The following is a 43,514-nucleotide window of genomic DNA, read 5'->3' as shown; positions in this document are numbered from 1 at the left end:
CCGAGCGGTCACAAACCGTCGGTTCGGCCCGTTCCAGTCGACACGTCGTGACCGCTCGGCGGCGCAGCAGCGGGGAGTCCTAGCCGGCTCCTGCGTGCGGCTTGCGGGTGTCTTGGGTCGTCTCTCCCGCACAGGAGGCCCGGCTCACCTCGTTCTCCCCAGTTTCCGTGCGCGCGAGGTCGGCTCGAGTGCCCCGCAACGACCATGACGGCATGCCAGCTGCCCGCCGCCTTCCTGCTCCGTTCGACCGTTCCACCTTCCGCGTGGCCGACGCGGTGGAGCACGGCATCGATCGGGAACGACTTCGACGTGCCGACCTGGCAGCCCCGGTCCACGGTGTGCGTGCCCCGATCGACTCGGCGGACTTCATCGACGCCGTCGCGCTGGTCATGCGTCCCGACCAGTTCTTCAGTCACACGACTGCCGCCGAGATCTGGGGCGCGCCACTGCCGCAGTCGGTGCGCTCGGTCGGCCCGGTGCACGTCTCGACCACGCGAGACGGGTACCGGATGCGGCGGCCCGGCGTGGCCGCACACCGTCTCGACCGACCAAGGACCGTCGAACACCGCGGGTTCCTGGTCAGCGTCCCCGCACAGATGTGGTTCGAGTGCGCCGGCGTGCTCCAGCGTGACGCCCTGGTCGCGATCGGGGACCACCTCGTCGGACCCGCCGGGCTGGCGACGGCGGACGACCTCCGTGCGTCGATCCGACCCGGAACACGCTTCGCGGTCGCTGCTCGGCGTGCGCTGGACCTCGTCCGGCCAGGCGCGGAGTCCCCTCGGGAGACGTGGCTCCGCCTGGCAGTCGTCGATGCGGGGTTCCCCGAGCCGGAGCTGAACGTCGACGTGCACGACGGTGCGGGGAAGTTCCTCGGCCGCGTCGACATGGCGTGGTCGGAGTTCGGCATCGCGTTGGAGTACGACGGCGACCACCACCGTGAGCGCGACACCTTCCGACACGATCAGCGGAGGGACAACGGGTTCGTGGTGAACGACTGGCTCGTGATCCACGCGACGGCATCGGATGCACACCGACCCGCGGTGTTGTTCGAGCGGCTTCGCCAGGCGTTCGAGGTCCGAGCGGTCAGAAGTCGTCGGCGGTCAGCGTGATCGCCGCGATCGCCGCGCACAGAGACAGGTCGTCGCGCGGTCACGACACGTCTCCAGCCGATCGTCGGGTGGTCACGAACTGTCGTCCGCCGAGCGCACAGACGACAGATCGTGACCGCTCGGCGGCGTCGAACGGGGTGTTGTGACCGGGCGGGACGGCCGGGCGACCCCGTCAGGCGGCGTAGTCGCGGGGCAGCAGCGGCAGCCAGACGCGGAAGGTCGCGCCGCCGCCCTCGGTGTCGAAGACCTCGACCGAGCCGTGGTGTGCCGCGACGATGCCCGACACGATGGCGAGCCCGAGGCCCGAGCCACCGGTGTCCCGCGCACGCGAGGTGTCGGCTCGCCAGAACCGCTGGAAGATCTTGTCGCGCAGCTGCGCCGGGATCCCCTCACCGTGGTCGATGACGTCGATGTGGGCCATGCCGCGGTCGTCGTCCACTCCGACGCCGATCTCGATCGGGTCGTCGTGCTCGGTGAACCGCATGGCGTTGCCCATCAGGTTCGTCACGATCTGGCGGATCTTGTTCTCCTCCGCCAGCACGATCGGGGGACGCTTGGGCATGACGACCGTGGGCAGTGGCGTCGTCTCGTCGGTGGGAGCGGCACCGGCCTCGATGTCCATCGCCCGGGTCCGCCGAGCACGCAGCCGCGCGATCGTCTGCCGCGAGAACGCGATGGGGCCGGTGGTGTTCGCGGACGTGGGCGATGCCGGGGGGACCTCGCCCGTGTCGGACAAGGAGCCCGACGAGTCCGACGACCCCGACGAGAGCGACGACGACGACGCGCGCGGCCGCACGGCCTGGGGCACGCTCTCGCCCGTCAAGGCGTCCTCGACGAGCACCTGGATCTCGCGGTCCGGGTTGGACGCCATGGTGTCGAGCGCCGAGTCACGGGCGATCGCCACGAGGTCGACCGGACCGAGCTCGAGCGGCTTCGACTCGTCGATGCGGGCGAGCTGGAGCAGGTCCTGCACGAGCAGGCCCATCCGCTTCGCCTCTTTCTCGATGCGCTCCATCGCCTGGGCGACGTCTTCTTCCTTGCGGAGGGCGCCCATCCGGTAGAGCTCGGCGTACCCGCGCAGGGACACCAGCGGGGTGCGGAGTTCGTGCGAGGCGTCGCCGACGAACCGGCGCATCTGGTCGATGGTGCGCTGGCGGTCCTCGAACGCGGTGTCGATGCGCTCGAGCATGACGTTGAGGGAGCGGTTCAGGCGCCCGACCTCGGTGTTCGGGGTGTCAGCCTCGAGGCGCTGGTTGAAGTCCCCGGCGGCGAAGCGTGCGGCGGTGTCCTCGACGTCGCGCAGCGGGTCGAACGTGGCGGTGACGAGCAGCCGTGTGAGCATGGCGCCGAGCAGGATCACGGAGATGCCGAAGCCCAGGAAGATGACGGTGAACCGGGCGATGGTCTGGTCGGTGTCGGCGCTCGACACCGCGACGAGCACGAAGCCGGTCTCGGTGGAGCCGTCGGACTGGTTCTGCAGCGATGCCGGGATGATCTGGGCGCGCCACTCGTGGTTGTGCTGGCTGTCGTAGAGCGAGAAGCGCGCACCGTTCTGCGCTGCCGTCGAGAAGTCGAGTTCGCGGACGTCCGGTCGGCTGGACGCCGGCGTCTCGCAGATCTGGTCGCCGTCGGCGTCGTACGCGGCGACGTAGGCGCTCTGCGACAGCACGACCGACAGCTTGCAGTACTGCTCGCCGTCGCTGATGTTCTGGCCCTCGAGCTGCTCCGTGGTGCCCTTGACGTTGTTGTCGAGCTGCGCCATCAGGTACGTCGACAGGACGGTCATGGTGCCGAGCCCGGCGACGAGCAGGCCGAGCGCGACCAGGAGCACCGTGATCCCGGTGATCTTGGTGCGCAGGGAGATCCCGTCCCACCAGCGGTTCATTCGCGTGTGCATGCTGCCTCAACGATAGACAGCGGCCGCCCGGTGAAACCGGACGGCCGCCGTGAAGAACGGGCGGTGCTACGAGGCCTTGGAGGCCTTCAGCATGTACCCGAAGCCGCGCTTGGTCTGGATGATCGGCTCGGCCGAGTACTGGTCGAGCTTGCGGCGCAGGTACGAGATGTAGCTCTCGACGATGCCCGCGTCGCCGTTGAAGTCGTACTCCCACACGTGGTCGAGGATCTGTGCCTTCGACAGCACGCGGTTGGGGTTGAGCATCAGGTAGCGGAGCAGCTTGAACTCGGTGGGGGAGAGTTCGATCTGCGCGTCACCGATCGTGACCTCGTGCGTGTCCTGGTCCATGGTGAGCTCGCCGGCGCGGATGATCGCGTCTTCCTCGTCGTTCATGGTGCGACGCAGGATGGCCTTGATGCGGGCGACGATCTCGTCGAGGGAGAACGGCTTGGTGACGTAGTCGTCGCCGCCGACGGTGAGGCCGGTGATCTTGTCCTCGGTGTCGTCCTTCGCGGTGAGGAACAGGATCGGCGAGGTGTAGCCCGACGACCGCAGGCGCTTGGTGACGCCGAAGCCGTTCATGTCGGGGAGCATCACGTCGAGGATGATCAGGTCGGGTTCTTCCTCGAGCACGGCCGAGATCGCCTGTGCGCCGTTGCCGACGGCACGGACGGCGAACCCGGCGAAGCGCAACGAGGTCGTCAGGAGGTCGCGGATGTTCGGCTCGTCGTCGACGATCAGGATCTTGGGGCCATCGCTCATGGTCCTATCTTCTGACCGTTCCCTAATGGTTTCCTGAGAGCGGTGCGTACGTCAGCCCACGGGCGCCTGGACCTGGTCGGCATCCAGGATCGTGTAGGAGTACCCCTGCTCCGCGAGGAACCGCTGCCGGTTCTGCGCGAAGTCCTGGTCGACGGTGTCCCGCGCGACGAGCGTGTAGAACGACGCCGGCAGGCCGTCCTTGTTCGGACGGAGCAGTCGACCGAGGCGCTGCGCCTCTTCCTGCCGTGACCCGAACGACCCGGAGACCTGGATCGCGACGGTGGCGTCGGGCAGGTCGATCGAGAAGTTTGCGACCTTCGACACGACGAGCACGTCCACCTCGCCGGCACGGAACGCGTCGTACAGCCGTTCGCGCTCGTCGACCGGCGTCGCACCGGTGATCTCTGCCGCGTCGAGCGATGCCGCCAGTTCGTCGAGCTGGTCGATGTACTGCCCGATCACCAGGATCTGCTCGCCGCGGTGCTTCTCGATGAGCTCGCGGACGACCGGGGTCTTCGCGGGCGACGTGGCGGCGAGCCGGTAGCGCTCGTCGTCGCTCGAGGCCGCGTACTCCAGGCGCTCCTGGTGCGGCAGGTCGATGCGGACCTCGTAGCACTCGGCCGGGGAGATGTAGCCCTGCGCCTCGATCTCCTTCCACGGGGCGTCGTAGCGCTTCGGGCCGATGAGCGAGAACACGTCCCCTTCGCGGCCGTCCTCGCGCACGAGCGTCGCGGTCAGGCCCAGGCGTCGGCGGGCCTGCAGGTCGGCGGTCAGCTTGAACACCGGGGCGGGCAGCAGGTGCACCTCGTCGTAGACGATGAGGCCCCAGTCGAGGGCGTCGAGCAGCGACAGGTGCGTGTACTCGCCCTTCCGCCGGGCGGTCAGGATCTGGTAGGTCGCGATCGTGACCGGCCGGATCTCCTTGACGCTGCCCGAGTACTCGCCGATGTCCTCGGGCTGCAGGGTCGTGCGCTTGAGGAGCTCGCTGCGCCACTGCCGTGCGGACACGGTGTTCGTCACGAGGATGAGCGTGGTCGCCTTGACGGTCGCCATCGCGCCGGCACCGACCAGGGTCTTGCCAGCACCACAGGGCAGCACGACGACACCGGACCCCTGCGCGAAGAAGGTGTCGACGGCCTGCTCCTGGTACGGGCGCATGTGCCACTCGGCCGTGTCGAGGTCGATGGGGTGCGGCTGCCCGGGGGTGTAGCCCGCCAGGTCCTCGGCCGGCCAGCCGAGCTTCACGAGTTCCTGCTTGATCTGCCCGCGCGCCCACGGCTGCAGCTCGACCTCGGAGGGGTTCCGCATGTCGCCGAGCAGGGGCTTGATCCGCTTCGACCGGATGACCTCGGCCAGCACGGACGGGTCCTCGGCGGTCAGGAGCAGGACGGGCAGGCGCTCCAGTTCCTCGGTGGGGGAGTTCGCGATGACCGGGGCGTCCTCGCGTTCCTCGCGCCGGATGACGAGTCGGCCGTAGCGGGACACCGTGTCGCGGATGTCCACGGTGACGCTCTGCGGGACCGGGAACTTGGCGAAGCGCTCGAGGGTGGCGATCATCGCCTCGGCGTCGTGTCCGGCGGCCCGTGCGTTCCACAGGCCGAGGCGGGTGATGCGGTAGGTGTGCACGTGCTCGGGGGCGCGTTCGAGTTCGGCGAAGGCCGCGAGCTCGTGGCGTGCGTCCTCGGCGTCGGGGTGAGCAACCTCGAGGAGCACGGTGCGGTCGCTCTGCACGATCAGCGGTCCGTTCATGACCTGCCAGCCTAGCCGTCGTCACCTGCGTTCGGGTGACCGTGCACCTCAGGCGTCGCTCTCGACCGCCACGACGAGCGACAGCGGCAACGTGCGCTCGACGTCGACGCTGGTGTCGCGCCCACGGACGCGTCCGGCGGCGACCGAGGTCGGGATGATCGAGAACGGCCGTTCGGAGCCGTCCGGCATCCGCACCGTCAGCCGGATCGGCGTGCGACCGCGCACGGCCAGGTCGATCTGCCGCCCCAGCCACTCCTGCTCGGGTTCCGCGTCGCCACGCTGGGTGGTCAGGCGGAGCCGTTCCACGAGTGCGTGCGCCGCCTGTTCCGGCGAGCGTCCGGTGGGGCTGCGCCGACCGGGAGGCCCGTGGTGCGTCTCGGGGCGGGCGCCGGTCGCGAGCACGGCCGGGTAGCGCTGGTCCTCGAGCGCGGTGTGCACGACGTGCGCCGGGTAGCGGGTGGTGAGCGTCGTCAGGTCGCTGCGCTCCCACGCCATCTGCCGGAGTTCGGCGTCGACACCGATCAGGTCGAGCTGGTCCGCGGTGCCGCGCACCACGGTGCCGACCCCGCCCTCGCCGCGGTCGACGACGATGCTGCCGTCGCGTCCGGCGACCTGGTCGACCAGGTAGGCGAGGGGCTGCGGGACGCCGGTCGACGACAGCCGGGTGAGCAGCGCCAGGACGTCGTCACGGGAGTGCCCGGCACGGAACGCCGTGCGCAGGGTGTCCTCGGAGATGCGGTAGCGGGCGGCCAGACCGGGTGCCTCGAGCACGGCGACCGTGCGCAGGGCGGCGTCGTCGACCGGCGCGAGGGGGCCGGGGGCGATCACCGTCAGGTCGTGCTGCAGGTACACCTGGCCGACGGTGCCGGGCAGGTCGTCCGCCGCGGGCCCGGCGTCGCCGTCCAGCAGTGCTCGGCCGGTGCTCGTGACGATGCCGTCGACCGCGAGTCCGAGCGACGCGGCGGTGCCGGCGGCGTCGAGCAGCACGGCGTCGAGCCAGCGGGAGCCCGCCGGGTACGCCCAACGGCCGAGTGCCACGAGGTCGCGCAGGTCGTCGTCGGCGAGGGCGAGGACCTCGTGCACCGCGGGACCGAGCGTGTCCGCCCAGGCCGACACGAGCGTCGCCCAGCGGTCCGGCCAGGCGGCGACGAGCCAGTCCTGTCCGGCGTCGGTGACCGTCCACCGGCCGGAGCCCGGGTCGGCGAACCCGACTCGGTCGAGCAGTGCGAGGCGGCCGGGCACGACGTCGGCGTCGGTGCCGATGCGCTCGGCCAGGGTCTTGGCGAGCGGCGTGCCGATGCCGCCCTTGACGAGCTCGCGGACGGTGCCGGCGTCCACCGCACGCAGCAGCTCGGCGAGCACGGTCATGCTCGAGAACGCCTGCTCCGCGCCCGTGGTGCGCGCGCGGTCCTGGCCGGCCACGTCGTCGGCGTGGGTGGCGCGATCGGGGCGATCCGGGCCTCCCGTCGATCGCAGTGCCACGAGGTCGGGGTGGGCGGCCACGCGTGCGGCGACCGCGTCGTCGACGGCGCCGTCCTCGTCGGCCAGGCCGAGCGTGATCGCCGGACCGAGGCGGTCGGCGTCCCCGCCGTCGCGGAGCGCCAGGATCGTGGCGCGGGGCAGGTGCTCGACGGCGGCGTCGACGGCGTCGTCGGTGCGGAGCGCCTCGGCTAGGTCGAAGAAGTCGGTGATCCGTTGCGGACCGGTCTCGCCGAGGGCGGCCGGGGGCAGGCTCCGCGCAGCGACGAGTCGTTCGAGGGAGTCGTCCGGCAACGCCCGGAGTCGGGCGGCCAGGTCGGCGGTGGTCGTCATCGTCCGGTGCCAGCGTCCGGGGCGGACGTCAGCGAGCCGTCCGGTTGGCTCGTGCGCGGCGCGTCCAGGTGATGGCGAGGAGCGTGAAGACCAGGACCATGCCGATCGGGAAGCCGACGAGCGGGATCGCCATGATCACCGGCCACGGCATGGAGCCCTGCGCGCTCGGGACCGTCAGCCACATGACGATCATCGCCGCCATGCAGAGGAACGCAGCGATGAAGATGCCACCGACCATGAACGCCAGAGCGCGTTCGGTACGATTGAACGTCACCGGGGGTTCTGCGGAATCCTGCGGGTTCCCGGTTGATCGGGTCGGATTGGCCATCGACCCAGGATATCCGACGCACCACGGCCGTACCACGACCTCGAGGAGTCCACGCATGCCCACCGGCAAGGTCAAGTTCTACGACGACGACAAGGGCTTCGGCTTCATCACCGGAGACGACGGCGACCAGGTGTTCCTGCACGCGTCCTCGCTGCCCGAGGGCGTCGTGACCGTGAAGGCGGGATCCCGGCTCGAGTACGGCGTCGTGCAGGGCAAGAAGGGGTCGCAGGCACTGTCCGTGCGGCTCCTCGACCCGCAGCCGTCGTTGTCCCGGATGACCCGTCGCTCCGCGGACGACATGGCCGTGATCGTCGAGGACCTGGTGAAGGAACTCGACCGGATCAGCGGAGACCTCCGCCACGGCCGCTACCCGAAGAACGGCGATCGACTCGCCGCCATCCTGCGGCACGTCGCAGACCAGTTGGAGGCGTGACGCCATGACAGACAGCGACGCAGTACCCGTTGACTACACCGACCTGGCGCGGACCGCGCTGCTCGAGGTGACGCCCGAGTCGAGCATCGGCGCGCCCGTCGGCACCGTGGACGAAGGCGACGGCGTCGTCTCCGTCCTGTTCGCGAACCGCATGCCGGGCTACCCCGGCTGGCGCTGGACCGTCAGCGTCGCGAAGGTCGGCGACGAGGACCCCACCGTGCTCGAGGTCGAGCTGATGCCCGGCGACGGCTCGCTCGTGGCACCGGAGTGGGTGCCGTGGTCCGAGCGACTGGCCGAGTACCGGGCGGCGCAGGTCCACGAGTCGGACGAGGAGTCCGACGACGACGAGCACGACGACGACTTCGATGACGAGTCGGATGATGACGACGACGACGAGGACGCCGACTACGACGACTCGGACGACGACGAAGCCGACGACGAGTCGGATGACGACTCGGATGACGACGAGGACGACGACGCCGAGTTCGAAGCGGACGAGGACGACCTCGACGAACCGGACGACGACGACATCGACGGTGTGGACGTCGACGCGCTCGCCGAAGCCTCGGAGCCGGACGCCTCCGAGCCGGACGCCTCCGAGCCGGACGACGACGACGTCGACGACGCCCCGCAGCCCCCTCGCCGTCGTCGCGCGCAGCGCGTGCAGCCCGTCGACCCGGACGCCGACCTCGACGGCGCCCAGCTCGATGCAGGTGAGGTCGACCCGGACTTCCACCGCTCCTGACACGCACCCGAAGAACGACGAAGCACCACGGGATCCCGTGGTGCTTCGTCGTTTCCGTGGTGTTCGTCGCTGGCGCTGGCGCGCGCGACGGACGGGTCAGCGCAGGGCGTCGACCGTGAAGTCGATCGCCTGCACGAGCTTCGCGACGTCGTCCGGGTCGATCGCGGTGAACGTCGCGACGCGCAGCTGGTTGCGCCCGAGCTTCCGGTACGGCTCGGTGTCGACGATGCCGTTCGCGCGCAGGGTCGCGGCGACGGCTTTGGCGTCGATCGAGTCGTCGAGGTCGATCGTGGCGACGACCTGCGAGCGGGCTGCGGGGTCGGTCACGAACGGCGTCGCGTAGTCGACCGACTCGGCCCAGTCGTACAGCGTCGACGACGAGGTCTTCGTGCGGGTGTCCGCCCAGGCCAGGCCGCCGGACTCGTTGATCCAGCGGACCTGGTCGTCGAGCAGCAACAGCGTCGAGATCGCCGGGGTGTTCAGCGTCTGGTTCAGGCGCGAGTTGTCGACGGCGTTCTTGAGCGACAGGAACTCGGGGATGTACCGACCGCTCGATGCGATGCGCTCGACGCGCTCGATCGCGGCGGGGGAGAACAGCGCGAGCCACAGGCCGCCGTCCGAGGCGAAGTTCTTCTGCGGCGCGAAGTAGTAGACGTCGGTGGCGTCCACGTCGAACGCGGCACCACCGGCGGCGCTCGTGGCGTCGACGACCGTGAGCGCTCCGGCGTCACCGGTGGCGCGGACGACCGGGGCCATGACACCGGTCGAGGTCTCGTTGTGGGGGTAGGCGTAGACGTCGACGCCGTCGACGGGCTCGAGCGCGGCGAGCGATCCGCCGGGGGCCTCGACGACGTGCGGTGCCTCGAGCCAGGGGGCGCTGGCGGCCTTGGCGAACTTCGATCCGAACTCGCCGAAGGACAGGTTCTCGGCACGGCGTTCGATGAGCCCGAACGCGGCGGCGTCCCAGAACGCGGTCGAACCGCCGTTGCCGAGGACGACCTCGTAGCCCTCGGGGACCTGGAACAGGTCGGCGAGCCCGGAGCGGACGCTGCCGACCAGGTCCTTCACGGGCTTCTGGCGGTGGGACGTGCCGAGGATCGTGGCCCCGCGCGTCACGAGGGACTCGAGCTGCGCGCCGCGGATCTTGGACGGTCCGCAGCCGAAGCGGCCGTCGGTGGGGAGGAGTTCGGCGGGGATGACGATGTCTGCCATGCGCCGATCCTACCGAGCGCGATCCCAGTGCTGGTGCGCCTGTACCGGCCGGACGGGGAGGCCCGGACCGCTGTGCCCACGGCCCTCTTCTTGCCCCGTGCAAGTGTCGGTCGGAGTTCGTCGGTCCGAACAAGTAGGGTGGTGGCCGCTGGGCCCAGACATGAGAGGCGGACCGTGACCGATCTCGTCGACACCACGGAGATGTACCTTCGCACCATCCTCGACTTGGAGGAGGAGGCGATCGTTCCGCTGCGCGCTCGCATCTCGGAGCGCCTCGGCCACTCGGGCCCGACGGTCTCGCAGACCATCGCCCGCATGGAGCGCGACGGCCTGGTCGTCGTCTCCGGCGACCGCCACCTCGAGCTCACCGACGAAGGGCGCTCCCGAGCCACCCACGTCATGCGCAAGCACCGTCTGGCGGAGCGCCTGCTGGCCGACGTCATCGGACTCGACTGGGCGTTCGTCCACGACGAGGCCTGCCGGTGGGAACACGTCATGAGCGAGCAGGTCGAGGTCCGCCTGCTCGAGATGCTCGGCAACCCGACCGAGTCGCCCTACGGCAACCCGATCCCCGGCCTGGCCGAGATCGGCGGCCCCGCAGCCGCCGGGTTCCTCGACGGCGTGCAGAACATCGTCGCCGCGACCGAGGGCACCGACGCCGTCGCGACCGGTGTCATCCGTCGTCTGGGCGAGCCCGTGCAGTTCGAGCCCGAGCTCCTGCACCAGCTCCGCACGGCCGGCGTCATGCCCGGTCGTCTGGCGAGCGTGCAGCGCGCCGGGGCCTACGTCGCCGTCCGCGTCGAGGGCGAGGACTCGGGCATCGAGCTCCCCGTCGAGGTCGCGCAGCACGTGTACATCGAGCGAGACTGATTTCCTGCCCCTGACCAGGGCTTCTTAACCGTTTCGTTACAAACGGCCCGTTTCATCTCGACAAGGTAACGACGGCCCCGTACACTCGTCGAGTCCCCGGCTGCGCCTGAGCCGGAGACCCGTGGCAGGACGTCTCGAACCCGTCTCCTGCCTCGATCGGAAACGATGACGAACGGATGGGGTTGCACGCCGCCGGACACCCACGGCAGCGTGATGACGAGACGCCGGAGACCACACCCTTGACGCAGACCGGTTCCGCCGCGGACGACCAGACGCCCGCGAACCCGACGAACACCGAGAACGCCACCGACGCACCGCTCACCCGGCGGTCCGTCCGCCAGGCCGACACCCGCCCGACCCGCAAGGTCGTCCCGGTCCGCTCCGCCCCGCTCCCCGGTGGCCGTCGAGCCGCACAGGCCGCAGCCACGGCGACCGCAGCCAAGGCGACCTCGTCGTCGCGCAAGCGCAAGTTCCTCGCGCCCATCGTCCTGACCGTCGCGGCCGGCATGTTCGGCACCGTGGCCGTTGCCCCGGCCTTCGCCGCGCAGCCCTCCACCAGCACCGACGCCGCGAACGCGCAGCGTCAGGTCCGCGCGACCGAGAGCCAGGAGTTCTCGGTGTCCGACGCCGTCGCGCTGGCCGGCACGAGCCGCGACGGCTACGGCGCCACCTCGACGGCGACGCTCGACGCACGAGCGGCGGCCAAGCAGGCTGCGGCCGACCAGGCCGAGGCGACCGCGGAACAGGCCGAGCAGGCAGCATCGGCCACGCAGGCGGCGCGCGCCCAGACCGCCGAGCAGTACGCCTCGTACACCGGTCCGTCCGCCGCCGACTACGTGGCCAGCTCCAGCGCCGCGGACACCCCGTTCTCGCTGCCGGCCGTGGTCGCCACCGCCAAGCAGTACATCGGCACCCCGTACGTCTTCGGCGGCGCCGACCCGTCCGGCTTCGACTGCTCGGGCTACGTCATGTTCGTCTACGCGCAGTACGGCATCAACCTCGCGCACTCGGTGCCGCTGCAGGATCAGGCCGGCACCACGATCCCCGAGTCCGAGGCGCAGCCCGGCGACGTCGTCATCTTCAACAACGAGGCGCACGACGGCTTCTACATGGGCAACGGCATGATCATGGACGCCCCGAAGCCCGGTGGGTCCGTGTCGATCCGTCCCATCTGGACCAGCGACTACCACATCGTCCGCTTCGGCATCTGAGGCATCCGACCCGACCGCGGGGCATCGAACCCGTGAACATCGCCGAAACCGGCCCGCACACCCTCGTGCCGGGCCGGTTTCTGACGTAGCCTGGCGCTGCACCGGTCCGCAAGGCCCCGAGCAGGGAGACCCCATGTCGTTGTTCCGCACGACCCGCACCATGGGTCGGCGCGCGCGCATCGACATACGGTCGACCACCGCCTGCGTGCACGAGCACGCCCCTGCATGACCAGAGCACTGCCCTTCCGGGTGGTGCTCTTCGTGGTTCAGGGGACGTGTGCGCGAGCGACGGTCACCTGCGAAGGGCCCCGGTCCGACGCACCCGCAGCGCCTGGAAGCCGTCCAGGCACGTCGGAAGGGAACCAATGCGCACTCTCGTCCTCAACGCCGGTTACGAGCCCCTCGCGGTGATCTCGTTCCGACGAGCCCTCGTGCTGGTCATGAACCAGAAGGCCTCCGTCGTCGCAGCCGACCTCGAACACCCGGTCACCGGGTCGACCTCGAGCTTCGATCGGCCGTCCGTCATCATCCTCACCCGGTACGTGCGCATCCCGCACTCGAGACTCGTGCCGGTGTCGCGCCGCGGAGTCCTGCGCCGTGACGCCAACCGGTGCCTGTTGTCTGAACTCTCTGAACGGGTGCGAGGGACGTTTCTCTTCATGTGTGCGGCACCCTCTTCACTGGTGGTTGCGGCATGAACCGGACGCTCGTCTTGAACGCGAGCTACGAGCCGCTGGCGGTGATTTCGTCGCGTCGTGCGCTGCTGCTCGTCCTCAACGGCAAGGCTGCGATGCTCGTCGAGGGCACGAGCCGCATCCGGAGCGCTTCAATGGACGTCGCTGAACCCGACGTGGTACTCCTCCGCCAGTACATCCACGTTCCGCGACGAACTATCCCCCTGACTCGACGGGCCGTGCTGGAGATGTACGACTACACCTGCGCGTACTGCTTCCGGCCCGGGAACACGCTCGACCACGTCGTGCCGAGAGCGCGAGGTGGCACCAACACCTGGGACAACGTGGTGGTCGCGTGTCTTCGGTGCAACAACAAGAAGGCGGACCGCCTACTGAGCGAGCTCGGATGGCGGCTCCCGTTTGACCTGCGCGAACCCGCGCCCAACACAGCCACGCTCATCAGCAAGCGCTGGCGCGAGCCCGGGTGGGACGAGTACACGGCGCCGTGGAAGCACTTCCCCGCTGAACTAGCCGGGTAATAGAATACCCAGCATGCCGTCGAGGAGGTTGAGGTGACTCTAGAGCCCGGACGGGACGTGTCCTCGATTGAGCCACCCCGGCTCGGCAGCGCTAGACGAGACCCGAGTGCGCTGACAGGGACGGTTTTCCTAGACGCGGCCCAGCAGCCGGTGGTCGCCGTCGACCTGTTCTTGAGGAACATCTTTGCGGCAGGATCGTCCGCCAACTCGACATACGCCTACGCCGTCGACTTACTCCGCTGGTGGCGCTTCCTCGCCACTCCTCAAGTGAACGTGTCATGGAACCGTGCGACACGACAGGAGTTCGACGATTTCATCCTCTGGATGAAGGTGGCGACTCCGAGACATGGTGGCGACTGGCGTCACGGAACCGCACCACGCGTCGCCGTGAAAGCGGGCTTCGCACCCAGAACCATCAACCACAACATCGCGACCCTGGCGTCCTTCTACCGCTTCCACGAAGAGCATGGCGACGGACCAATCAGTCCCGTCCCGGCCCAAGGGCGTATCCACGCCCACCACAACCCGATGCAGCAGTTCATCCACACTCACCGAGGGCCGGGAAGACAAAAGGTGCCCGAGGAAGCACCAAAGTCCTTGAGTGACTCGCAAGTAGCGGACCTCCTGAACACGATCAAGCAGGATCGGGACCGGGCACTCGTGGAGTTCTTCCTCAGCTCCGGGGCACGAGCCAGCGAACTCCTCGGCCTTACCGGCGAGTGCGTCGACGAAGGACGACAGCGCATCTTCGTCACCCGGAAAGGCGGTGCGACACAGTGGCTCCCAGCCTCTCCAGAGTCCTTCCTCTACCTCGTGAACTATCTCAAAGGCCGCGAGCTTCGAGAGGGTGAGCCCGTCTGGCTGACGCTTCGTGCTCCGTACACGCCACTGCGCTACCCCGCTCTGCGAGCAGTCCTGCTTCGCTTGGAGACACAACTCGGCGTGCGGCATCGCCTCCACCAGTTTCGTCACACCGCCGCCTACGACATGATGTCCGACCCGGACATGAACCCCCGCGACGTCCAAGAAATCTTGGGCCATGCCTGGCTGACCAGCACGCAGATCTACACAAGAGCTACCGAGGAAGAAGTTCTCCTCCGGGCAGCGGCACACTACCGACGTGAGCGTCCGAAGATCGCCCCTGTCGCTGCAGCGGCAGGCTACAACCGCACCTCGCTCGAGAACATATTTGGTGGGTCTCTTGAGCGCTGAACTCGTCGACACGGGGGCTCGGAGACGATCGAGAGCGTCGAAACCGACCCGGAACGTCGCCGCCCCGCCGGAAGACACCCCGTCACCCCCGTCGAAAAGTCCACCTTCGCCTTCGTGGCCAACCACCCGACTGCCGATAGATGAGGTACTCGATCTTCTCCGCGACGTTCCCTTCCGCACAGAGCAAGCAAACCTCGCCCGAGAGCGAACGATTCGTGAGCGGCGCAGTCGCCGAACAATGACGTGGTTGCTCTCGTTCCCCGGCGACACGTGGCAGGAGCGGTGGGACGCGAGCGCGATTGAAAGCGCGGACGACTTCCGCCACGTGATCAGCAAAGCAGACAACACTCTCGTGAACCGTAAGAACACCGGTTCCGAAGCAATGGGCGTGAGCTGGCTTCTCGTCATCGACGCTATCCGCCCCTCCTACGAGTGGCTCTACCGCAACCTCCGCAAACTCCAGAAACTCTCGGGTGTCGTATTGCCCGCCAGAGACCCCGAAGGCTTTGACGCACTCGACAACGCCATCCAGCGCCGATCAAAACGCCCGGAACATGTGCGAAAAACTGCCTTCCCGCAGCTCGCACGCATCATGGTCCACACAGGTATACAGCGAGTGGCAGACGTCACAATTGAAGACATCCGAGAGGCCTACGAGGTAGGCGCCCGCGTTCTGCCGACACCACCCGGTGGCGAGATCTACAACGTCATGTCGTGGGCCCAGTTCCTGCCACAAGGATCGCCGACCACATGGGGCTCGCAGATTCGAGTCGGGCGGCTCACTGTAGAGCAGCTCGTCGACCGCACCGGGATCAAGAGCTCCACCATGCGTGACCTCTTCGTGGTCTACATCAAGTCCCGCGCCACTGGCCTCGATTACTCAACAGTCACCGGACTCGTGAACGCGCTCGTCGACAACTTCTGGTGCCACATCGAGGACCTCCAGCCGGGCATCAATACCCTGCGCATCCCCCTCGAAGTCCTCGTGGACTGGAAGGAGCAAGTCCAAGTCATCCGCAAGGGCCGCCGCCAGGGACAGCCTAGGAAGGACCACTCCTCGGTTCTCATTGCGGTTCGGGGCTTCTACTTCGACATCAATGACTGGGCGCAGACCCATCCCGAACGTTTCGGAGCAATCGCCGCTCCGAACCCCATCACCGCGGACGACCTTCGCGGTATCTCAAAGATCAAACGGAAGCAGCGCGCGCAAAGCCACGAACGCACTCGGGAGCGTCTGCCGCTCATTGAAACCCTCACCCTCTCAGTCGAGGACCGCCGAGCGTGGCACGCGGAGGCACTTGCCGCAGCCTCGGATGTCGAACTCGGCGAAACCTTCGAAGTCGACGGCGTCAGTCTTCAACGCACGACCAAGCGAGCAGGCGCTGTGGTCAAGGGCTCCAAAACTCGAGCCGCGCTACCGCCCATCTGGGTGCGCCGCCACGACACCGATGTCGTCTTTGACGCGCGGCTTGAAGAGGACCGCACGTTTTGGCAGTGGGCAATCGTTGGTGTCCTCAAGGAGACTGGAATCCGGATTGAGGAGTTCGAGGAGCTCGCAGTCACGAGCCTCTCCCAGTTCACGGTCCCTTCCACCGGTGAGACGGTCCCGCTGCTTCAGATCGCTCCATCCAAGACCGATAAAGAGCGCGTCATTCTCATGAGTCCAGACCTCGCCGACGTGCTGTCTTCGATCCTTGACCGGATACGCGATGAACACGGCCTCGTCCCACCGCTCGACCGGTGGGACCCTCTTGAGAAGCAGGTAATCCCCGCCTCGCCCCTGCTGATGCAACGCATAGTCAATGGGCGTCGCGTTCCGATCAAGCGTGGCTGGGTCGCTGGAATGCTCAACATCGCAACACTAGAAGCTGACCTCCGAGACGGGGCCGGCCGGCTTATCCGCTTCCAACCCCACGACTTCCGACGACTCTTTGCCACAGAAGCAGTCATGTCCGGCCTTGCTCCCCACATCGCCGCAAAAGTGCTCGGTCACGATTCACTCGACACGCTGCAGCAGTACGTCGCGGTTTACGATGAGGACGTCTTCCTCCACCACCGCCAGTGGATCGAGCGGCGGCGCCGCATGCGCGAGGACTACGCCGTTGAGTACCGCGAGCCGACAGACGATGAGTGGCAGGAGTTCCTAGCCGACTTCGAAGAGCGCGAGCTCGAGTTGGGCTCCTGCGGACGAGCGTTCGGCACGCCGTGTGTGCACGAACACGCTTGCTTGCGCTGTTCACTGCTCCGCGTGAAGCCGGACCGACGCACGAATCTCGTCTCAAGAATTGAGAACCTCGAGAAGCGTCTTGCCGAAGCCAAACGCCGTAGCTGGAAAGGCGAGATCACAATGCTCGGGCTGAGCCTCTCCGGAGCGCGCAGCAAGCTCACGGCGCTAGACAAGAAGGTAGGGCTGGGCCTTCCCAGCCTTCGCCCCGGGCTTTAGACACCTCCCTCGGTAGGGGCCTGCTCATTCGCTCTCCACCACACGCTCGGACCGACTCGTGCCTCGTATCGCACGCCGCCGGCTTCCTCAGGGATCGCCGCTGTTGGCCAGAGAATCTCGCCGACGCTCGACTCGAGCTTCGCAACAGTCTCGAGATCTGGCCAGGTTCGGCCCTCCAAGATCGCGCGAAGCGTTCCCGGAGCAACATCTGCTTCACGTCCGAAGGCCCGTACGCTTCCCTCGCCGATGACGCCGCGCAGGCGCAACGCGAAACGACGCGCGTACTCGCCGGCTACCACTTCCGACGGCGCTGACGGCCAGTCCGGCGTCAGCTGATTTGGGCGCTTGCGTGAAGTACGAGGCACGTCGGCAGCGTAACCCCGGCAACTGACGTGTCAATGCTTCGTCTTACGCTGAAGCTCCTGGCATCGGGCTAGAGCAAGGGGGCAAGGGTGACCGGAGGAGGCAACGGGGATGGGGCCGCCGTTCCCACCGCGGCCAAAGACCTGCGCAAGCTCATCATGGACCCGGTGAAGATACACGTGGCGAACTGGTTCCTCGGTGGAGTGCCCGACGACATGGGCGAGTTCGTCGGTTGGGAGCTCGTGCGCGATAGAGACGATTTTCTCGGACGTAATGAGGAGAGCGTCGCCGGTTCGAAGCCGAACCTCGTCCGGTGGTCCCGCCTGGGCTTAGAGACCGACCCCTCCGACGAACGCGGCTATCAGCGCGTAGTCGAGCGACTGTCGAAGTACGACCAGATTGGGCCGGCACCCGGCTCGTGGGCGAGAGCAGTCCGCTTGCAACAGACGCTTCTTGAACGACACCCGACAGAGGCGGTGCAGGCCCTTGCGGGGTTCCGGGCCCTTGTGGTCGGGACGGAGGAAGCGAAGGACCTCCCTGCTGTCCTTGCGGGAGCGACCGCGGGGCTTCGTGAGGTGGTCTTCCCCAACGCAGCGATGTATCTGGTGGAGTCCACGGAGCGTCTCGGTCGACGGTACGGAGTGGCGCGCGCGATGCTCAACGTCGGCGACCGGCCGCCGGAGCCTACTGCGGCTGGCGACACGTTCACGTCCTCGTTGAAGCTCATGGAGGACATCAACGTCGGGCTCGGTGCCTACCTCGAACCGCTCGTCACGAGCCTCAGCCCCCATGTCTGGGCGACAACCGCGCCCAGGCTGGGTGGTGTACTCGTGTTCACTTTCGGGAAGGCCGTAGAGCCTCGCCCGCTGCTCGACCTGGATCTTCTCGCATTGTCAGAGCGGTCTGCACAGATCGAGCCGTTGAAGGACGTACGGGACATCCCGCACGCGGCGTTCAAGGCGGCTCTCCGATGGTGGGTGGATCGGCTCGATCTGGTGTTCTCGCACCTCACGCAGCCAGCGAACTATGTCGTCGACGGGCAGTACCACCCGCCATCCGCTGTAGAGCGGCTCCTCACTTTCGAGCAGCTGTGTCGCTCCGTCCAAGTCATCGGGTCATCCCGGGACGGGCATGCTCGGCGGCTCGCGCTCTTCCACACCCTCGACTCACTCGCCGGCCTCAATCGCACGCTCACACGTGACCGAGCGACCACCTTCTCAAAGATGGAAGCCGTCCTGGCCGACCTCGAAGCGGTGCTTCCGCTGGACGTGCAACCCGTGCTCCTGCCGCGTGCCCGCGCTGCAGTGCAAGCACTCCGCAACGTGCAGGATGGGTTCTTCATGCCGTCACGGCTCCGCGACGGAGGCGTCATGCTGCCGGACAAGAACGGCATCGACGTCCTCGTGCCGCTGGCGACTGCGGCACGAGAATGGTTGACCGCGCTCCGGAACAGCCAGCACGGTATGGACAAGACCCCGACCGTGCGCACGAGAGCCCTACTTGCTGCTCACACCGGCGCTCTCGACCCACGGATCACCGACCTCGCGTGGCTCGCTCTCCTCGAGGTGCTCGCTCATCCAGAACTGCTGATTCGACGCGGTCGATGACGAACAGCCTCTCGGGCAACAACGCAGTTCGGGAGTCGCCACAACCTAGGCGCCTTGAGGTTCACCGTCTACTATCGACAGGTAGGAGGACGACATGGTTAGACCAGTACGGGAAACGCAGCGTGTACTGCGTATCCGCCCGCACCGCGCGAAGACCGGCAGCGCATACCAGCTGATCCGGGCCTACGGGCGTGGGCAAAGCACTGGGTCAGACCAGCTCGGCGCGTTTGAACTGCTGCGACACGACCGTGGCGCAGCGGAGTCCCTCCGGCGCAAGCGGGACCGCCCTCTGGCCCGCCGGTAGTTGAGCCACTGGGTCGACGGGGCCGCATCCCACCGCAGGCTCCTGCCGGGATTTGTGTGTGCTCCACCGGTTGAGATGCGAGGACAGGGCTCCGCGGCTCGTCCTCACAAGCCCGCCCCCTGGGCCTCCGACGTACAGGGGATAGTTCGCAGCGCTCGGCTTCCAACGAGGAGCCCTGGTGCTTTCTCGCGCCTCTGTCTCTCGGATGCTGGCGCGCCAAGGCTTGAAGCCGTGCTCATCGGTGCCGCTCGCACCGGAAGAGATCAGTTCGACTTTGCGATCGTCGCTCTGGCACGCGACCTACGTGTTCTCCGGTCCGGCATCGGCGACGAGATGCTCGCCGACTTTGACCAGTACTGCCGGGCGCACGCCGGCTCACGCACGGTGCTTGAGCTCGCGGCGGCCGTCCACGTAGAGAACATCCCCGCCAAAGCGATGTTCGCCCGCAACGGCTGGGCAGAAGGTGATCCACTCGCAGGAGATGCCCGGTACCGGCGATGGGGCAAGGACCTGCAGGTCTAACGGGGCGGCCAGCCCGACCCTTTAGTTCAGACAATGCGCGTACTGCGACCGGCACGCGACGACGATCGACCACGTGCAGCCGAAGTCGCGCGGTGGGCAGGACTCGTGGGAGAACCTCGTGGCCTGCTGCCTGGCGTGCAACAACGAGAAGGGCGACCGCACCCCGCAGGAGATGGGGTGGCGGCTGCGTTTCCGTCCGAAGATCCCGCACGGCTCGTCGTGGGTCGTGCGCGGCATCGAGCGCCCGCAGGCGGAGTGGGACGAGTACCTCGTGGCCGCGTAGCGGCCTGCGCCGCAGGCGCCCGGTGGGCACGAGACGACGGGTCGCGGGTGGCGACCTGTCGCCTTGTGCTCACCCCGCGGCGGACGGGAGGCCCGTGGCGGCCCCGCCACGGGCCTCCCGTCCGCCGTTCGCTCGCGACACGTCAGCGAACGCTGTATGGTCAGCGCATGCTGACCATGGCTCCGCGGCTCGACGTCATGCACCGGCTCGGCCGGGCGATGGCGGACCGGACGCGCTCCCGGATCCTGCTCGAGATGCTCGAAGCGCCCGTCTACCCGGGCCGGCTCGCGGCCGAACTCGGGCTGACCCGGTCCAACGTCTCGAACCACCTCGCGTGCCTGCGCGGATGCGGCATCGTCGTCGCGGTGCCCGAGGGTCGCTCCACCCGGTACGAGATCGCCGACCCGCACCTCGGGGCCGCAATCCGCTCGCTCCTCGAGGTCGTGCTCGCCGTCGACGACGGCGAAGCGTGCACCGACGAGGACTGCGACGTCCCGCTCAGCTGCGGGCCCGGCGCATGACCGGGGTGATGGCTCCGGTCGTCCCCGATCGCCGACTGGTGCTGCAGCGACGGATCCGGTTGATCGTCGCCGCGACGATCACGTACAACGTCATCGAGGCGGTCATCGCGATCGCAGCCGGTTCGGTGGCGTCCTCGACCGCGCTGATCGGCTTCGGACTCGACTCCGTCGTCGAGGTCCTGTCCGCCGCTGCCGTCGCGTGGCAGTTCGCCGGGCCGGACCCCGAAGCGCGGGAGCGCGTCACGCTCAAGGTCATCGCGGTGTCGTTCTTCGCACTGGCGCTGTACGTCAGTGTCGACGCGGTGCTGACCCTGACCGGGCTGCGCGAGCCGGAGCACAGCACCGTCGGGATCGTGTTGGCGGCGGTCAGCCTGGCCGTGATGCCGTTCCTCAGCCTGTTCGAGCGTCGCACGGGCACGGAACTCGGTTCGGCGTCGGCGATCGCGGACTCCAAGCAGACCCTGGTGTGCAGCTACCTGTCCGCCGCGGTGCTGGTCGGGCTGCTCCTGAACACGCTGTTCGGGTGGTCGTGGGCGGATCCGGTGGCCGGCCTGGTGGTCGTCGTGTTCGCGGTGCGCGAGGGGCTCGAGGCCTGGCGGGGCGATGCCTGCAAGCAGCCGGTCGCCGCCCTGACCGGCGAGCGCGCGGTCGACGCCTGCGACTGCTGCTGACGCGGGCTCGGGTGCGTTGACCGCCGTCCGCGTGTCGGTCCCGCTGAGTAGCGTCGCGGGCATGGGCGAGACACCGCAGATCGACGACGCGACCATCGAGGACCTCCGCGCGCGACTGCGGGCCACGCGCTGGCCGGACGCCCCCGCTGGCGCTGGTTGGTCGCTCGGGGCGGACGTCGACGAGCTCCGGTCACTCATCGAGTACTGGGCAGACGGCTTCGACTTCGACGCGCACCGGGCGGCGCTCGCCGCACTGCCCAGCCGACGGCTGACGATCGACGGCACCGGGATCCACGTGCTGCACGCCCGAGCGGACACGCCCGACGCACTGCCGCTCCTGCTTGCCCACGGCTGGCCGGACTCCGGATGGCGGTACCGTAAGGTCCTGCCGATGCTCGTCGAGGCCGGCTTTGACGTGATCGTGCCGGACATGCCCGGGTACGGGTTCTCCGACGCCCCACCGCAGCCGATCGACGCCCGAGCGGTCGCCGGCATGTGGGCCGAGCTGATGACCGAGCTCGGCTACGAACGGTTTGCGGTCGCCGGCGGGGACATCGGCACCCACGTCGCCCGCTACCTCGCGCTCGACCACGCCGACCGGGTCGTCGCCGTGCACCGCATCGACGGCGGCCTCGCCTGGCCCGGCATCGACCTCGACACGTTGTCGCCGGAGGAACGCGGGTTCGTCGCGGCGACCGTCCGGTGGCGCGACGCCGAGGGTGCCTACGCGATGATGCACCGCACCAAGCCGCAGACCGTCGCGGTCGGCCTGAACGACTCGCCCGCCGGGCTCGCCGCGTGGATCGTCGAGAAGCTGCGGTCGTGGAGCGACTGCGACGGCGACCTGTGGTCCGTGTACACGCGGGACGAGGTGCTCGCGCTGCTGACCGAGTACTGGGCCACCGGCACGATCGGCTCGGCGATGCGGATGTACCACGCGAACGCTGCGATCCCGCCGGAGCAGTCGGCCAGACGGGTCGAGGTGCCGTCCGGCTTCTCGCTGTTCCCCGGCGACCTGGTGGAGCCGCCGCGGGCGTGGCTCGAGCGGACGACGAACCTGGTGTCGTACCGGATGATGCCGCGCGGCGGGCACTTCGCGCCGTTCGAGCAACCGGCGCTGTACGTCGACGAGCTCACGACGTTCCTGGAGCCGTTCCGCCGCTAGAGTGGACGGGCCAGCCTCTGTAGCTCAATGGAAGAGCAGTTCCGTCCTAAGGAAACGGTTGGGGGTTCGAGTCCCTCCAGGGGCACCGACGATCATCCCGCGGCCGGCTGGACCGGCGGGTCCTCCGGCATCGGGTGCTCGTCCTGCCAGACAGCGTCGACGTCGCCGAACTCGCGCGGGTAGCACTGGGTGTCGAAGGTCTCCGAGCCCTCCGACGGCGTCGAGTAGAGGTACCACGGTCCCGCCCCCGTCGGTCGGCTCGTCCAGACGCCGCCGGAGTACCACGACAGCGGGACGGTGCCCATCGACTGGCCGGCCTGCGCCAGGCAGGCCTGGAGCCGGTTGAACGCGGCGGTGTACTCGTCGAGAGTGACCTTCCCGTCAGCGGTCTCCGCCCGCTGCTGGGCGGACGGCCGTGCGATCGAGGCCGACTTCGCCCACGAGGCCCACACCGCGTACCGCGCCGGACCCTCGCCGGACACGGACACGGTGGCTCCTCCCGATTTCGGCGCCGGGTACATGCCCCAGCGGGAGCCGAGCACGGTCACCTGGCCCTTCGTGGTCGTGGGGGTGCAAGCGGCGGAGTCCACGGGTGTCCCGTCGACCCGGATCGTGAACGTCCCCGACTCGAGGCACTCCCACGTGAGCGTCACGCGGTCCGCGCCGTCGGGACGGGTGCCGAGGGGGAACGAACCGTCGCCGCGGGTGACCGCGAACGCCGGCGTGCCGAGCAGTGTCGCGTGGTTCCCCTCCTCCACCTGGTAGCGCGTCGACGTGGCGAGGGCGGTCTCGAGCACGGCGTCCTGGTCGGTTGCGGGCAGGGCCGCCGCGGTGATCCCACCGGTCACGGCCGAACCGGCGAGGAAGGCCGCCGCGACCGTGATCACCGTGCCCCGCGTCGGTCGGCGGCGTCGACGGGCCGGAGGGCTGGCCGTGGCGGTCGCGTCGACGTCGGCGACGAGGGCGTCGCGCATCGCCGCGAGACGAGGGGAGATGTGGTCGTTCACAGTGTGCCTCCGAGGGGTTCCGCTGACGTCGAGTACTGCTGCTGGAGTCGTGCCTTCGCCCGGTGGAGCCGGGACTTCACGGTGCCCGGTGCGACCCCGAGGGCTGCGGCCGCTTCGCGTTCGCCGAGGCCTTCGAGCACGCAGAGGGCGAGGACCCGCTGGTCTGCGATCGGGAGCCCGCGCAACGCTGCGACCGCTTCGGCGTCGGTGAACGACTCTGCGGGGTCGGGAGCGGGGTCGTCGACCGGGAACCTGCCGAGGAAGAGCCGGTGACGGCGCGTGGCGCGGGTCAGGTTGTGCGCGGTGTTCGTCGCCGTGACGAGCAGCCAGGGCAGCATGGAGTCGTCGACGAAGCGGACGCGGTCGCGCTTCCGCCAGGCCTCGAGGAACGCGATGGCCACGACGTCGTCGGCGTCGGCCGGTGTGGGGACGAGGCCGACGGCGTGCCGGCGCAGGCGAGGGGCGTGGCGGTCGAAGACGCGTCCGACCGCTCGGCCGTCGCCGGCGATGCCCAGCGCCCAGTCCGCTCGGTCCCCCGTGATCTGGTTCATGCCCTGTATTGTCCGGGCGCAGCGGATCGGTTCCCGGTTCGCGGGACGAGTTCTCCACAACCGTCGCGCTGGACGGTAGCGACCCCCGGTCTCCCCGTACGATTGACCCCGTGTCCAAGGTCCTGAGCAGTCTCCCCGTCGGCGAACGAGTCGGCATCGCGTTCTCAGGGGGTCTCGACACCTCCTGCGCCGTTGCCTGGATGCGCGAGAAGGGGGCGATCCCCTGCACGTACACGGCCGACATCGGTCAGTACGACGAGCCGGACATCGACGCCGTCCCGAGCCGCGCCCACGAGTACGGTGCCGAGATCGCCCGGCTGGTCGACGCGAAGAGCGCCCTGGTGGAAGAGGGCCTCGTCGCCCTGCAGACCGGCGCGTTCCACATCCGTTCCGGCGGCAAGACGTACTTCAACACGACGCCCCTCGGTCGTGCGGTCACGGGCACGATGCTCGTCCGTGCGATGAAGGAGGACGGCGTCGACATCTGGGGCGACGGTTCCACCTACAAGGGCAACGACATCGAGCGGTTCTACCGCTACGGCCTGATGGCCAACCCGCGTCTGCGTGTCTACAAGCCGTGGCTCGACTCCGAGTTCGTCGAGGAGCTCGGCGGCCGCAAGGAGATGAGCGAGTGGCTCGTCGCCCGCGGCTTCCCGTACCGCGACTCCACCGAGAAGGCGTACTCGACCGACGCCAACATCTGGGGTGCCACGCACGAGGCGAAGAGCCTCGAAGAGCTCTCGAGCGGCCTGGACATCGTCGAGCCGATCATGGGCGTCGCCGCCTGGCGTGACGACGTCGAGGTCGCCACCGAGATCGTCAGCATCCGCTTCGAGGCCGGACGCCCCGTCGCGATCAACGGCCAGGAGTACACGGACGCCGTCGCCCTGGTCTACGAGGCGAACGCGATCGGCGGTCGTCACGGCCTCGGCGCGTCCGACCAGATCGAGAACCGCATCATCGAGGCGAAGAGCCGCGGCATCTACGAGGCACCGGGCATGGCCCTGCTGCACATCGCGTACGAGCGGCTGCTCAACGCGATCCACAACGAGGACACGGTCGCGTCGTACCACAACGAGGGCCGCCGACTCGGGCGTCTGATGTACGAGGGCCGCTGGCTCGACCCGCAGTCGCTCATGCTCCGCGAGTCCCTGCAGCGCTGGGTCGCCTCGGCCGTCACCGGCGAGGTCACGTTGCGCCTGCGTCGCGGCGACGACTACACGATCCTCGACACGACGGGTCCGGCGCTGTCGTACCACCCCGACAAGCTCTCGATGGAGCGGGTCGGCGACGCCGCCTTCGGTCCGGACGACCGCATCGGTCAGCTGACGATGCGCAACCTCGACATCGCGGACTCCCGCTCAAGGCTCGAGCAGTACGCGGCGGCCGGTCTCATCGGCGGTGCGACGGCCGAGCTCGTCGGTGAGCTCGAGGCGGGCGAGTCCGAGGAGATCCTCGGTGGCGCCGTCATCGCCTCGGACGCCGAGGACGCACTCGGACGCCGGACGGACCTCGCCTCCGAGGGCGCAGCCTTCGACTCCGGCACCGACTGACGAGCGCAGCGCCACGGGACCGGTACCACGCGGCCGGTCACGCGCCGTGGACGCGCAACGAGCATGACGGGAGGCGCGGGGCCAGCTGGCACCGCGCCTCCCGTCCGTCGTCCTGCCGCCGACTCAGGCCGAGGCACCTCCGAGCAGCAGCTCCAGCTGCTCGACGACCAGGTCGGGCCGCGTGACGAACGGGTGGTGCCCGGTCGGCACGTCGACGCTCCGCGTCGCCCGCCCTGCGTGCGCGCGCTGCAGCCCGACGGTGGTGCTGCGGTCCTCGGTGCAGACGAGGTAGGTGGAGTCGACGTCCTGCCACCCGGCCGCCGTCGTCGGCGTCACGAACGCCCCCGCCGACTGGGCGGTCACCCGCTCCGATGCCGCTCGCTGCGTGTTCCCGTCGGCGTCCTGCAGGAAGCGCGCACCGAAGGACGCAGCGTCGTAGCCGGCGACGGCGAGGACACCGTCACCGGCCGGGCCGATCGACACGGGGTCGGGCTCGTCGGCCATGATGCCGGCCTGCGCGGAGCCGACGTCGGGCAGGTACGAGGACACGTACAGCAGGTGCGCGACGGCGTCGTGTCGTCCGGCCTCGGCGATCACGGTGCCGCCGTAGGAGTGCCCGACGACGATCGCCCCATCGCTGTCGTCGAGGGCGGCGCGCAGGGCGGCTGCGTCCTCGGCGAGCCCACCGCCGGGGTGTCCCGCCGGGCCCTCACCGCAGGAGGGCAGTGCAACCGCCCGACTGCGGATGCCGGTGCGGCTGTGCAGCAGGTCGGCGGTGGGCTGCCACCACCAGGCACCGTCGCGGACCAGGGCGCCGTGGACGAACAGGATCTCCATGCCCCGACGCTACGGCGATCCGCGCGGCGGCGCGCGGTCGGCCGGGAAGCGCATCGGACTCGACGACATCGGACGGAACCCCTACCGTGGAGGAACTGGATCGGTCATCAGGGACCCGTCGTCACGATGCTCCCCACACGCTTGTGGGGTCTGGCACAGCGGGTCGATCCGGACGAATCCGAGATGCGCATCATCTCGACGAAGGGCTGGTCATCATGGCCGCCAGAATGCAGCACGACTGGCACCGTCACGGTCTCCGGTCGCCCGAGGACCTCGAAGCCCTCGTGGCCGAACGCCTCGAAGGAACCGGTCACGCTTCCACCAGCACGGGCGACGCACGGCGCGAGCCGTCCTACGCCGACTTGCTCGGCGAGCAGATCTGAGCCGTCCGCTCCGCTGCTCTACGGCTTGTAGAGTCTGTGCATGCGGACAGGACGAACGACGGCAGCTTCCCTCGCGATCGTCATCGGAGGGCTCTTGGCGCTCATCGGGGTCCAACCGGCCTCGGCGCACTCGGCCCTCACCGGCAGCTCGCCCGCTGACGGCGCGGTCATCACCGAGCCGCTCGACCGTGTGGACCTGACGTTCAGCGAGGCACCGCTCGCCGGCCTGGACGCCGGGCTGCGGATCCAGGTCACCGACGCCGACGGTACTGACGTGTCGACGGGCGAGGTGACCGTCTCCGGCATGACGATGGGCAAGGCCGTCGAACTCGAGAACGGCGCGTACACGGTGCTCTGGCGGTACGTGTCGCCGGACGGGCACCCGATCGACGGCACGTACGGGTTCGAGTACCGGGCCGCGGTCGCGACACCGTCCGCGACGACTCCGGCGACGACGGTGCCGACGTCGGACACCGTCACCCCCACTCCGACGTCGACCGCGACGGCCACCGGGGCATCCGATGGTGCGCCCGAGTCGGCGCCGGGCATCGCCCCGGGCGTCTGGGTCGCGCTCGGCGCCGGCACGGTCCTCGCCGCCGGGGCCGTCGTCGTGCTCCTCCTGCGCCGCGGCGGCCGCGGTCGCGCGTAGCGCGCCCCGCTCACTTCGTGAGCAGAAATGGTCGGGTCGCCTTCCGGGACCCGACCATTCCTGCTCACCATGCGCCGTGCCCGCGCCCCGGACACGCGCCGGACGGGAGGCCCGCCACCCGGCCGCCACGGGCCTCCCGTCCGACGCCGGCCGCGTCCACCCCCGCTTCTGCTCACCATGCGAGCGCGGCCCGCTACGCGGCGGGTGCCTCCTCGAGCGCGGCGTCCGCCCGCTCCTCGCTGCCGGCGGCCAGGCCGCGCGCGATCTTCCCGCGCGACGCCAGCCACAGCACCACCGCGGCGACGAACACGATGACCTCGGTGACGGTCAGCGCCCAGATGATCCCGGCGAGTCCGAACCACAGGTTGCCGACGATGACGATCGGGATGAACAGCACGCCCTGCGCCAGCGACAGCACCATCGCGGGCAGCACCATGCCGGTCGCCTGGAACAGCGAGGTGAGCAATCCCGTGAACCCGTTCACGATGGCGGCGACGAGCTGCGCCGTCAGGATCGTCAGGCCGATCGCGAGGACCGCGTGGTCGCCGGAGAAGATCGTGAAGACCTGCTCGCGGAAGGTGAAGACCGCGCCGGAGAACACGAGGACGATCGCGCCGACCGTGACGGCGGCTCCGCGCAGGGCGGCCCGGAGTCGTGCAGCGTCGCCCTTGCCGAACGCGTAGGCGAGCAGCGGCAGTACGCCGATCGTGACGCCCATCACCAGGAACTCCGGCACCTGTGCGATGCGGACCGCGACGCCCATGGCGGCGAGCGGGTCGTCGCCGTAGGCGGCGGCGAGGTTGTTGAGCACGAGCGTCGTGACGATCAGGAAGGCGGACTGCAGCAGTTCGCCGACGCCGATGCCGAAGACGGGCTTCAGGATGTCGGCACGGAGCGTGAACCACTTCGGCGCGAAGCTGACGTTCTCGCTGTTCCGCTGCAGCCACGTCACCCAGTAGGCGATCGACACGACGTTCGCGAGTCCGACCGCCAGCGCTGCACCGCCGACCCCCCAGTGCAGCACGAGGATGAAGAGCACGTCGAACACCAGGTTCCCGATGGTCGACAGGACCAGGCCGACCATCGCCTGGCGTGCGGCACCCTCGGAGCGGACGATCTGCTCGAGGGCGAACGACGAGGCGAGCACCGGGACGAACGCGAGCATCACGGCGACGTACTCGCTCGTGGCGGGGACGGCTGCGGCATCGGCACCGAGCACGGCAACCAGCGGGCGCAGGAACACGAGCCCGACGACGGCCAGGACCGCGCCGGTGACGACGGCTCCCCAGAGGGCGAACGAGGCGACGTGCTTGATGTCCTGCGCCTTGGCGGGGTCGTGCTCCGAGGCGCCGAGCAAGCGGGACATCAGGGCACTGCCGCCGACGCCGAACACACCGCCGACGGCCATCACGATGCCGAGCAGCGGAGTGCCGAACGTGATCGCGGCGAGCAGCGACGTGTCGTGCTGCGAGCCGATGAAGCCGGCGTTGATGACGTTGTACAGGGCGCTGACGACCATCGCCGCGGCCATCGGCACACACAGGTGCACGAGGGCTCGGGCGATCGGGGCGGCGGAGAGGTACCAGCGGTTGGTGGCCACTGCGGAGTTCTCGGGGGTCGTGGTGGTCATGACTGCCTCCTCGTGGGCAGGGCTGAGGGCGCGACGGGATGCCGTCGCGTGCGGGGTGGGGCCGGGAGGCCCGTGGCGCGTCGAGCGCGCCGGTGACGTCGGTGCCGGGGCGGGCGCTACCGCGTCGGCGGTGCGAGCTCCGCGGTCACCTTCTGCAGCAGGTGCCGCAGGGTGCCGCGTTCGTCCGGGTCGAGTGGTGCGAGCAGGGTGTCGTCGAGGGCGACCATCGCGTCGGTGAAGCCGGCGATGAGGTCGATGCCCGCCGGGGTGGCGTGCACCGTCTTGGTCCGACCGTTCGTGGCGTCGGGTCGTCGTTCGACGAGGCCGCGCCGCTCGAGGCCCTGCAGGAGACTCGAGACGCTGGCCGCGCTGGTCCGGGTGATCTCGGCGATGTCGCGTTGGATCGCCCCGGGGTTCTGCTGCAGGTACCCGAGCACGAAGCTCTGCTCGCGGGTGAGGTCCCGATCACGGACCCACTCGTCGGCCGCCTTGCGCTGTGCCCATCCGATCCACCGCATGAGTTCGAGCGGGGTGGTGAGATCCGGTGCCTGCATGGTCAGGACTCTAACTGTTCGATATCTAACTGTCAACGCGTGTGGGCCTCCGATGCAAATGACCCCCGGACGGGTGTGCTGGTCCATCCGGTCCGACGAGTAGGTTGCACAGGAGCGGACTCACCACCCGCCTGTCGGTCCCGGTGCCATTGCCGGGAGTCACTCGAGGATCAGGACACCACCGTGCACGATCACGACACCCACCCGCTCGACCGGCACGTCGGGCCGCCGCACGTCGAGCGGTTCCGGCTGACGCAGAGCGCCGAGACGCTCGGCGTCGTCTGCACCTGCGCGATCGGCGTCGACCACGACAACACGATCCGGCCGCTGCACGCAGAACCCGTCCGCTGAACCCTGTGCACACCGGCGGGTGCAGCGGGATACTGGGGTGGTGCGTGAACTCCAAGCCGCCATCGCCGCGGACCTCAACGTCCAGCCGACCATCGAGCCGGAGCAGGAGATCGCCCGCCGTGTCGGGTTCCTCCGTGACTACCTGCTCACGACCGGCGCGAAGGGGTTCCTGCTCGCGATCAGCGGCGGCCAGGACTCCACGCTCGCCGGGCGCCTGACCCAGCTCGCGGTCGAGTCCCTCCGCGCCGAGGGTCACCCCGCCGAGTTCACGACCGTCCGCATGCCGTACCGCGTGCAGGCCGACGAGGACGATGCCCAACTCGCCCTGCAGTTCATCGCAGCCGACCCGGGCATCACCGTCAACATCGAGCACGGCGTCGACGGTGTCATGCAGGACACCGCTGCCTCGGGCGTCGAGCTGAGCGACTTCGTGAAGGGCAACGTCAAGGCCCGGATGCGCATGGTCGCCCAGTACGCCGTCGCCGGCCAACGCGGGCTGCTCGTCGTCGGGACCGACCACGCGGCCGAGGCGGTCACCGGCTTCTTCACGAAGTACGGCGACGGCGGCGTCGACCTGACGCCGCTCACCGGCCTGTCGAAGAGCCAGGGGCGGCAGCTGCTCGAGCACCTCGGAGCGCCCGCCCGCCTGTACGAGAAGGCCCCCACCGCAGACCTGCTCGACGAGACGCCCGGCCAGACCGACGAAGCGAACCTCGGGCTGTCCTACGCCGAGATCGACGCCTACCTGCAGGGGCACGACGTGCCGCTCGAGGTCGCCGAGGCGATCGAGGCGCGGTACCGCGCGACCGAGCACAAGCGCCAGGTGCCGGCGACGCCCTTCGACGACTGGTGGCGTGCGGGCGCGTAGGCGCTGACGCGACCATCGACAGGAGGCGCGCTGCAGGTGATCCTGCACCGCGCCTCCTGTCCGTCCGCGCGGTCTCCTAGGATGGGAGCCGACGGAACAACAGATGCGGAATCCAGGCTGTCGCCTGGTCCGGAGGGGGAGTCATGGAAGTACTGTTCGCGCTCGGTGCCATTCCGCTGATCATCGTGGGGATCATCGTCCTCGCCGTGATCGCGCTGATCTACGCGAAGGTCGTGTACCGCAACGCCGGGGCCGACGAAGCGCTCATCATCACCGGCAAGCGCTCGCGCAAGGTCAAGAACGACGACGGCACCGAGACCGTCGAGTCCGGCATCAAGGTGGTGCTCGGAGCCGGCGTCCTCGTCCGGCCGTTCTTCGAGAAGGTCGCGAAGCTCTCGCTCAGCTCACGAGCGATCGACATCAACGTCAACGCGCAGGACTCCCGCGGTGTGACGATCGACGTCGAGGCCGTCGCGCTCGTCAAGGTCGGGGAGGCCGATTCCTCGATCCGGGCGGCCGCGCAGCGGTTCCTCGGGCAGGAGAAGAAGATCGACGACTTCGCGCGTGAAGTCTTGTCGGGTTCGCTCCGTGCGTCGATCGGCGCGACCGACGTGTCGACGATCATCCGCAATCGCGACCAACTGACCGTCGCCGTGCTCACCGTCGCGCAGGACGCGCTGCACAGCCAGGGGCTCGACGTCGACTCCTTCGAGATCAAGGGCATCTCGGACCGCAACGAGTACATCAGTGACCTCGGCCGTGCCGAACGCGCCCGCGTCCGGCTCGAGGCGGAGAACGCCGAGGCGCAGGCCGACCGCGAAGCGCGAGAGGCCCGTGCGACCGCCGACCAGGCCATCGCCGAGGCCGAGAACACCTTGGCGATCCGACGTGCCGCGCTGCAGCTCGACGCCGATCGGGCATCGGCCGAGGCCGCAGCCGCCGGTCCGCTCGCCCAGGCCCGTGCGGCGCAGGGCGTCGTCGAGCAGGAGCAGATCACCGCGCAGAAGCGTGCCGAGCTGCGCCGTGCCGAACTCGAGTCCGAGGTCTCCGCCGTCGCCGAGGCGCAGGCGCGCAAGACCCGTGTCGAGGCCGAAGCCGCAGCCGGTGCCCAGGTCGAGACCGCTCGTGCCCAGGCCGAGGCCCGTCGGATCTCCGCCGAGGCGATCGCCGCCGAGGCGAAGGCCGAGTCCGAGGCGCGGAAGCTGGCCGCCGACGCCTCCCGTGCCGAGGGTGCGGCTGCCGCCGATGCGATCCGCGCCAAGGGCCAGGCCGAGGCGGACGCCACGAAGGCCCAGGCCGACGCACTCGCGCAGCACTCCGAAGCCGTCCTGCGGGTCAAGGCCATCGAGACCTTGCCCAGCATCGCCCGCGAACTCGCGGCGCCGATGGGCAACATCGACAAGCTGACCGTGGTGTCCTCCGACGGCGCCGGCGCCCTGTCGAAGAGCGTCGTGAGCCAGTTCAGCGAGGTGGACGCTCTGCTCGGGACGACTGCCGGGTTCACCCTGAGCGACATCGTCAAGAGTGCGACGACGGGGCAGGCCGCGGCCCGGGCCGTCGTGCGCGAGCAGTCCGCCGATGTCGTGGAGCCGATCGAGTAGTCGTCAGCGGCAGCGCGCAGCGGGCGTGGCGAGGATCAGTCCTCGTCGCGCCCGTTCTCGTCCCGGCGCTCGCGCTGCTGGCCACCGGCGTCCTCGCGCTGGCCGCCGTTGCGCGGGTCCGCGTCGCGCGGGTCCTCGGCGCCGGCAGCGTCGCGCTGGTCGGCGAGCCGCTGCTGCCACACGACGCTGCGGGCCGCGCCCTCGAGGATGTCGTCGACGCTCCGTCCGGTCTGCGCCGCGAGCGCACCGCTGAGTCCGGCGGTGAGGGTCCCGCCGGCCGATGCCAGTCGTTCGACCACCTGTTCCTGGCGCGGGGTCAGGGGTTCGTCGACCATCTCGTCGATGGTGTCGCGGATGTTCTGCTCGCTCGCGTCCAGTGCCGCCTCGTCACCGGAGTGCAGCGCTGCTGCCTCTCCGACGACGACGAGACCGAGGCGCGCGGCGTCGTCTTCGGGACGCGGAGTGCGGTGCTCATCAGTCATGCGGGGGACCGTACGCTCCGTGGTGCCGCGCTTGCTGGACAGACGGGGTACCCGACGCCTGTCGTTCGTCGTCAATGCGGTGTCGTGTCCCACCGGCGGAGCAGCCACTCCGCAGCGGCCAGACCCTCGCGCCGTTGGAAGTCACGGATGGTCGGCATGTTCGGCGGTGCCGGGGGCAATGCGTGCTCGAAGAACAGACCGGCGAGACCGGCGAGTACGGCGTCGACCGTGGTGGCGGGCACACCGGTGAACACCGGGTGGGTGGCGAGGTGGTGCTCGACGTCGGTGTCCTCGCCGCGGACGAGCGTGTCGATCAGGTAGGTCAGCGGGTCGAGCCAGTGCGCGCCGATGCTCGCCCACGGCCAGTCGACGACCCAGACGGCCCCGGAGCGGTCGACGAGCAGGTTGTCGGCACGGCAGTCGGCGTGCACGAGGTGCTCGCCGTCGACGACGGTCGCTGCCCGGGCGGCGGTGCGGGCGAACTCGGGTCCGGCGGCGAGCACGTGCACCGGAACGACCTCGGCGGCCCGGTCGGACAGGGTGGGGTCGCCGAGCATCCGGTCCCACGCGCCGAACTCGTGTCGCAGGTCGTCGGCGATCCGGGGGAGCGTGCCGAGGTCGCCGGTCGCCGACGGCAGGGTGTCCAGTGCATCGAGCACCGCCGCGGTGTCCCTGCCGTCGAGTGCTGCCCCGGGGTGTTTGCCCTCGATGTCGTCGAGGACCAGGACGACCCACTCGTCGCCGTCCACGGTGGCATCGAAGGCGTCCAGCAGGGGCGGCGCCTGCACGGTCGACGGCAGCTGCGCCACCACGCGGGCTTCCCGGCGGTGCAGGGCGAAGGCATCGGCGTTCCGCGATCGCGAGACCGTCTTGACGAACGCCCGTCGCCCCGTCGCCGTGACCACACGGTCGGCACTCCCCGGCGACCACCCGGCGGTCTGGGACTCAGCGTTCGTCACCGTTCCGCCGAGGGTCTGTTCCACCCGGTCGCGCAGGACCGCCGGCACGTCCGTCCACGCAGTTCGCCCCATGCCCGACGACGCTACCTGAGAAGCCGTTCACGAACGTGCAGGGATGGCAAGTTTGCGCTGGCGGCAAACGTGCTCCTGGTGTAAAGTTGCAGCGTCTGCAAGGTTGACCCGCCGTTCGACGGCCCGCCACACGAGCTCCGGCGTCCCTTGCCCGCACGACGACCACCACGCACCCCTGAAGGACCTCCATGTCTACTGCCACCGCACCCGTCGTGGTGTCGCGCGGACGACACGACTCGCCGGCCAGTACGCCGGGCAAGCCGATCATGTCGCACCGTCAGATCCTGCTCGTCATCTACGGCCTCATGGCCGGCATGTTCCTGTCGTCGCTCGACCAGACGATCGTCGGCACCGCGATCCGCACCATCGGCGACGACCTGCACGGTCTCGACCAGCAGGCGTGGGTCACGACCGCGTACCTGATCGCGTCGACCATCACGACGCCGATCTACGGCAAGCTCTCCGACGTCTTCGGCCGCCGGCCGCTGTACATCTTCGGCATCGCGGTCTTCATCCTCGGCTCGCTGCTCTCGACGATGTCGACCTCGATGATCATGCTCGCCGCATTCCGTGCCTTCCAGGGCATCGGTGCCGGTGCGCTGATGTCGCTGCCGCTCGCGATCATGGGCGACATCCTCGCCCCGCGTGAGCGCGCCAAGTACCAGGGCTACTTCCTCGCGGTCTTCGGCATCTCGTCCGTCATCGGCCCGCTCATCGGCGGCCTGTTCGCCGGCGCGAGCACGATCCTCGGTGTCACCGGCTGGCGCTGGGTCTTCCTGATCAACGTGCCGATCGGCGTCGCGGCGCTCCTGATGGTCATCGCCTTCCTGCACCTGCCGAAGTTCGGTGACGCCAAGGCGAAGCCGCGCATCGACTGGTGGGGTGCCACCTCGGTCATCGCGACGCTCGTCCCGCTCCTGCTCGTGGCCGAACAGGGCCGCACCTGGGGCTGGGGTTCTGCCGGCGCCATCGCCTGCTACGTGATCGGCGCGCTCGGGCTCGTCGCGTTCCTGGTGATCGAGACCCTCATGAAGGACGACGCGATCATCCCGCTCAAGCTCTTCCGCTCGGGCACCTTCTCGATGGCCACGATCCTCGGGTTCCTGGTCGGCTTCGCGATGTTCGGCGCCATGCTGACCATCCCGCTGTACCTACAGATCGTCACGGGGCTGACGCCGACCGAGTCCGGCTTCGCGACCCTGCCGATGATCGGTGGTCTCATGATCGCCTCGATCGCCTCCGGACAGATCGTCGCCCGCACCGGTCGCTACCGGATCTTCCCGGTGATCGGCACGGCCCTGGTCTCGGTCGGCTACGTCGTCCTGACGTTCATGACGATCGACAAGCCGCTCTGGTTCCTGATGATCGGCATGTTCCTGATCGGCCTCGGCCTCGGGCAGCTCATGCAGAGCATCACCCTGGCCTCGCAGAACTCCGTGCAGCCGCGGGACATGGGTGTGGCGACGTCGTCCGCCACGTTCTTCCGCCAGATCGGTGGAACGCTCGGTACGGCGGTGCTGCTCAGCATCCTGTTCTCGATCATGCCGGCGAACATCCTGCACGCCACCGCGGACCAGAAGAGCCTGTCCGGTGCGCTCGACGCCGCCCTGAACCCGACCGTCGCCACGGCGAAGGCGAACGCGGGCGTCATGGAGCAGATCTGGAACCCGATCGTCACCCCGGTGAAGTCGCAGGTGCAGTCCGGCCTCGACCAGGCCACCGCGCAGGTCACCGCCGCGACGACCGGCGCCCCGGAGGCCGTGCAGCAGCAGGCCCTCACTGCCGCAGCCGACAAGGCGCACGCCAGCGTGCAGGACGGCAAGCTCGTGGTCGACTGGTCGGACGCCTCGCAGCGCTCGTACTGGGTCGGCGAGCTCGCCCCCGAACTGTCGAAGCAGATCGACAAGGGGGCCGGCGACGGCAGCAGCTCGAGCAGCGAGACGAGCGACACGTCCTACCTCAACGGTGCGACCCCGGCACTGACCAAGCCGTTCATGACCGGCTTTAACGCGTCGGCCGTGACCGTCTACTGGGTCGGCTTCGCCGTGATCCTGCTGGCGTTCATCCTCAGCTGGTTCTTCAAGGCGCCGCCGCTCCGCAAGAGCTCGGCCCTGCAGGAGCAGGCCGACCAGGCCGGCACCGCCGACGACCTCGAGGTGCAGGCCGTCAAGGCGGCCGACACGATGGGGTCGCCCACGGCACCCGTCACCGGATCGATCCCCGTGCAGCGGGACCGCGCGTAGGACCGGCCACCGGGGCCTCTCGTCACCAGACGGGAGGCCCCGACCCGCACCAGGAGCAGCAGTGAGCGCGATCGAATCGCACCCGGCAGGTGACAGCGGCCTGCGGGAACGCAAGAAGCAGCAGACCCGGCACGCGATTCACCAGGCCGCGCTGGCGCTGGTCTCCGACCGGGGCCTGGCCGGTGTCACGGTCGAGGAGATCTGCGCCGACGCCGGGGTCTCGCCCCGCACCTTCTTCAACTACTTCCCGTCGAAGGGCGACGCGGCACTCGGGCTCCCCGAGAGCTCGGTCCCCGAGACGGCACGGCAGGCGTTCCTGACCGCGGAGGGCCCGCTCGTGTCGGACCTCTGCGACCTCGTCGCCCGGACGGTGACACTGCCCGCGGACCGCCGTCGCATGAAGGAACTCGTGCAGGCGCGACCGGAGATGGTGCCCGCGATGCTGCAGTGGATGGCGCGTGCCCGGCTCGCCGTGTTCACGGTCGCCGCCGAGCGCACCGACGTCGACTCCGCACGGACCGCGGTGACGCTCGTCATGGCGGCGCTCATCGAGTCCGCGCACCGCTTCGCGGACGGCTCGCGCGACGAGTTGGCGGACCGCCTCCGCGGCGTGGTGGCCGAGATGGGCCGGCTCGCCTCCGCCTGACACGCCGGGCGCCGCCCCGAGTCTCGCGCTGAGCGACAGGTCACGGGCCGCGGAGCACGAGAACCGTCGCTGACCCCGAGACTCGCCTCGGGCGGTGGGCGCGACCGTTTCGACCCATAGCGCGCGCCATGAGAGGCCGTTCCGCCCGTAGCGGGCCAGAACAACGGGCTCGCTACGCGCGGAACGGCCTCCTCCGCGCGGAACGACCCAAAGCACAGCCATCCGACGACTCGGCCCCGTTCGAGACCAGAACGTGACGAAGAGTTCTCTTGACGCGCGAGACATCCGATGTTTTGATTGCCTCGTTCGGTCGACGGAGACCGGACGGCAGGAGACACGAATGAGCCGCATCACCGGTCTGCACGTGCGCGACATCCGCTTCCCGACCTCTCGGGAGCACGACGGATCCGACGCCATGAACCCCGCGCCCGACTACTCCGCCGCGTACGTCGAGATCACGACCGACGCCCTGGACGGACACGTCGGCACCGGCTTCGTGTTCACGATCGGACGCGGCAACGAGGTGCAGGAAGCCGCGATCGCCGCCCTGCGCGGGCACGTCGTCGGCGCCGACGCCGAAGCGGTCCTCGCCGACATGGGCGGCACCTGGCGTGCGATGGTCCACGACTCGCAGCTGCGCTGGCTCGGCCCGGAGAAGGGCGTCATGCACATGGCGATCGGCGCCGTGGTGAACGCGCTCTGGGACCTCCGAGCCAAGCGCGCGGGGCAGCCGCTGTGGGCGCTGCTGGCGGACCTGAGCCCCGAGGAGCTCGTCGAGCTGGTGGACTTCCGGTACCTCACCGACGCGATCACCCCGGACGAGGCGCTCGAGCTGTTCCGGGCCGCCGAACCGCACCGTGCGACCCGTCGGGCCCGGCTCGAAGCGCAGGGCTACCAGGCGTACACGACGACCCCGGGCTGGCTCGGCTACGACGACGAGAAGCTCGCCCGGCTCTGCCGCGAGGCCGTCGACGAGGGCTTCGAGCAGATCAAGCTCAAGGTCGGCGGCGACGTCGACGAGGACGTCCGCCGGATGGGCATCGCCCGCGCCACGGTCGGCCCGGACATCCGCATCGCGGTCGATGCCAACCAGCGCTGGGACGTGGACGAGGCCGTCACCTGGATCGAGCGGCTGCGCCCGTTCGACCTCGCCTGGGTCGAGGAACCCACGAGCCCCGACGACGTCCTCGGGCACGCGGAGATCGCCCGGCGCATCGCCCCGATCCCCGTCGCGACCGGCGAGCACATGGCCAACCGGGTGATCGCGAAGCAGCTCATCCAGGCGGGCGCGATGAGCGTGCTGCAGATCGACGCCACCCGGGTCGCGGGGGTCAACGAGAACCTCGCGATCCTGCTGCTCGCCGCGAAGCACGGCGTCCGGGTGTGCCCGCACGCCGGCGGGGTCGGCCTGTGCGAGGCCGTGCAGCACCTGTCGATGTTCGACGCCGTCGCGCTGACCGGCGACCTCGACACCCGGTGCATCGAGTTCGTCGACCACCTGCACGAGCACTTCGTGACCCCGGTCGACGTCCACGACGGCCGCTACTGGCCGCCGACCGCTCCCGGAGCCGGCACCGAGATGCTCGCCGACTCCCTCGACGCCTACGCGTTCCCGGACGGCCCGGCCTGGGCAGTGGTCGACACCGAGACGGTCCCCGACGCGGTCCGCGTCGCCTGATCCCACCCCACACACCCCATCACCACGACGAAGTGGAGACACTGATGCAACGACGACGCATCATCGCCGGACTCGCGGCAGCAGCTGCCGCGGCCCTCGTGCTCACCGGCTGTTCCTCCGGCAGCAGTGCCGGTGGAAGCCAGTCGAAGGACGCCCTGACCTGGTCCATGTGGATCGCCGGGAAGGAGGACAAGGCCGCCTGGCAGAAGGTCGCCGACACCGTGAAGAGCGAGGACGGCATCACCCTGACGATCCAGGGTGCGCCGTTCGAGAACTACTTCACGAAGCTCAGCACGCAGTTGAGCGCGGGCGGCGCCCAGTGCGTCGTGAGCATGCAGTCCCTCCGCGCCGCGAACTACACGTCGTCGCTGCTGCCGCTCGACGACCTCGCGAAGCAGGACGGCACCGACCTGTCCGCGTTCGACAGCACCGCGCTCGACGGCATGAAGGTCGACGGGAAGCTCTACGGCCTGCCCTACGACACCGGCCCCATCATGATGTTCTACAACAAGGACGTCTTCGAGCAGGCCGGCGTGGCCGAGCCGAAGCCCGGCTGGACCGTCGACGACTTCGAGGCGGCCGGGGCCGCGCTGAAGGCCAAGGGCGTCACGATGTTCGGCTCGACGGTCAGTGACCTCAACCTCGAGTCGCTGGTCTACGGCTACAACGGTGGTCGGGTGATCACCTCCGGCGGCAAGCTCGACGCCTCGAACGCGAAGTTCGCGGACGGCCTCGACTGGCTCGCGTCGCTGGTGAAGAAGGGATACGCCACGCAGGCGTCCTCCGACTCCTCGACGCCGGGCAATGACTTCGCCGCCGGCAAGGTCGCGATGTACACCGACGGTCCGTGGTCGCTCATCAGCCAGAAGGCCAAGGTGCAGTTCGACCTCGGGGTCACGACGCTCCCCGCGGGGACGTCCGGTCCGTCGACCTTCGCCGCCGGCTCCGGCTTCGGTGTCTCGAAGCAGTGCAAGTACCCGGAGCAGGCGTTCAAGGCCGTCCAGACGATGACCAGCGAGAAGGTCCTGACGTCGCTCGCCGAAGCCGGACGAGCCTTCCCCGGCCGCACCGCTGCCCAGTCGGCGTGGTACTCGAGCGCCGGCATCGACGGCGCCGAGGCTGCGCTCAAGGCGGGACTCGCGAAGTCCTCGCCGCTCCTCGGGAACAAGCAGAGCGACCAGCTCTCCCAGCTGTTCACGCAGTACGCGCTGCAGGCGGTGAACGGGCAGACCTCCGGCAAGGAGACGATGTCCTCCATCGCCGGCCAGCTCGGCACGCAGTGACCAGCTGAACCAATGAGCGGACTGGAGGCCCGTTGCGGCCCCGCCACGGGCCTCCAGTCCGATCCATCCCCTGTTCAGGACCGCGCGAACGACGAGGAGGTCGTCGCATGACCACCATCCAGGACCCACCGGCCGAAGCGGCCGTCCCCGCGGTCGCGACCGCGGTCGCGGTCGGGACCGCCACCCCACGGCGGAAGGACGGCGAGGACACGAGCGCGCTCGGACGCCGCTCCTGGTGGGGCGCCGCCTTCGCCGCCCCGCACTCGATCGGCCTCGTCGTCTTCACCGCGTTCCCGATCGTCGCGTCCCTCGTCGTGAGCTTCATGAACTGGCCGATGCTCGGCGAACGCAGCTGGGCCGGCATCGAGAACTACGCCCGGCTCTTCGGCGACCCGGTGTTCCGCACCGTCGCGCTCAACACGGCGCTGTTCGTGGTGCTCTACGTGCCGCTCAACCTCGTCGTGTCACTCGGGCTCGCCGCCTGGCTGACACCGCGGATCGCCGGCCGGCACGTCTTCCGCGTCCTGTTCTTCATCCCGACCATCACGCCGATCGTCGCGAACGTCGTGGTGTGGCGGATGCTGTACCAGCCCGGTGGCGCGATCGACGCGTCCCTGCAGTCCACCGTCGGCGTGCACGCGCCGAACTTCCTGGCCGACGAGCACTGGGCGATGCTCGCCATCGTCGCGATGAGCGTGTGGCAGGGCTTCGGCTACAACATGCTGATCTTCTCGGCGGCGCTCGACGCCGTGCCGGAGAACCAGATCGAGGCCTCGCAGCTCGACGGCGCGAACGCCTGGCAGACCTTCTGGGCCATCAAGTTCCCGCTCATCTCGCCGTCGGTCTTCTTCGCGACGATGATGACGCTGATCACCTCGTTCCAGGTGTTCGTCCAACCGTTCGTCCTCACCAAGGGCGGGCCGGGCACCGCGACGGAGACCCTCGTGCAGTACATCTACAACACCGGCTTCCAGAACCAGCAGCTCGGTCTGGCCTCGGCCGGCGCCTGGGTGCTGTTCGTCATCATCCTCGGGATCACGGCCGTCCAGTTCCTCGGGCAGAAGCGGTGGGTGCACTATGAGTGAAGCGGTCCGCGGGCACGTCGGTGCCACCACGTCGAACCGGACGGTCAACCCCCGTGCCGTCGCCAGGACGAAGTCCGCGCCACGACCGGGGCGGGTCCGGCACGCGATCGGGTACGCCCTGCTCTGCCTCGTCACACTCCTGTTCGTCTCGCCGCTCATCTACATGGTCGCGACGAGCCTCAAGCCCGCCGACCAGGTGTTCACCACCCCGCCGACGCTCTGGGGCCGCTCGCTCGAGTGGGACAACTACGTGCAGGCGTTCACCTACCTGCCGTTCGCGCGGTTCATCCTCAACGGTGTGTTCGTCGCGGCGGTCGGGACGGCCATCAACGTCGCCGTGGCCGTGCTCTCCGGGTACGCGTTCTCGCGACTGCGCTGGCGCGGCCGGAACACGGTGTTCCTGCTGTTCCTCGTCACGCTGATGATCCCGCAGGACGTCCTCGTCATCCCGATGTACGTGATGATGCAGGGCTTCGGCTGGGTCGACACGTTCCAGGCGCTCATCATCCCGTGGGCGTTCACGGCGCTCGGCGCGTTCCTGGTGCGGCAGTTCTTCCTGACCGTGCCGCAGGAGCTCGACGACGCTGCCCGGGTCGACGGAGCCGGCGCGATCCGGACCTTCTTCTCGGTGATGCTCCCGCTCGCCCGACCGACCATGGCCGTCCTCGCGGTGTTCTCGTTCATCTCGTACTGGAACTCGTTCCTCTGGCCGCTCGTCGTCGTCAACGACGTCGAGGCCCACGGCACGATCCCGCTCGGCCTGCAGCAGTTCTTCGGCCAGCAGGGCTCCGAGTGGAACCTCGTGATGGCGGCGTCGGTGATCTCGATGCTGCCCACCGTGATCCTGCTCGTCCTGCTGCAGAAGCACCTCGTCAAGGGCATCGTCACCAGCGGCCTCGGCGGCCGGTGACACCCCTCCCCCCTCTGAAAGGAACACTGGCCTCATGACCATCACCGCACCTGCAGAGCCGCAGACCGCGACCGACGCGAGCGGCCTGCCCGCCTGGTTCACCCACGACCGGTTCGGCATGTTCATCCACTGGGGGCTCTACGCCCTGCCGGCACGGCACGAATGGGTGAAGAACCGCGAACGGATCACCGACGCCGACTACCAGAAGTACTTCGACCACTTCGACCCCGACCTGTTCGACGCCGCCGACTGGGCCCGCCGTGCTCGCGAAGCCGGCATGAAGTACGTCGTGCTCACCACGAAGCACCACGAGGGCTTCTGCCTCTGGGACAGCAAGCTCACCGACTACAAGTCCACGAACACCCCGTTCGGCCGCGACATCGTGCGCGAGTTCGTCGACGCCGTCCGGGCCGAGGGGCTGCGGGTCGGCTTCTACCACTCGCTCATCGACTGGCACCACCCGGACTTCACCATCGACGGCGTGCACCCGCGGCGGGACGACGGGGACGCTGCGATCGCCGCACTGAACGAGGGCCGGGACATGGCTCGGTACCGTTCGTACCTCCACGGCCAGGTGGAGGAGCTGCTCACCGACTACGGGCGGATCGACTACCTGTTCTACGACTTCTCCTACCGCGACAACGACCACGAGGACATCTGGGGCGGCAAGGGCCGCGACGACTGGGGGTCCGAGGAGCTGCTCGAGCTGACCCGACGGCTCCAGCCCGGCATCATCGTCAACGACCGCCTCGACCTGCCCGGCGACATCGTCACACCCGAGCAGTACCAGCCCGACAAGCCGATGGAGGTCGACGGCGCCCAGGTGCCGTGGGAGGCCTGCCAGACGCTCAACGGGTCGTGGGGCTACGACCGCGACAACGTGAACCTCAAGCCCGTCGACCTGCTCGTCCGCATGCTCGTCGACGGCGTCTCGAACAACGGGAACATGCTGCTCAACATCGGCCCCACCGGCCGCGGCGAGTTCGACGGGGTCTCGCGCCGGACCCTCGACGGCATCGGGACGTGGATGCACCAGCACGCCCGCTCCGTCTACGGCGCCGGACCGTCGTCGTTCGTCGCGCCGCACAACACCGTGTACACGCAGAACGGCAACCGCCTGTACCTGCACCTGTTCGCGTGGCCGTTCGAGCACGTGCACCTGCCCGACCTGGCCGGACGCGTCGCCTACGCCCAGCTGCTCAACGACGCGTCGGAGCTGCACTTCCGCGAGATCCCGCCGGGGACCCGTGCGCAGAACACCGAGCTCGGCGGGCAGCCGGCGGGGACGCTGACGCTCACGCTGCCGATCGTGCGACCCGACGTCGCCGTGCCGGTGGTCGAACTGTTCCTGCGCGACTGATGCAGCGCATCCTGTCGAGGACCCGGCTGCGGGCGGGGAACGAGGCCGTGTACGACGCCGTGCACGCCTCGATCCCGCCCGCGCTCGCGGCCCGGCTTCGCGATGCCGGGGTGCACGACTGGACGGTGTGGCGGGACGGGCAGGACCTGGTCCACCTGATCGAGGTCGAGGACTACCGCGCGATGCGCCGGGCGCTCGCTGACGACCCGGTCAACGCGGAGTGGCAGGAGACCATCAACCCGCTGCTCGAGGCCGACGACGACTACTCGGGGAACGACGACGGCGTGCCGCGGGTCTGGTCCCTGGCGGACCAGGTGGACGCATGACGGACCTCGACCTCGACCTCGACCGCGGCCCGTTCTGGTTCGGCGGCGCCGGCA

Annotated in this window: 41 protein-coding genes, 1 tRNA gene and 2 pseudogenes (1 of these 44 cut by a window edge); 31 read left to right on the top strand and 13 right to left on the bottom strand. The window is 69.2% G+C overall.

Annotated elements, in window-relative coordinates; genetic code table 11:
- Positions 1-212 precede the first annotated feature (212 nt).
- Positions 213-1,109, top strand: a complete 897-nt coding sequence (locus OGL88_RS09085) for a hypothetical protein (RefSeq protein WP_263091208.1) — start codon at positions 213-215, stop codon at positions 1,107-1,109.
- A gap of 172 nt (positions 1,110-1,281) precedes the next feature.
- Here the strand turns inward: OGL88_RS09085 and OGL88_RS09080 are convergent, their stop codons facing one another.
- The 5 genes from OGL88_RS09080 to OGL88_RS09060 all read right to left on the bottom strand — a co-directional run bounded on the left by OGL88_RS09080 (position 1,282) and on the right by OGL88_RS09060 (position 7,603).
- Positions 1,282-3,006, bottom strand: a complete 1,725-nt coding sequence (locus OGL88_RS09080) for a sensor histidine kinase (RefSeq protein WP_263054721.1) — start codon at positions 3,004-3,006, stop codon at positions 1,282-1,284.
- 66 nt (positions 3,007-3,072) lie between these two features.
- Positions 3,073-3,768 (bottom strand): response regulator transcription factor, encoded by a 696-nt coding sequence (locus OGL88_RS09075; RefSeq protein ID WP_017888045.1) that lies wholly within the window; start codon positions 3,766-3,768, stop codon positions 3,073-3,075.
- A 51-nt stretch (positions 3,769-3,819) separates the two neighbouring features.
- Positions 3,820-5,517: a DNA repair helicase XPB gene (locus tag OGL88_RS09070; protein ID WP_263054722.1), complete on the bottom strand. Its 1,698-nt coding sequence runs from the start codon at positions 5,515-5,517 to the stop codon at positions 3,820-3,822.
- Positions 5,518-5,565: 48 nt separating this feature from the next.
- A complete protein-coding gene (locus tag OGL88_RS09065) occupies positions 5,566-7,329 on the bottom strand; it encodes a helicase-associated domain-containing protein (protein ID WP_263054723.1) in 1,764 nt (587 codons plus the stop codon).
- Positions 7,330-7,357: 28 nt separating this feature from the next.
- Positions 7,358-7,603 carry a hypothetical protein gene (locus OGL88_RS09060; protein ID WP_123340886.1) on the bottom strand — a complete coding sequence of 82 codons (246 nt, stop codon included), beginning with the start codon at positions 7,601-7,603 and terminating at the stop codon, positions 7,358-7,360.
- A gap of 109 nt (positions 7,604-7,712) precedes the next feature.
- Here OGL88_RS09060 and OGL88_RS09055 point away from each other — a divergent pair, with 109 nt between their 5' ends.
- Together OGL88_RS09055 and OGL88_RS09050 are read left to right on the top strand one after the other, a co-directional pair.
- Positions 7,713-8,090, top strand: coding sequence for a cold-shock protein (locus tag OGL88_RS09055; RefSeq protein ID WP_131846066.1), 378 nt, complete (start codon positions 7,713-7,715; stop codon positions 8,088-8,090).
- Positions 8,091-8,094: 4 nt separating this feature from the next.
- A complete protein-coding gene (locus OGL88_RS09050; protein WP_263054724.1) occupies positions 8,095-8,835 on the top strand; it encodes a DUF3027 domain-containing protein in 741 nt (246 codons plus the stop codon).
- 96 nt (positions 8,836-8,931) lie between these two features.
- Here OGL88_RS09050 and serC read toward each other — a convergent pair whose 3' ends face one another.
- Positions 8,932-10,047: a phosphoserine transaminase gene (gene serC / locus OGL88_RS09045; protein WP_263054725.1), complete on the bottom strand. Its 1,116-nt coding sequence runs from the start codon at positions 10,045-10,047 to the stop codon at positions 8,932-8,934.
- A gap of 174 nt (positions 10,048-10,221) precedes the next feature.
- Between serC and OGL88_RS09040 the strand changes: the two genes are divergently transcribed.
- The 13 genes and pseudogenes from OGL88_RS09040 to OGL88_RS08980 all read left to right on the top strand — a co-directional run bounded on the left by OGL88_RS09040 (position 10,222) and on the right by OGL88_RS08980 (position 22,517).
- Positions 10,222-10,917 carry a metal-dependent transcriptional regulator gene (locus OGL88_RS09040; RefSeq protein ID WP_111085212.1) on the top strand — a complete coding sequence of 232 codons (696 nt, stop codon included), beginning with the start codon at positions 10,222-10,224 and terminating at the stop codon, positions 10,915-10,917.
- Between the two features lie 176 nt (positions 10,918-11,093).
- On the top strand, positions 11,094-12,128 hold the full coding sequence (locus OGL88_RS17805) for a C40 family peptidase (protein ID WP_276583079.1): 1,035 nt from the start codon (positions 11,094-11,096) through the stop codon (positions 12,126-12,128).
- A gap of 365 nt (positions 12,129-12,493) precedes the next feature.
- Positions 12,494-12,742 (top strand): annotated as a pseudogene (locus OGL88_RS09030) (HNH endonuclease); the annotation flags it as partial.
- An 80-nt stretch (positions 12,743-12,822) separates the two neighbouring features.
- A complete protein-coding gene (locus OGL88_RS09025) occupies positions 12,823-13,341 on the top strand; it encodes an HNH endonuclease (RefSeq protein ID WP_263054727.1) in 519 nt (172 codons plus the stop codon).
- A 33-nt stretch (positions 13,342-13,374) separates the two neighbouring features.
- Complete coding sequence (locus tag OGL88_RS09020; RefSeq protein ID WP_263054728.1) at positions 13,375-14,553, top strand: tyrosine-type recombinase/integrase; 1,179 nt, start codon at positions 13,375-13,377, stop codon at positions 14,551-14,553.
- A 247-nt stretch (positions 14,554-14,800) separates the two neighbouring features.
- Positions 14,801-16,996: a site-specific integrase gene (locus OGL88_RS09015; protein WP_263091207.1), complete on the top strand. Its 2,196-nt coding sequence runs from the start codon at positions 14,801-14,803 to the stop codon at positions 16,994-16,996.
- 452 nt (positions 16,997-17,448) lie between these two features.
- Positions 17,449-18,966, top strand: a complete 1,518-nt coding sequence (locus OGL88_RS09010; RefSeq protein WP_263054730.1) for a hypothetical protein — start codon at positions 17,449-17,451, stop codon at positions 18,964-18,966.
- A gap of 535 nt (positions 18,967-19,501) precedes the next feature.
- The gene (locus tag OGL88_RS09005) at positions 19,502-19,792 is read left to right on the top strand and encodes a hypothetical protein (RefSeq protein ID WP_263054732.1); all 291 of its coding nucleotides are present in this window, start codon (positions 19,502-19,504) and stop codon (positions 19,790-19,792) included.
- Positions 19,793-19,823: 31 nt separating this feature from the next.
- Positions 19,824-20,075: pseudogene (locus OGL88_RS09000) on the top strand (HNH endonuclease); the annotation flags it as partial.
- Between the two features lie 167 nt (positions 20,076-20,242).
- Complete coding sequence (cmtR, locus tag OGL88_RS08995; protein WP_263054733.1) at positions 20,243-20,596, top strand: Cd(II)/Pb(II)-sensing metalloregulatory transcriptional regulator CmtR; 354 nt, start codon at positions 20,243-20,245, stop codon at positions 20,594-20,596.
- On the top strand, positions 20,593-21,267 hold the full coding sequence (locus OGL88_RS08990; protein WP_263054734.1) for a cation diffusion facilitator family transporter: 675 nt from the start codon (positions 20,593-20,595) through the stop codon (positions 21,265-21,267). The genes cmtR and OGL88_RS08990 overlap by 4 nt, the downstream gene beginning before the upstream one ends.
- A 61-nt stretch (positions 21,268-21,328) precedes the next feature.
- Positions 21,329-22,432 (top strand): epoxide hydrolase family protein, encoded by a 1,104-nt coding sequence (locus OGL88_RS08985; protein ID WP_263054735.1) that lies wholly within the window; start codon positions 21,329-21,331, stop codon positions 22,430-22,432.
- 13 nt (positions 22,433-22,445) lie between these two features.
- Positions 22,446-22,517, top strand: a tRNA-Arg gene (locus OGL88_RS08980).
- Positions 22,518-22,524: 7 nt separating this feature from the next.
- Here the strand turns inward: OGL88_RS08980 and OGL88_RS08975 are convergent.
- On the bottom strand, positions 22,525-23,439 hold the full coding sequence (locus tag OGL88_RS08975; protein WP_263054736.1) for a hypothetical protein: 915 nt from the start codon (positions 23,437-23,439) through the stop codon (positions 22,525-22,527).
- A complete protein-coding gene (locus OGL88_RS08970; RefSeq protein WP_263054737.1) occupies positions 23,436-23,990 on the bottom strand; it encodes an RNA polymerase sigma factor in 555 nt (184 codons plus the stop codon). The genes OGL88_RS08975 and OGL88_RS08970 overlap by 4 nt, the downstream gene beginning before the upstream one ends.
- Before the next feature lie 110 nt (positions 23,991-24,100).
- Here OGL88_RS08970 and argG point away from each other — a divergent pair, with 110 nt between their 5' ends.
- Positions 24,101-25,543, top strand: coding sequence for an argininosuccinate synthase (gene argG / locus OGL88_RS08965; RefSeq protein ID WP_263091206.1), 1,443 nt, complete (start codon positions 24,101-24,103; stop codon positions 25,541-25,543).
- 123 nt (positions 25,544-25,666) lie between these two features.
- On the opposite strand, the gene OGL88_RS08960 is transcribed toward argG, so the two are convergent.
- On the bottom strand, positions 25,667-26,380 hold the full coding sequence (locus tag OGL88_RS08960) for an alpha/beta hydrolase (protein WP_263054738.1): 714 nt from the start codon (positions 26,378-26,380) through the stop codon (positions 25,667-25,669).
- 215 nt (positions 26,381-26,595) lie between these two features.
- On the opposite strand from OGL88_RS08960, the gene OGL88_RS08955 reads away from it, so the two are divergent.
- Positions 26,596-26,763 (top strand): hypothetical protein, encoded by a 168-nt coding sequence (locus OGL88_RS08955; RefSeq protein WP_263054739.1) that lies wholly within the window; start codon positions 26,596-26,598, stop codon positions 26,761-26,763.
- Positions 26,764-26,803: 40 nt separating this feature from the next.
- Entirely contained in the window at positions 26,804-27,412 is a 609-nt protein-coding gene (locus OGL88_RS08950) for a copper resistance CopC family protein (protein WP_263091205.1), read from the top strand.
- 193 nt (positions 27,413-27,605) lie between these two features.
- Here the strand turns inward: OGL88_RS08950 and OGL88_RS08945 are convergent, their stop codons facing one another.
- Together OGL88_RS08945 and OGL88_RS08940 are read right to left on the bottom strand one after the other, a co-directional pair.
- Entirely contained in the window at positions 27,606-29,042 is a 1,437-nt protein-coding gene (locus OGL88_RS08945) for an MATE family efflux transporter (protein ID WP_263054741.1), read from the bottom strand.
- 116 nt (positions 29,043-29,158) lie between these two features.
- Positions 29,159-29,596: a MarR family winged helix-turn-helix transcriptional regulator gene (locus OGL88_RS08940; RefSeq protein ID WP_263054742.1), complete on the bottom strand. Its 438-nt coding sequence runs from the start codon at positions 29,594-29,596 to the stop codon at positions 29,159-29,161.
- 183 nt (positions 29,597-29,779) lie between these two features.
- Here OGL88_RS08940 and OGL88_RS08935 point away from each other — a divergent pair, with 183 nt between their 5' ends.
- The 3 genes from OGL88_RS08935 (at position 29,780) to OGL88_RS08925 (ending at position 32,416) form a co-directional block, all read left to right on the top strand.
- Positions 29,780-29,947, top strand: coding sequence for a hypothetical protein (locus OGL88_RS08935; RefSeq protein WP_263054743.1), 168 nt, complete (start codon positions 29,780-29,782; stop codon positions 29,945-29,947).
- A 40-nt stretch (positions 29,948-29,987) separates the two neighbouring features.
- Positions 29,988-30,815, top strand: a complete 828-nt coding sequence (gene nadE / locus OGL88_RS08930) for an ammonia-dependent NAD(+) synthetase (protein ID WP_263054792.1) — start codon at positions 29,988-29,990, stop codon at positions 30,813-30,815.
- A gap of 143 nt (positions 30,816-30,958) precedes the next feature.
- Positions 30,959-32,416, top strand: coding sequence for an SPFH domain-containing protein (locus OGL88_RS08925; RefSeq protein ID WP_205463192.1), 1,458 nt, complete (start codon positions 30,959-30,961; stop codon positions 32,414-32,416).
- 35 nt (positions 32,417-32,451) lie between these two features.
- Here OGL88_RS08925 and OGL88_RS08920 read toward each other — a convergent pair whose 3' ends face one another.
- Positions 32,452-32,898 carry a hypothetical protein gene (locus tag OGL88_RS08920; RefSeq protein WP_263054744.1) on the bottom strand — a complete coding sequence of 149 codons (447 nt, stop codon included), beginning with the start codon at positions 32,896-32,898 and terminating at the stop codon, positions 32,452-32,454.
- A 71-nt stretch (positions 32,899-32,969) separates the two neighbouring features.
- Positions 32,970-33,929: an aminoglycoside phosphotransferase family protein gene (locus OGL88_RS08915; protein ID WP_263054745.1), complete on the bottom strand. Its 960-nt coding sequence runs from the start codon at positions 33,927-33,929 to the stop codon at positions 32,970-32,972.
- A 188-nt stretch (positions 33,930-34,117) separates the two neighbouring features.
- Between OGL88_RS08915 and OGL88_RS08910 the strand changes: the two genes are divergently transcribed.
- From OGL88_RS08910 to OGL88_RS08870, 9 genes are all read left to right on the top strand, one after another.
- Positions 34,118-36,172 (top strand): MDR family MFS transporter, encoded by a 2,055-nt coding sequence (locus OGL88_RS08910; RefSeq protein WP_263054746.1) that lies wholly within the window; start codon positions 34,118-34,120, stop codon positions 36,170-36,172.
- Positions 36,173-36,233: 61 nt separating this feature from the next.
- The gene (locus tag OGL88_RS08905) at positions 36,234-36,818 is read left to right on the top strand and encodes a TetR/AcrR family transcriptional regulator (protein ID WP_263054747.1); all 585 of its coding nucleotides are present in this window, start codon (positions 36,234-36,236) and stop codon (positions 36,816-36,818) included.
- Between the two features lie 340 nt (positions 36,819-37,158).
- Complete coding sequence (locus OGL88_RS08900; RefSeq protein WP_263054748.1) at positions 37,159-38,496, top strand: enolase C-terminal domain-like protein; 1,338 nt, start codon at positions 37,159-37,161, stop codon at positions 38,494-38,496.
- A gap of 44 nt (positions 38,497-38,540) precedes the next feature.
- Positions 38,541-39,779 (top strand): ABC transporter substrate-binding protein, encoded by a 1,239-nt coding sequence (locus tag OGL88_RS08895; RefSeq protein ID WP_263054749.1) that lies wholly within the window; start codon positions 38,541-38,543, stop codon positions 39,777-39,779.
- Positions 39,780-39,886: 107 nt separating this feature from the next.
- Positions 39,887-40,864 carry a carbohydrate ABC transporter permease gene (locus OGL88_RS08890; protein WP_263054750.1) on the top strand — a complete coding sequence of 326 codons (978 nt, stop codon included), beginning with the start codon at positions 39,887-39,889 and terminating at the stop codon, positions 40,862-40,864.
- Positions 40,857-41,774, top strand: a complete 918-nt coding sequence (locus tag OGL88_RS08885; RefSeq protein ID WP_111115282.1) for a carbohydrate ABC transporter permease — start codon at positions 40,857-40,859, stop codon at positions 41,772-41,774. Before OGL88_RS08890 ends, OGL88_RS08885 begins: the two co-directional genes overlap by 8 nt.
- 34 nt (positions 41,775-41,808) lie before the next feature.
- Positions 41,809-43,134, top strand: coding sequence for an alpha-L-fucosidase (locus OGL88_RS08880; RefSeq protein WP_263054751.1), 1,326 nt, complete (start codon positions 41,809-41,811; stop codon positions 43,132-43,134).
- Complete coding sequence (locus tag OGL88_RS08875; RefSeq protein ID WP_263054752.1) at positions 43,134-43,460, top strand: L-rhamnose mutarotase; 327 nt, start codon at positions 43,134-43,136, stop codon at positions 43,458-43,460. Before OGL88_RS08880 ends, OGL88_RS08875 begins: the two co-directional genes overlap by 1 nt.
- A protein-coding gene (locus OGL88_RS08870) for an aldo/keto reductase (protein WP_263054753.1) crosses the window boundary here: on the top strand, positions 43,457-43,514 show its start. Its footprint extends 905 nt past the window's final position; the window shows 58 of its 963 coding nt (coding positions 1-58); its start codon is at positions 43,457-43,459; its stop codon lies off the right edge, out of view. Before OGL88_RS08875 ends, OGL88_RS08870 begins: the two co-directional genes overlap by 4 nt.

Origin of the sequence: Curtobacterium sp. RIT-PI-V (assembly GCF_025642935.1) — a bacterium.
Lineage (GTDB): Bacteria > Actinomycetota > Actinomycetes > Actinomycetales > Microbacteriaceae > Curtobacterium.
This window is presented reverse-complemented; position numbering and strand designations above follow the sequence as displayed.

Coding starts and splice junctions, on each gene's coding strand:
- OGL88_RS08890 (WP_263054750.1), top strand. CDS start 39,887: ATGACCACCATCCAGGACCCACCGGCCGAAGCGGCCGTCCCCGCGGTC.
- OGL88_RS08910 (WP_263054746.1), top strand. CDS start 34,118: ATGTCTACTGCCACCGCACCCGTCGTGGTGTCGCGCGGACGACACGAC.
- OGL88_RS09070 (WP_263054722.1), bottom strand. CDS start 5,517: ATGAACGGACCGCTGATCGTGCAGAGCGACCGCACCGTGCTCCTCGAG.
- OGL88_RS08885 (WP_111115282.1), top strand. CDS start 40,857: ATGAGTGAAGCGGTCCGCGGGCACGTCGGTGCCACCACGTCGAACCGG.
- OGL88_RS08940 (WP_263054742.1), bottom strand. CDS start 29,596: ATGCAGGCACCGGATCTCACCACCCCGCTCGAACTCATGCGGTGGATC.
- OGL88_RS09055 (WP_131846066.1), top strand. CDS start 7,713: ATGCCCACCGGCAAGGTCAAGTTCTACGACGACGACAAGGGCTTCGGC.
- OGL88_RS09080 (WP_263054721.1), bottom strand. CDS start 3,006: ATGCACACGCGAATGAACCGCTGGTGGGACGGGATCTCCCTGCGCACC.
- OGL88_RS08900 (WP_263054748.1), top strand. CDS start 37,159: ATGAGCCGCATCACCGGTCTGCACGTGCGCGACATCCGCTTCCCGACC.
- OGL88_RS08925 (WP_205463192.1), top strand. CDS start 30,959: ATGGAAGTACTGTTCGCGCTCGGTGCCATTCCGCTGATCATCGTGGGG.
- OGL88_RS09025 (WP_263054727.1), top strand. CDS start 12,823: ATGAACCGGACGCTCGTCTTGAACGCGAGCTACGAGCCGCTGGCGGTG.
- OGL88_RS08895 (WP_263054749.1), top strand. CDS start 38,541: ATGCAACGACGACGCATCATCGCCGGACTCGCGGCAGCAGCTGCCGCG.
- OGL88_RS08990 (WP_263054734.1), top strand. CDS start 20,593: ATGACCGGGGTGATGGCTCCGGTCGTCCCCGATCGCCGACTGGTGCTG.
- OGL88_RS08960 (WP_263054738.1), bottom strand. CDS start 26,380: ATGGAGATCCTGTTCGTCCACGGCGCCCTGGTCCGCGACGGTGCCTGG.
- OGL88_RS08920 (WP_263054744.1), bottom strand. CDS start 32,898: ATGACTGATGAGCACCGCACTCCGCGTCCCGAAGACGACGCCGCGCGC.
- OGL88_RS17805 (WP_276583079.1), top strand. CDS start 11,094: ATGGGGTTGCACGCCGCCGGACACCCACGGCAGCGTGATGACGAGACG.
- OGL88_RS08970 (WP_263054737.1), bottom strand. CDS start 23,990: ATGAACCAGATCACGGGGGACCGAGCGGACTGGGCGCTGGGCATCGCC.
- OGL88_RS08945 (WP_263054741.1), bottom strand. CDS start 29,042: ATGACCACCACGACCCCCGAGAACTCCGCAGTGGCCACCAACCGCTGG.
- serC (WP_263054725.1), bottom strand. CDS start 10,047: ATGGCAGACATCGTCATCCCCGCCGAACTCCTCCCCACCGACGGCCGC.
- OGL88_RS09085 (WP_263091208.1), top strand. CDS start 213: ATGCCAGCTGCCCGCCGCCTTCCTGCTCCGTTCGACCGTTCCACCTTC.
- OGL88_RS09050 (WP_263054724.1), top strand. CDS start 8,095: ATGACAGACAGCGACGCAGTACCCGTTGACTACACCGACCTGGCGCGG.
- OGL88_RS09075 (WP_017888045.1), bottom strand. CDS start 3,768: ATGAGCGATGGCCCCAAGATCCTGATCGTCGACGACGAGCCGAACATC.
- OGL88_RS08985 (WP_263054735.1), top strand. CDS start 21,329: ATGGGCGAGACACCGCAGATCGACGACGCGACCATCGAGGACCTCCGC.
- OGL88_RS08955 (WP_263054739.1), top strand. CDS start 26,596: ATGGCCGCCAGAATGCAGCACGACTGGCACCGTCACGGTCTCCGGTCG.
- OGL88_RS08915 (WP_263054745.1), bottom strand. CDS start 33,929: ATGGGGCGAACTGCGTGGACGGACGTGCCGGCGGTCCTGCGCGACCGG.
- OGL88_RS08950 (WP_263091205.1), top strand. CDS start 26,804: ATGCGGACAGGACGAACGACGGCAGCTTCCCTCGCGATCGTCATCGGA.
- OGL88_RS08875 (WP_263054752.1), top strand. CDS start 43,134: ATGCAGCGCATCCTGTCGAGGACCCGGCTGCGGGCGGGGAACGAGGCC.
- cmtR (WP_263054733.1), top strand. CDS start 20,243: ATGCTGACCATGGCTCCGCGGCTCGACGTCATGCACCGGCTCGGCCGG.
- OGL88_RS09065 (WP_263054723.1), bottom strand. CDS start 7,329: ATGACGACCACCGCCGACCTGGCCGCCCGACTCCGGGCGTTGCCGGAC.
- OGL88_RS08880 (WP_263054751.1), top strand. CDS start 41,809: ATGACCATCACCGCACCTGCAGAGCCGCAGACCGCGACCGACGCGAGC.